Below are 53,714 nucleotides of genomic sequence, written 5' to 3'. Positions count from 1 at the left end.
CCCCGCCGTCAGCGTCGCGACCAGCAGGCCCAGCGCCGCCAGCGCCGGTGTGCCGATCAGCAGCCCCGCCTCCAGCAGCGCCACCGTCGCCCCGTCCAGTTTCAGCAGCGCGGCCGCGGGCAGGGCGGCGATCATCAGCGGCGGCCCGAAGCCAAGCCAGTGTGCCGCCAGCCGCGCCAGCAGCACCATCTCCTCGCCGATGCCGCGCAGCGCGATCTGGTCCAGCACGCCCGCGTCCCGATCGGGCGCGACCAGCCGATCGACGGGCAGCAGCGCCGCCAGCAGCGCCGCGATCCACAGCATGCCGCCGCCCGACCGGCGCAGCAGTGCAGCGTCCGGTCCCACGGCGAAGGGATAAAGGCTGGCCACCAGCAGCAGGAAGGCGACCGGCAGCCACAGACCGCCCGCGCGCCAGGCCTGCGTCAGGTCGCGTCCGGCCAGCAGCCACAGCGTCCTCATGCGTGGGCCTCGACATGGCCGGACAGGTTGAGCAGGACGGGGGCAGGCAGGGGCAGCGGCTGGTGTGATGCGGCCAGCAAGATCCCGCCGCTCGCCAGATGCGCGGCGACCGCTTCGCCCAGCAGCGCCAGCGATGCGTCGTCCAGGCCGTTGCCCGGTTCGTCGAGCAGCCAGATCTCGGCACCGCTCGCGATTACCCGGGCCAGCATCGCCCGTTTGCGCTGGCCGGTGGAAAGCATCCGTATGGGCACCGCCGCTAGGCCGCGCAGCGCCATGGCGTCCATCGCCCGCTCCAGTGCGACGTCTCCGACGCGGTCGAGCTTGGCCCAGAAACCGAGCGCCTGTCCCAGAGGCCGCTCCATGTCGAGTGCCAACCGCTCGTCCGCCAGCGCCACGCCGCCCTCGCGCGCCACGGTGCCGGCGAAGGCGGGCAGCAGCCCGGCGCAGATGCGCAGCAGGCTCGACTTGCCGACGCCGTTGGGGCCGGTCAGCAGCGCGCTACCGCCGGGTCCCAGCGCCAGCGTGACGCCGCGGAACAGCATCCGCCCACCCCGCAGGCAGGCCACGTCGTCCAGCCGCAGGGTGGGGCCGCTCATGGCGCGACCATGTCCTCCAGCACATGCATGTCGAGGTCGGATAGGCCGAAATGATGGCCGATCTCATGCACTACGACGTGGGTAATCAGTGCGTCGAGCGCGACGCCGGTCTCCACCCATTCGTCCAGCAGCGGGCGGCGGAACAGGTGGACGGTGGGGGGCGTGTCGCCGGTCTGTGCCTCCTGCCCGACCGGACGCCCGCTATAGAGGCCCGTGAGGCCGAAGGGATCGTCGATTTCCATCTCCGCCAATATGTCGGCATCGGCGAATTCCTCGACGAACAGCACGACATCGGACAGATGATCGCGGAACGGGCCCGGCAGGCGGCTGAGCGCGGCGAGCGCCAGCGTCTCTATTTCTTCCTTCGTCGGCGCGAAGCGGGGCGGTTGACCAGTGTCGGACATGGCTGCGACATAGGCGAAACGAAAAGAGGAGGATAGTCACATGGTTGCCAGACTGGACGGGCCCCCGCGCGCCGCGGCGCTCGCCGCCCTGCCCGAATGGAGCGTGGTGGAAAGCCCCGAAGGCATCCGCCGGCACTTTGTTTTCACGGACTTCAATGCCGCCTTCGGCTTCATGAGCCGGGTCGCGCTGCTTGCCGAGAAGGCGGATCATCATCCCGAATGGTCGAACGTCTACAACCGGGTGGACATCCTGCTGACCACCCATGACGCAGGCGGCCTGTCGCAGCGCGACGTGGACATGGCGGCGGCGATCGACGCCCTATTGTGAGAGGAAGGGCGCGTAGAGCGGCGAGGATGCGCCGGAGTCCCTTGGTTTCTCGATCCGCTCCTCATAGCCGCTGAGCGCCCGTGTCACGGCCGGATTGGCGGCATAGCGGCGGCGCAGCGTCGCCAGCTTCGCATCGGTGCCGGTGCACAGTTCGGCGATGCTCTCCTCGATATAGGCGCGCCGGTCAGCGTCATAGGGTTCCTCGCCCCGGAAATGGTCGCAACTGTCGCGCTCCACCATGAAAGCCGTCACCTCGTCGGGAAAGGCTTCGGCGCTGGCCGCGGCGTCGGACGGCGGCAGGTCCATGGGCTGATAGGATTCGCTCTCCCCCTCGGCGGGCTGCTGCAGTACCGGCGGCGGATAGGGCGCGGTGGTGGCTGTCGCCAGATCGGTCGGCGGCAGGTCCTGGACCGTCGTGGCAGGCTTTGGATCCGGGGGAGGCGGCTTCAGCGCCGGTGCTTCCGCCACGGCGGGGATGTCGGTTGCGGGCGGCAGCGGCGCCTCGCGCGCCCCGGCGCGCGGCTCTCTCTCCGTCTGCTGCCCGCCTTTCGACGGCGAACAGCCGGCGAGCATCGCCAGAACCAGCACCGGAAGCAGCCTTTCCCGCACGCTCACCCGATCTCCTTCCGCAGACTGGCGATGAGATCGGCGACATGGGGCAGCCGCGTCTCCTCCTCGTCGAGGACCGCCAGAAACGCTTTCCGCCTATAGGCCGCTACGGCCTCGGGCGAAAGGCGGCTTGCCACGGGCATGGCGGAAATCACGATGTCCAGAAGCCGCTCCACCCCGTGCAGTCGTCCCCACAGATAGTCGTTTTCGCGATAGACCCGACTGAAGAACGCGCCGAAATTATTGAATTCTATGCCCTTCAGCGTCGCCGCTGCACCACCGCTGCGAATCGCGGAACAGTCATCGGGGGAAATGCGATCCACCTTGATCGGGTCATATTCGTCGATCGCATCGCCCTGCAGCAGCGGCAGGGTCGCGATGTCGTAAAAGGGGAAGCCGAGATAGGCGAGCAGCATCGTCCGCCGCTGCGCCTTGGGCAGAGCTGCCAGCGCCTCGGCCAGGATGCGGTCAGCCGCCTCGTCGCGGCTGCGCAGGTCGCGGGCGTTGGCCACGGCCTGCAGGGCGGCGGCGGCATCGGTGGGCACGGTGCGGGCCGCCTCCCGCGTGGCATCGCCGTAGAAATCGAGCGGCTCGCACTCGGCATAGAGCGTCAGCGCCGCATAGATCGCGTCGTGCAGCCCCTGCACTGCCGCCTCGTCCGCGCCACTCTCGACTTCCAGTGTCTCGGCCAGCCGCCGCGCGAGGAAGCGCAGCCGCCGCAGCCGGAAGGCTAGGTCATGCCGGCGGAAGAAATCGACCGGCGCGGATGCCGCTCCGACATCGTCGGTCAGCCTGTCCGCATCGGCCGCCCGCACGGCGGCCCAGATGGCCTTGCGATAGGCTTCCCGCATCATCGGCGCATCCTCGCTGCCCAGGCGGAACAGCAGGACGGCCAGATCCTCGACGATGCCGGACAGCTTCAAATGGCCATAGGCGGGAAAGGCGAAGCCTGCCGCATTCGCTGCGCGCTGCTGCGCTTTAGCGCGCCAGTTGGATAGTCGCGCCGGTGTCGGCCGGTCCAGGAACAGCATGCCGCCGATCGCGCTTTCGACCTCCGTCTCGATCCCCGGCCGCAGCGCGGCCAGGATGCGGCTCATCCGCCGGATGCGCGCGGACTGCCGGTCTATAGCCTCCAGATTGTCGCGGATCGGCTGTTCGCGCGGAATGTCCGAAAGCGCGCCGAAAATGGTGCGGAAGAATCCCGGCAGCTTCGAATCCTTCGCCTCTTCCACCTCTCCGCGCCGGTTGAGGCGGATCGAATGGGCGCCCGGCTTGGGGTCGATATAGACGAAGCGCCGGTCCACTTCGCGCCGCGAAGGTCGGTTCCGCAGCGCGCCGATCGCCTGGGCGAAGGGCGCGTTGGCCAGCACCGACCCATCGATCAGCACCGCGTCCTCCGCTGTCCCCTGCGCTGCCTGCCGCGGCAGGATGCGGGCCAGGAAGGCGTCGCGCGTCGGCCAGGCGCGATGGCGGCGCTTCAGCACCCGGTCCAGTTCCCGCACGGTGAAGGGCGGGAAGGCGCCGGGGAAGCTCGCCGTCGCCCGCGCGGCGAAAACCAGCTCGGCAGTGTCGGCGAAGATTCGCTCGCCCCGGCCCCGCGCGCGGAAGCCGATCGACAGGCGGTGCTCGGTCTCCACCACCTGCGGGGGGCTGTTGAGCGTCAGGCCCTGGGGATGGCCCTCGAAGTCGGTGACGGTCACGAACAGGTCGAGCGGATGCCCCTCGGGTAGCAGCGGCGGTCCGCGTTCCGCCGCCGTCATCGCGTCGAACGCGTCCAGGATCATGGCGGAGAAAATCTCCCCGCCAAAGGGCGGCTCGAACCATCGCGAGCGGATGAAGCGGGATAGCTTGCGGCGCACTTCCTCGCGCGTCTCGGGCGCGACCGTCTGCTCGATGGCGTCGCCCGGCCGCCGCGCCACCATCCAGACCAGGGGGGATGCCCAGAATTTGGTGAAGGCACGGGCCGGGCGGGCGTCGGGGTCGAGCAGCTCGTCGACATCGGCATAGTCGAGCCACAGGTCGGTCAGCGGTTCGAGCGACTGTCCCGTCTCGATCGCCTGCGCCAGGAAGATGCCGTTGATCCCGCCCGCGCTCGCGCCTGCGATGATGTCGGGCATGACGCGCAGCCGCACGCCGCTCGCCTCCTCCATGGCGGCGAGCAGCCGCTGGTATACGCCCCGGCTCCCCTTCCCCGCCGTCACACCGTCATGGAAGGCACGACTGGCACGGGCCAGATGCCATATCTCCTTGGTGATGCCGTGCATGTAGACTGCCAGGCTGATCCCGCCATAGCAGACGAGCGCGAGGCGAAGCTCCCTCTCCTTCATGGGCTCAGCCTTGCAGAGGGAAGCACGATTGTCGAGGGAGGTCGGTTGAATGTCGGCTTTCGGCCACCTTCGTCATCCCAGCGAAAGCTGCGATCCCACTTCTTCAGGCGCGATGTGAAGAAAATGAAAGAGAGATCCCAGCTTCCGCTGGGATGACGGCGGTGGAGCGATGTCCGCTCCCCCAACCCATAACCGACGCCCGGGCGCGCCTCTACCGGCCGCCGAAGGTCCTTTCCCACCGCGTGTCGATCCTGGTCTGCGCTTGGTCGGCCTTGGCGTGTCCCACCAGGGACAGGCCGCGCAGGGTGAGGTGGTGGCCGGACAGCCATTTCCCCGCGATGCCGTAACCGATGTCGTAAAGCGACACCACGTCATGCGGCTCGCCATTCACCACAAAACGGGTGGTGATGGCGACCGGCAGCCGCTCGTCTCCCACGCTGTCGTCGGGCAGCTTCGCCTTTTCCCGCGCGCGCTTCAGCGCCGCCTCGAACCAGCGGGCCTCGATGCGGGGGTCGCCCGTGGTCTCGACGGGGGAGAGGTCCAGCGCCTTGGGGAAGAGGATGATCTGGCTCTGCACGATCTGGTCGGGCGCGGTGGGTTTGAGGAGCAGCCTGTCGTCGCCGTCGGGCGTCGCGTTCAGCACCAGGATCGCGGCGCGCGTGGAGGCTTTGCGGGTTTCCGCGGCCTTGTCGGCGCGCTCGTCCTGCTTGTCCGACCAGTTGAGATAGAGGGTCAGCGCCGAGATCAAGACCGCCAGCACGGCCAGCACTTCGCCCAGGGTGATCCAGCGGCGGCGGATCGCGGCCGCTTCCTGCGCGCGGGCTTCCTTCGGACTTTCCGGCGCGTCGTTCATCGGTCAGGCCGTCTGCGGGGGCAGCTCGAACTTGTCGATCACCCATTCCTCGGCCTGCGCGCCGCCGATCCACTCTTGCATCCAGGGATGGGCGATGATCGCGCGCATATAGGCTTCGGCAAAGCGGGCGACCGGCAGCTGGTATGTGATGAAGCGAGTGACGACCGGCGCGAACATGACGTCCGCGGCCGTGAAGTCGCTGAACAGGAATTCACCGGTGCCGCCATAGCGGGCGCGGGCCTGCGCCCAGAGCTGCATGATGCGCTCGATATCCTGCGCCACCGCTTCGGACGGCGGAGTCGGCTGGTAGATGCGGCGGATGTTCATGCTGTGCTCGCGGCGGAGCGCGGCGAAGCTGCTGTGCATTTCCGCCGCCATCGACCGGGCCATGGCGCGCGCGCCCGGATCGGCGGGCCAGAACAGGTCGCCGCCGGTCTTCTCGTTCAGATATTCGACGATGGCCAGGCTGTCCCACACGACGACATCGTCGCCGTCCCACAGGATCGGCACCTTGCCCGAGGAAGGGGCGAACTCGTCTCCCTCCCGCCGCTTCTCCCACGCCTCGTCATAGAGGGGGACGACCACCTCCTCGAATGGCAGGCCGGACAGCTTGCAGGCGAGCCAGCCGCGCAGCGACCAGCTGGAATAGGCCTTGTTGCCAATGAACAGCTTCATCATGGCGCCTTCCTAGACGAGCGCGACGGGGGGAGTCGAGAGCGAGCGGCGTTGCCGCGCCATGGCGGGAGAGATGCAGCGATGCTATGGCGCGGGTCGACCCGGAAAGGAAGGCGCATGGGCAAAGGCCTCGTCATCGTTGGTGGGGGTCCGGCAGGGATGATGGCCGGGCTGCTCTTTGCCAGGGCGGGCGTGCCCGTCACGGTGCTGGAGAAGCATCGCGATTTCCTGCGCGATTTCCGGGGCGACACCGTTCATCCCTCCACGCTGGAGCTGTTCCGCGAACTGGGTCTGCGCGAGGCTCTGCTGCAGCGGCCGCATGACCGGGTCGAGAAACTGTCCGCTCGTGTCGCCGGTCAGCGGATGGAGATCGCGGATTTCCGTCGCCTGCCTGTCGACAGCCGTTTCATCGCGCTGATGCCGCAATGGGAGTTCCTGGACTTCGTGGCGGGCGAAGCGGCGCGCTATCCGACCTTCACCCTTCGCATGGAGGCGGAGGCGATCGGCCTGCGTCGGGATACCGCAGGCCGGGTCGACGGCGTCCGGCTGGCGGACGGATCGGTGGCCGCGGCCGATTTCGTGATCGCGGCAGATGGACGGCGGTCGGTGTTGCGCGAAGCGGCGAAGCTGCCGCTGGAGGATCTGGGCGCGCCGATCGACGTGTTCTGGTTCCGCCTGCCCAAGGCGGACCCGGGCGGCGACAACGAGACGATGGGCGTGTTCGAGACCGGGCGCGTGTTCGTGCAGATCGACCGGGGCGATTACTGGCAATGCGCCTATGTCTTCGCCAAGGGGGAGGCCGACGCCGTGCGGACGCGTGGACTGCCCGCCTTTCGCGCCGAGATCGGGACGCTTGTGCCGGCGCTCTCGAAGGCGGCGGAGGCGCTGACGGACTGGGAGCAGGCGAAGCTGCTATCGGTCTCGCTCGACCGGCTGACGCGCTGGCACATGCCGGGACTGCTGGCGATCGGCGATGCGGCGCACGCCATGTCGCCGGCGGGCGGCGTCGGCATCAACCTCGCGGTCCAGGATGCGGTGGCGGCCGCCAATATTCTGGCCGCTGCGATGGCGGCCGGAAAGGATCCGGACGGCCTGGCGCCGCTGGTCCAGAAAAGGCGGATGCTGCCGGTGCGGATCGTGCAGCGGATGCAGAAGATGATCCACGACAATATCATCGGGGCGCTGCTCGATCCCGATACGCGGCTGACCGCGCCGCCGCTGCCCGTGAGGCTGCTCGATCGCCATGCTATGCTGCGGGGAATTCCCGCCCGGCTGGTGGGGCTGGGCGTCCGGCGCGAGCATATCCGGTCCCCCGATGTCAGTGCAGGCGGGCGAAGCGATAGCGGTCCCGAAGTTCCGCATTGAAGAACGCACCTTTGGACGAGGCGGCGCGCATTCGGTCGGCAAGCGTCTCCGGCACGTCGAAATAGCGGTAAATCCTTCCCGACACGAACCGGATGTCGAGGGCACGGGTCTGTGCGTCATAGTCGAAGCGGCGGATGACGGTCGACGGCATGACGGGGAAAACCGCCCCGCCGCGTGCGGGTTCCTCAGCCGCCGCCGGGTGCGTTGTGGCCGCCGGCGGGCACCGGGCCGCCGCTCGGCGCATGGGCATGGTCGGGATTGCTGTCCCAGTCGATATGGTAGAGGTCGAAGCGCCGATCACGCAGGTTGCGGACTGTTCCTTCGGCCCGGGCCCAGCTGAGGTCGGCCAGGTTCACATCGGCCATGGTCAGCGTCTCGACATTCTCGGTCGATTCAGCGGCGATGCCGTCGCGCGCGAAAGGCAGGTCGCAGGGCGTCAGGATGGCGCTCTGTGCATATTGGATGTCCATATTGTCGACGTTCGGCAGGTTGCCGACATTGCCCGACATCACGACATAGCACTGGTTCTCGATTGCGCGGGCCTGCGCGCAATAGCGCACGCGCATATAGCCAAGGCGGCTGTCGGTGCAGAAGGGCACGAAGATGATGCGCGCGCCCTGGTCGACGAGGCGGCGGGCCAGTTCGGGAAATTCGCTGTCATAGCAGATAAGGACGCCGATAGGCCCGCAGTCGGTCTGGATCACGTCGAGCGCGTCGCCGCCCTTGATGTTCCACCAGAAGGCCTCGTTGGGCGTCGGGTGGATCTTTTCCTGCGTGTGGATCGACCCGTCGCGCAGCGCGACATAGGCGATGTTCTGGATGTCGCCATCGTCCGCGCGGGTCGGGTGGGAGCCGCCGATGATGTTGATATTATATTCGAGCGCCATGCGCCCAAGTTCCTTGGTCAGGCGCGGGGTGTAGCCGGTGAGCTTGTCGATCGCCTCGACCGGCGTCAGCTTCTTGGTCTCGAAGGAGAGCAGGGGGAGGGTGAAGAGCTCCGGGAAGACGATGAAATCGGAGCGGTAATCGGCAGCTACGTCGACGAAATATTCGATGTTGCGGACGAACTCCTCGAAATCCTTCACCGCACGGGCCTGGAGCTGGCAGGTGGCGAGGCGGACGCTTTCGACGCCGCGGGGCACGCGCATTTCCGGCGCCTCGTCGGGATCGACATAGGGATTGCGCCAGACCAGGTGCGCGGCATGGCCGTCCGACTGCTTGTCCTCCGGTAGGTAATTTTCAAGGACGCCAAGGGGTTCGAACTGGTTCTTCAGCTGGAAGCTGATGACCTGGTCGCGCATCTTGCCCTGGATGACCTTGTCCAGATAATCCTGCGGACTGCCGGCGCGGCGCTTGGCGCGCGCATAGCCCGGCATACGTCCCGCGATGACGATGCCGTGCAGGTCCAGTTCCTCGGCCAACTCCTTCCGCTCGTCATAGAGGCGTTGGCCGATGCGCAGGCCCCGCAGCTTGGGATCGACCGCCATTTCATAGCCATAGAGCCATTCGCCCGCTGCGCTGTGCCGTGTGCCGAAACCGTTGGCGGTGATCTCCTCCCAGTCGTGGGGAGCGAAGGCCATGCCCTTGCTGACGCGCATCGTGGCGCAATAGCCGACCACCTTGCCGTCATAGAGGGCGACGAAACAGCCGCCGGGGAAATTGTTGATCTGTCCCCGGATCGTGGCCAGCGAATAATTGGGCATGCCGGGATAGGCGCGGGCGATCAGGCGCTGGATGCCGCGCGCATCGGCGGGCACGGCGGGACGGGTTTCGAGGCGCTTCTTGCCGGTGGTCGTCATGTCCATCTTCTCGGCTGGGGGGAACAATAAATAAAGAAAGGGCGGCGTCGGATGACCGGCGCCGCCTCGTTCCGTTAGCGTATTGAAACCGCGAGGGGTGGGATCAGTTCCACTTGCCCATGGCGGTTTCCAGGTTGACGCGGATCGCCTCGAAGAACTGCTCGGTGGTCATCCACGCCTGATCCGGGCCGATGAGCAGCGCAAGATCCTTCGTCATCGCGCCGCTTTCCACGGTCTGGATGCAGACCTTTTCCAGCGTCTCGGCGAATTTGGTGACTTCCGGCGTCTCGTCGAACTTGCCGCGGTAGGACAGGCCCTGGGTCCAGGCGAAGATCGATGCGATCGGGTTGGTGGAGGTCGCCTTGCCCTGCTGGTGCTGGCGATAGTGGCGGGTGACGGTGCCGTGCGCGGCCTCCGCCTCGACGGTCTTGCCGTCGGGGCTCATCAGCACAGAGGTCATGAGACCCAGGCTGCCGAAGCCCTGGGCCACCTGGTCGGACTGCACGTCGCCGTCATAATTCTTGCAGGCCCAGACGAACTTGCCGCTCCACTTCAGCGCGGAGGCGACCATGTCGTCGATCAGACGGTGCTCGTAGACGATGCCGGCTGCCTTGAACTGATCGGCGAATTCGCTCTCGTACACCTCGGCGAAGATGTCCTTGAAACGGCCGTCATAGGCCTTGAGGATCGTGTTCTTGGTCGACAGATAGACCGGCCAGCCACGGCCGAGGCCATAGTTCATCGAGGCGCGGGCGAAGTCGCGGATCGACTCGTCCAGATTGTACATGGCCAGGGCCACGCCGGAACTGGGATATTTGAACACCTCGCGGTCGATCACCGTGCCGTCGTCGCCTTCGAACACCAGCCGCAGCTTGCCCGCGCCGGGCACGCGGAAGTCGGTGGCGCGATACTGATCGCCATAGGCGTGGCGGCCGACGACGATTGGATCGGTCCAGCCAGGAATGAGGCGGGGCACGTTCTTGATGACGATGGGCTCACGGAAGACGACGCCGCCCAGGATGTTGCGGATCGTGCCGTTGGGCGACTTCCACATTTCCTTGAGGTTGAATTCCTCGACGCGCGCTTCGTCCGGCGTGATGGTGGCGCACTTCACCCCGACGCCATATTCCTTGATCGCATTGGCGGAATCGATAGTGATCTGATCGTTGGTCTCGTCGCGCTTCTCGACGCCCAGGTCGTAATATTTAAGGTCGATGTCGAGATAGGGGAGGATGAGTCGCTCGCGAATCCACTGCCAGATGATCCGCGTCATCTCGTCGCCGTCGATCTCCACGACGGGGTTCTTGACCTTGATCTTCGCCATGCGCCTCTTTCCTTAATTCAGGTGGGATATGCCCAAGGCCCCTAGGCAAAGCGGCGGCAATGTTCAACCGGGCAGGGCTTGAATCTGGCACCTGTGCGCCCGCGTGGGGAGCCGTTGCCGGGATCGGTCGTTGTCAGCGCGGGGGTCTCTCCGTAAAGACGGTGCGCATGGACAATAATGAGATCACGATTGCCGCGGGTGGCAATGTCAAATGGCGCTTTCCTTCCGTACATCCGGAGGGGATGAAGTTCGGCCTGATCGCCGCGGCCATCACTGGCCTGGCATTTCTGCTGGGCTGGGACGTGCTGGGGTGGATCCTGCTCATCGTCACCGTCTGGGTCCTCGCCTTTTTTCGCGATCCCGTGCGCGCCGTGCCGCAGGATGAAGGCGCCATCGTCGCGCCCGCCGATGGCCTCATAACCCTGATCCAGCGGGTGCCGCCGCCGCGCGAGATGGCAGGCCCGGATGGGCTGGGCGACCAGCCGCTGATCCGCGTGTCGATCTTCATGAGCGTGTTCGACGTGCACATCAATCGCACCCCGATCGGTGGTACGATCAAGGCGGTTGTCTATATTTCGGGCAAGTTTCTCAACGCCGATCTCGACAAAGCCAGCGAGGATAACGAGCGCCAGCATATCCTGGTGGAGCGGCATGACGGCGTGCGCATCGGCTTCACCCAGATCGCGGGGCTGGTCGCGCGGCGCATCGTGCCCTTCGTGAAGCCGGGGGACATGGTGGCGGCAGGCCAGCGCATCGGCCTGATCCGGTTCGGCAGCCGGGTGGACGTCTATCTGCCTGCGGGTACCGCGCCGCGCGTGGTGTTGGGACAGCGAACCGTTGCGGGCGAGACGATCCTGGGTCAGATCGGTGATCGGCGGGTCGTAGCGGGGATCCAGCAGTGACGGATCACCGCGCCGTGACTGGGCTTCTGCTTGGGAAGAGGCGATCATGAGCCGTCGCCGTCGCGCCATACCGCGCGGACTGCGACGCGGCATCACGCTGCGCATGCTGTTGCCCAATGCGGTGACGGCGATGGCGCTGTGCTTCGGCCTCACCGGCGTGCGCTACGGCATATCGGGGGAATGGGAACGGGCGGTGCTGGCGATCCTGTTCGCGGGCGTTCTTGATGGACTTGATGGGCGGATCGCGCGGCTGCTGCGGGGCGAGAGCCGCTTCGGTGCGGAGCTCGATTCGTTGTCCGACTCGATCGCCTTCGGCGTTGCGCCCGCGCTCATCATCTACCTCTGGTCACTGCATGCCATGCCGAAGTTCGGATGGATCTTCGCGCTGGCCCATGCCTTGTCCTGCGCGCTGCGGCTGGCGCGTTTCAACGCCAATATCGACGCGGACGAGCAACCGCACAAATCTGCCGGCTTCTTGACCGGCGTCCCGGCCCCGGCAGGGGCAGGCATCGCCTTCGTACCGCTCTATCTGTGGCTTGTGACGGGCGAGCCGCTATTCCGCGCCTGGTATGTGGTCGCACCCTGGCTCGCCTTCACGGCTTTCCTGATGATTTCCAGCATCGCGACCTATAGCTGGTCCGCGTTGCGGTTACGCAAACGCATCCGGCTGGAAGCGATCGCGATTGCTGGCTTGCTTGCCGCGTTGCTGATTACCGATCCTTGGCTGACGCTATTGGTGCTGTGCGCGGGCTATCTCGCAACAATTCCCTTCGGCATCCTGTCCTATGCGAAGGTCGTGCGGGCGCGGCGGGATCAGATCGTTCAGACGACCCCGGCCGCCTGAAAGCTCAGGCGCCGAAGGCTGCTCCATGAAGGGAATGTTCCGCTCGCCTCACCCGGGGGCGGCGGATACGGATGTGATAGACCTGCGGCTCCTGCGGAATGGGTTCGAACAGCAGGGCGGCCGCCATCTTGCGATGACAGGTCGCAAACATCCAGGCGATAGTGGTCAGGGCGAAGAGGGCAGAGCCCGAGAAGATCAATGCTGCGACCAGGGTGAACATCGGTAGCCCACTTTCTTTCTTGCCAATTCGTGCGGCCGGTTGAATATCGCTACGAACGGCGGGAAAACGTCATTCGTTCCACTTGTTCCCTCTATGTTCTCGCTGTGCAGGCATGTCAAGCCTTGCATTCACGCGTGCGCCCCGTTAAAGGCGCGGCCCATTCCACATGGGAATCGACATATCCGGTGCCGGGCGGGCCTTTGAGGCCTTCTTCCGGTTCCTGATTCCCAGAGGGCTTAACCGGAAGGAGAAGACATTATGGCGACCCCCGTCGTCACCATGCACCAATTGATCGAGGCCGGCGCACATTTCGGCCACCAGACCCACCGCTGGAACCCGCGCATGAAGCCGTACATTTTCGGCGAGCGTAACGGCATCCACATCCTCGACCTGTCGCAGACCGTGCCGCTCTTCGCGCGCGCGCTCGATTTCGTCTCGGCGACCGTGGGCGCGGGTGGCAAGGTGCTGTTCGTCGGCACCAAGCGCCAGGCGCAGGACCCCATCGCGGAAGCCGCCCGCAAGTCGGGCCAGCATTTCGTCAACCATCGCTGGCTGGGCGGCATGCTCACCAACTGGAAGACCATCTCGGGCTCGATCAAGCGCCTGAAGACCCTCGAGGAGAAGCTGTCGGGCGACACCCACGGCTTCACCAAGAAGGAAGTCCTTCAGATGACCCGCGAGCGCGAGAAGCTGGAGCTGTCGCTGGGCGGCATCCGCGACATGAACGGCATCCCCGATGTCATGTTCGTGATCGACGCCAACAAGGAAGAGCTGGCGATCAAGGAAGCCAACACGCTGGGCATCCCGGTCGTCGCGATCCTCGATTCGAACGTCTCGCCCGACGGCATCGCCTTCCCGGTCCCGGCTAACGATGACGCCAGCCGCGCCATCCGCCTGTACTGCGACGCCATCGCCGCCGCCGCGACCCGCGGCAACCGCGGTGCGCAGCAGGCCGCCGGCGTCGACCTGGGTGCGCTGGACGAGCCCGAGGCCGAAGAGGTCGTTGCCGCCGAAGCCTGATAGAGCGTCGCGCAACTGCAAGAATGACAGGCTAGGGCGCGCTCTTCGGAGACGCGCCCTGCCGCATATTTGAAACATGAAACTTTAGGAGCCGAAACATGGCCGAGATTACCGCTGCCGCCGTCAAGGAACTGCGCGACCGTTCGGGCGCGGGCATGATGGATTGCAAGAAGGCGCTCACCGAAGCCAATGGCGACATCGAGGCCGCGACCGACTGGCTGCGCGCCAAGGGCCTGGCCGCCGCGCAGAAGAAGTCGAGCCGTACCGCCGCCGAGGGCCTGGTGGGCGTTGCCGTCGCCGGCACCAAGGGCGTCGCCGTCGAGGTGAACAGCGAGACCGACTTCGTCGCGAAGAACGATCAGTTCCAGGACTTCGTGCGCACCGTCGCCGGCATCGCGCTGTCGAGCGGCGCGACCGACGCCGAGGTGCTGGCTTCGGAGGCCTATCCCTCCGGCGGCACCGTCGCCGAGAAGCTGGTCGCCAACATCGCCACCATCGGCGAGAACCAGACGCTGCGCCGCATCGCGCAGGTCGAGGTGAGCCAGGGCGTGGTCGTCCCCTATGTCCACAACGCCGCCGCGCCGGGCCTGGGCAAGATTGGCGTTCTGGTCGCGCTGGAGGGCGATGCGCCCGCCGACGTGCTGGAGCCGCTGGGCAAGCAGATCGCCATGCACATTGCCGCGGCGTTCCCGCTGGCGCTGGCCGCCGGCGACATTGACCCGGCGCTGCTGGAGCGCGAGCGCGCGATCGCGGCCGAGAAGGCTGCCGAGAGCGGCAAGCCCGCCGAGATCGTCGCCAAGATGGTCGACGGCTCCGTGGCGAAGTTCGCCAAGGAGAATGCGCTGCTCAGCCAGCTGTTCGTGATGGACAACAAGACGCCGGTCGCCGACGTCGTCGCCAAGGCGGCGAAGGACGCGAGCGCTTCGATCACGCTCAAGTCCTATGTCCGCTTCCAGCTGGGCGAAGGCATCGAGAAGGAAGTCAGCGACTTCGCCGCGGAAGTGGCGGCGGCCGCGGGCGTCTGATCGCTAGCGAGGCGATGAGGTGGGAAGGGGCGCTCGGCAGGGCGCCCCTTTTTCTTTGGCGCCTCGGTGCAAAGGCCGATAATCTTCCGGGATGGCAAGAAAGCAGCACACCACCTCTCTGCCGCCGCCGTTCCTGAAGCGCGTCTGGATGCCCAACGAGCAAAGGGCTGATGAGTTGAACTGGGATCAATATCCCTTCAACCTGCCGATCATCCGCCATGGAGGCCTGGAACTGCAATTTGAAAAGGCGGTCACGATCATTGTTGGCGAAAATGGCACCGGCAAATCGACCCTGTTGGAAGCGATCGCCCATTTGGCCGGGTTCAGTGATTCAGGTGGGGCGCAGGGGATGAAAGCAATTCAACCGACGCCGGTATCCGCGACCGATGCCGGGACGTTGGGCGCACGATTGAGAGGCGCATGGCTTCCGTAGGTTAGAAACGGGTGGTTTTTTCGCGCCGAGACCTTCTTTTCCGTCGCACGCTACCTGGATTTGGCCGCCTATGAATCCTTTGCCAGCGGACCCGATTATCTGTCCGCTTCCCACGGCGAAGGGTTCATCGATTTCTTCAATGAGCGCATGTCGCGCCAAGGCCTCTACATCCTCGACGAACCGGAATCGGCGCTGTCGCCGCAACGCCAGTTCGATTTCCTGAAGTTGCTGCGCCGCATCCAGCGGGCGGGCAATGGGCAAGTCATCATGGCGACCCACTCGCCGATCTTGATGGCGCTGCCCGACGCCGATCTTTGGCAGATCGATTCCTATAGTATCCATCCTGTCGCTCTGGAGGACACGGCCCATTTTCGTCTGTATCGCGAGTTTGCTCTCTATCCGCATGAGACGGTAGAGGCGATGATCGAATAGCAACAATCGCCCTTCCCATCGTGGCCTTGCCCGCCTAATGTCCGCGCCGCTTTCCGCTTCCATCACAAGGATTCTTTCCCGCCCATGACCCGGCCAGCCTTCAAGCGCATATTGCTGAAACTGTCGGGCGAGGTGCTGATGGGGCAGGGGCAGTTCGGCATCGACCCCGAGACCGTGGATCGCGTCGCGGGCGAGATCGCCGCTGCCAAGGATGCCGGCTTCGAGCTGTGTGTCGTGGTCGGCGGTGGCAATATCTTCCGCGGGCTGGCGGGCGCAGCCAAGGGCTTCGATCGCACCAGCGCCGACTATATGGGCATGCTGGCGACCGTCATGAATGCGCTGGCGGTGCAGAACGCGCTGGAGCGGATCGGCTATGATACCCGCGTCCAGTCGGCGATCCCGATGGCGTCGGTGTGCGAGCCCTATATCCGGCGCAAGGCGATGCGGCACATGGAAAAGGGCCGCATCGTCATCTTCGCGGCGGGCACCGGAAATCCCTTCTTCACCACCGATACCACCGCGGCGCTGCGGGCGGCCGAGATGAATTGCGATGCGCTGTTCAAGGGCACCAGCGTCGATGGCATCTACAATGCCGATCCCAAGGCGGTGCCCGACGCGGTGCGCTATGAAGAGATCAGCTTCGACAAGGTGCTGAACGACAACCTCAAAGTCATGGACGCCAGCGCCATTGCGCTGTGCCGCGAGAACCGTATTCCCATCGTCGTCTTCAACATTCGCGAAACCGGCAACCTGGCCAAGGTTCTGGCGGGTGACGGCACGGCGACGATCGTGCAAAATCAGGAGAGCTGAACAATGGCCCAGTATGACAAAGCCGACCTAGAGCGCCGCATGGCGGGCGCCATCGAATCGCTGAAGGGCGACCTGGCAGGCCTGCGCACGGGGCGTGCGAATGTGGCGCTGCTCGATCCGGTGACGGTCGAGGTCTATGGCGCGCACATGCCGCTGAACCAGGTGGCGACCGTTTCCGCGCCCGAGCCGCGCATGCTGTCAGTGCAGGTATGGGACAAGAGCAATGTCGGCCCGGCCGACAAGGCGATCCGGTCTGCGGGCCTTGGCCTCAATCCGATCGTCGATGGCCAGACGCTACGCCTGCCCATCCCGGACCTGACAGAGGAGCGCCGCAAGGAACTGGCGAAACTCGCCAGCAAATATGCCGAAGGTGCGCGCGTCGCCGTGCGCAACGTGCGGCGCGACGGCATGGACAGCCTGAAGGCCGACGAGAAGAAGGGCGAGATCAGCGAGGACGAGCGCAAGCGCAAGGAAACCGAGGTCCAGAAGCTGACCGACAGCACCATCGCTGACATCGACGCGGTAGCGGCGGCGAAGGAAAAGGAAATCCTTGGCCAGTAAGCCGGGGATCATGCGCCATGCCCTTCGCGAAGCGACGACACCCCTGATGGCAACGAAGGTCCGGCCCGATCTGTCGCAGGGCGCCCCGGCCCATGGCGCGCGCCATGTCGCCATCATCATGGACGGCAACGGCCGCTGGGCGAAGAAGCGGCTGCTGCCGCGCGTTGCGGGGCATCGCGCGGGGGTGGAAGCTGTACGGCGCGTGACGCGCGCCGCGCGCGAGCTTGGGCTCGAATGCCTGACGCTCTATGCCTTTTCCTCCGAAAACTGGAAGCGGCCGGCGAGCGAGATTGCCGACCTGATGAGCCTTCTGCGCCATTTCATCCAGTCCGATCTGGACGAACTGCACGCCAATGGCGTGCGGCTGCGCGTAATCGGCAATTACAGGGCGATGGACCCCTCGGTCGTAGCGCTGATCGACGGGGCGATCGCGCGCACGGCGGGGAACAAGGGGCCGATCGTCGCCATCGCGCTGAATTACGGCGCGCAGGACGAGATGGCGCGTGCGGTGCAGGCGCTGGCCCGGCGGGCCGTGGCGGGCGAGATCGCACTGGACGACATCGGCGTCGGCGATATCGACGCTGCGCTCGACACTGGCGACCTACCGCCGCTAGACCTTCTGATCCGTACATCCGGCGAGCAGAGGCTGAGCAATTTCCTGCTATGGCAGGCGGCCTATGCGGAGCTCTACTTCACCGACATGCTGTGGCCCGATTTCGACGAGCGCGCGCTGGCCGCGGCGCTGGACGCCTTCCGCCTTCGCGATCGCAGGTTCGGCGGCCTGTGAGCAGCGAGTTGCGCACTCGTACCGTCGTCGGGCTCGCGCTGATCGCGATGGCGCTGGGCGCACTGCTGTCGGGTGGCTTTCTCTTCTGGCTGCTGCTGGTCGTGGCCGGCGTGCTGATGCAGGGCGAGTGGGGCGACCTGGTCGGTGCCTCTCCCGATCATCGGCGGCTGGCGATGTTCGCAGTGTCGGTGCCGCTCGCGATCCTCTGTCCATTGGCGGCCGGTGTTTCCTGGACGGCATTCACGCTGATGGTGGCCGCTTTCTTTTTCGTGTTGCTGGTGACCCGCTCTTTGCGGTTGGCGCTCGGCTTGCTCTATATCTGTGTTCCCGTGGTGGCGCTGCTGTTTCTGCGCGGTGAGGCGCCCAATCTCTGGGGGCTGCTGCTGGCCTTCTGGGCGCTGTCGCTGGTCTGGGCGACGGACATCGGCGCCTATTTCGCCGGTCGTGCGATCGGCGGGCCGAAGCTGGCGCCTCGGGTCAGCCCGTCCAAGACATGGGCGGGGCTGGGGGGCGGCATCCTCGCCGCCCTGGTGACGGGCTTTCTGCTCCACCGCTTCGCCGGGCTGCCGATGCAACTCGCGGCAGCGAGCGGGCTGCTGGCGGTCGCTGCGCAGCTGGGCGACCTGTTTGAAAGCTGGATGAAACGGCGCGCCGGGGTGAAGGACAGCGGCACGCTGCTGCCCGGCCATGGCGGTGTAATGGACCGTCTGGACGGTGTCGCGGCAGCCGCGCCGCTTGCCACGCTGTTTTACCTGTTGCTGGTCGTTCCGTGATTCGGCGCATTTCGATCTTCGGCGCCACCGGGTCGGTGGGCGTGTCGACTCTGGATCTCGTTCAGCGCGAACCTGATGCTTTCGACGTGGTGGCGTTGACCGCGCATAGCAATGCCGACGCGCTCGCGAAGGCGGCGCGCGGGTCCCGTGCGGCACTGGCGGTGATCGGCGACGAAGCGCATTATGGCGCGCTCAAGGCGGCGCTCGCCGGTTCCGGCGTGGAGGCGGCGGCGGGAGAGGCCGCGCTGATCGACGCCGCGCGGGCGGGCGCCGACTGGACCATGGCTTCGATCGTCGGCTGTGCAGGGCTGCGTCCGACCATCGCCGCGCTGGAGGCGGGGGGATGCGTGGCCCTCGCCAACAAGGAGTCGCTCGTTTCCGCTGGTGCGTTGATGATGGAGGCAGCGGCGGGATCGGGCGCCACGATGCTCCCCGTCGACAGCGAGCATAACGCGATTTTCCAATGCCTTGCGGGCAGTCGTCTGGACGATGTCGCACGCATCATCCTGACGGCGAGCGGCGGGCCCTTCCGGACCCGCAGCCGGGAGGCCATGCGCGACATCACCCCAACGCAGGCGGTGGCCCATCCCAACTGGTCGATGGGTGCGAAGATCAGCGTGGACAGCGCCACCATGATGAACAAGGGGCTGGAACTGATCGAGGCGGCGCACCTCTTTCCCGTCGGTCTCGACCGGATCGAGATACTGGTCCATCCCCAGTCGGTGATTCATTCGCTGGTCGAATATCGCGACCGCTCCACCTTGGCGCAGCTCGGATCGCCTGACATGCGTATCCCCATTGCCCATGCGCTCGCATGGCCGGAACGGATGGCGACGCCCTGCCAGCCGCTCGACCTCGCCCGGATCGGCCGGCTGGAGTTCGAGGCACCCGACGAGGCGCGCTTTCCCGCCCTGCGTCTGGCGCGGCAGGCGGCACAGGCGGGCGGCGCCGTGCCGGCCATCCTCAATGCGGCCAATGAGGTCGCCGTCGCCGCTTTCCTTGAAGGCGCCATAGGCTTCCTTGATATCGCCATGATTGTGGAGGAAGTGCTGGATCGCTATAGCGCGCCTGTGCCCCGCCGTCTGGACGATGTCCTGCACGCGGATGCGGAGGCCCGCGCGATGGCGCGACATGTGATGGAAAGAATGACGGTTTGATCCAGAATCCCGGTTTCCTGTTGACCGTGCTGGCTTTCGTGGCGGTCATAGGGCCGCTCGTCTTCGTTCACGAGCTCGGCCACTATCTGGTCGGGCGCTGGTGCGGGGTGAAGGCGGAGGCCTTTTCCATCGGATTCGGGCCGGAAGTTGCGGCCTGGGTCGACCGGCGCGGCACGCGTTGGCGGATCGGGGCGCTGCCGCTGGGCGGCTATGTGCGCTTCAAGGGCGACATGAACATGGCGAGCCAGACCGATCCGCGCTGGCTGGAGATGTCGGCCAGGGACCGCGCGGAGAGCTTTCCGTCCAAGTCCGTCTGGCAGCGCGCGGCGATCGTAGCGGCCGGGCCGGTGGTCAATTTCCTCTTCGCGATCCTGCTGCTGGGCGGGCTCGCTTATTGGAAGGGCGACGTGGTCAGCGTGCCGGTGATCGAAGCGGTCGCACCTGCATCGGCTGCGGCGAAGGCCGGGCTGCGTCCGGGCGACCGGATCGTCAGCATCATGGAGCGCCCCATCGAGCGCTTCACCGACATCGCGCCGATCGTGTCGCTGCGGCCGGAGGAAGTGCTGCCTTATGTGATCGAGCGTGGCGGGCAGCGGATCGAGATGTCGATCGCGGCAGGTACGCGGATCGAAAAGGACCGCTTCGGCAATATCTACCGCCTGGGTCAGCTGGGCATCATGTCAGGCAAGATCGAGCTGCGGCCCATTTCCCTGTGGGAGATTCCTGTCGTCGGCACTCGCCGCACGAAGGAGATCTTCGTCTCGGCGATGGACGGTCTGGGGCAGATCGTGACCGGCCGGCGTTCCGTCTCCGAACTGGGCGGACCGCTCAAGATCGCCGATATTTCGGGGCAGGCGGCGATGATGGGGCTTGCCGGATTCCTGACTTTCATGGCGCTCATCTCGATTAACTTGGGGTTCATCAACCTCTTGCCAATCCCGATGCTGGATGGCGGGCATCTGCTTTTTTATGGAATCGAGGCGATTCAGCGCCGGCCGGTAAGCATGCAGGTCCAGGAATGGGCCTATCGCTCCGGCTTGGCCGTGCTGCTGGCGATGATGATACTGGTGACGGTGAACGATTTGTCGTCTTTCGGGCTGTGGCAGCGTCTGTCCGGCTTGATCGGCTGAGCCGCATCGGGCAGGGGAAGCGCATTTGGCGGCGTCTTGGGCGCAGGCTGGAATTTTATGTCGAGGTGAACGGGTGACAGCGAAGAACAGCAGCAACAGGCAGCGTCCGATCGTCGCCGCCTTGTTCGCGACGACGATGATCGCGGGCTTGGCAGGCGTCCCCGCGGTCGCGCAGACTGCTGCCTCGCCGGCCCCGGCGCCTGCCGCGCCGCCCGCGGCTATGCCCGGCGGCACGATCCGCAGCCTGACCGTCACCGGCCAGCAGCGGCTGGAGCCCGACACGGTGCTGTCCTACACCAAGCTGCGCCAGGGCCAGCCCTTCACGCAGGAGTCGCTCGACCAGGCGTTGCGCGACCTTTACGAGACGGAACTCTTCGCCGACGTCCAGATCCGCAACGACAATGGTGCGCTGACGGTGGAGGTGAAGGAAAACCCCGTCATCAACCGTATCGTTCTGGAAGGTAATAAGCGCCTGAAGGAAGACAAGATCAGGCCGGAAATTAAACTCGCCCCGCGCCAGATCTATACCCGGTCGAAGGTCCGCGCCGACGTCGCCCGCATCATCGAGCTCTATCGCCGCCAGGGCCGCTTCGCCGCCACCGTCGAGCCCAAGATGGTGCAGCTGGACCAGAACCGCGTTGATATCGTTTTCGAGATCAGCGAGGGACCCAAGTCCAAGGTCCGGCAGATCAACATCATCGGCAACGAGAAGTTCGGCGACGGCGAGCTGCGCAGCCAGATGGTGACCAAGCAGTCGCGCTGGTTCCGCATCTTCTCCTCGGGCACCAGCTACGATCCCGATCGCCTGGCGTATGACCAGCAGAAGCTGCGGCAGTTCTACCTGACAGAGGGCTATGCCGATTTCCGCGTGATCTCTGCCGTGGCGGAGCTGACGCCCGACAAGCAGGATTTCATCATCACCTATGTGGTCGAGGAAGGTGACCGCTACAAGTTCGGCGACGTGAAGGTGGAATCCGACATTCGCGACCTGTCGGGCGACACGCTGACCAAGACGTTGCCGATGAAGAAGGGCGACTGGTACAACGCCAAGCAGGTCGAGGACACGGTCGACACGCTGAGCGAGACGGCGGGCCTGTTCGGCTATGCCTTCGCGGACGTGCAGCCGGACTTCAACCGGTCCAAGGAAGACCTGACGATGGGGATCAACTTCCGCATCGCCAACGCGCCGCGCGTCTATGTCGAGCGGGTCGACATCAACGGCAATACGCTGACGCAGGACAAGGTCGTGCGCCGTGAGTTCCGCCTGGCCGAAGGCGACGCCTTCAACAGCTTCCTCGTCAAGCGCTCCAAGGATCGCATCAATTCGCTCGGCTTCTTCCAGGAAAAGCTGGATGTCGAGCAGAAGCCGGGTTCCGCACCCGACCGCATCGTGCTCGAAACAAACGTGCAGGAAAAGTCGACCGGCGAGCTGTCGCTGTCGGCAGGTTTCTCCAGCCTTGAGCGGTTCATCATCGCGGCCTCGATCACGCAGCGCAACTTCCGGGGCAAGGGCCAGGAACTGCGCACCAGCGTCAATTATTCGAGCTATTCCAAGTCCGTCGAAGTGGGCTTCACCGAGCCCTATTTCATGGACAAGAACATCGCGCTGGGCGGCGACATCTACCGGCGCGATCTCAACAGCTTCCGCTATCTCAACAACAACGACCGCGACACGACCTACGAGCAGAGCACGACCGGTTTCCAGATCCGCGCGGGCGTACCGATCACCGAATATATCTCGCTGGCGCTGCGCTACAGTCTGAATTTCGATGACATCACGCTGGACAGGGACACCTATTATTCCGACCCCGATGGGTCGGGGCCGCTGGGTCTGCAGTGTGACCCGCTGCTGGCCGGCCGCTATCTCTGCGACGCGATCGGCAAGCGGACCACGTCGTCGGTCGGTTATTCGTTGATCTACGACACGCGCGACAACCGCATCCGTCCGACGCGCGGTCAGATGTTTGTGCTGAACCAGGATTTCGCTGGTCTGGGCGGCAGCGTCAAATATGTTCGTACCCGCTTCAATGCCGCGAAATACTGGCCGCTTGGCGCCGGTTTCATCTTCTCGCTGACCGGCGAGGGCGGCTATATCCACTCGCTGGAAGGGGAGCGCCGCGACGCGACCGGCGAACTGGTGGACCGCATCCGCCTGACCGACCGCTTCTTCCTGGGCAATCCGCAGATTCGCGGCTTCGACATTCGCGGCGTCGGCCCGCGCGTAAAGCGCTATTATCTCCAGCAGCAGACCAATGAAGACGGCTCGACCAGCTATGTCCGCCTGGATGACCGCAACAACCGCACCGACGACGCGCTGGGCGGCCGCATCTACTATCTGGCCCGTGCCGAAGTGGAAATCCCGCTGGGTTCGGGCGCGCGGGAAATGGGCCTGCGTCCCTCGATCTTCGTCGATGCGGGCGCGGTGGCCGGGCTGCGCAATCCGTCGGTCATCAGCCATTCCCCCGGCGTCTGCGCAGACGTGTCGACCGGCGCGCGCACGCCTGCCGTCAGCGACGGCGTGTGCCCCGACACCAATCCGGACCCGAACACGAGCTCGCACACGCTCATCATCGGACCGTTCGAGGAAGAATATCTCGGCGACACGCTCAAGCCGCGCGTCGCCGTGGGCTTCGGCGTGAACTGGAACTCGCCCTTCGGCCCGTTCCGTATCGACATTGCCAAGGCCCTGCTCAAGGAGCCAGGGGACGACGCGAGACTCATCACCTTCAACGTAGGGACTCAATTCTGATGAAGACGATTATCAAGGCTGCGGCGCTGACTCTCGCGCCGCTCACCGCACTGGCGTTCACCAGCGCGCCGGCCGCCGCCCAGTCGAAGACCGGCATCGCCGTGGTCGACCTGCAGCGTGCGGTCGCCACCAGCGCCGCCTATACCGCTGCGCGCACCCAGATCCAGACGACCTACAAGGCGCAGATCGACAGCTTCACCGCGCGCAAGAACGCCATCGACGCCGACCTCAAGACCAAGGGCGACGCGCTCCAGGCGGCGCTGAAGGCGGCGAACAACAAGCCGACCCCGGCGATCGAGACCCAGTATCAGCAGTTCCAGCAGTCGCAGCAGAGCGCGCAGACCGAACTGCAGACCCTGAGCCAGCCGATCGCGCTGGCAAACGCCTATGTCGAGGAACAGATCACGGCGAAGCTTTCGGACGCGCTGAAGTCGGCCATGACCAAGGCGAAGGTCGACCTGGTGCTCGCCCCCGACGCCACCGTGTCCTACCAGCCGACCGTCGACATCACCCAGTCGGTCGTGACCGAGCTGAACACTCTGGTGCCCAGCGTAGGCATCACGCCCCCGGCCGGCTGGCAGCCGGGCCGCCAGGGCCAGGCGCCTGCCGCCGCTGCCGCGCCTGCCAATCCGCAGCAGCCCAAGTCGCGCTAAACGCCGATGACGGATCAGGTTGACGCGACGGCCGCCGTCCTTGGCCCCTTGGACATCCGGGGGGTCATGGCGGCGCTGCCGCACCGTTATCCGATGCTGCTCGTCGACCGCGTGGTTTCGATCGTGCCGAGCACGTCGATCCACGCGGTCAAGGCCGTGTCGATCAACGAGCCCTTCTTCCAGGGGCATTTTCCCGGTCGCCCGATCATGCCCGGTGTCCTGATCGTCGAGGCGATGGCGCAGGCAGCGGGCGTGCTGACGGTCCAGTCGCTCGGCCTCGCCAATTCGGGCAAGTTGGTCTATTTCATGAGCATCGACGGCGTGAAGTTCCGCACGCCGGTGGAACCGGGATGCCTTCTCGACCTGCATGTCGAGGTGGCGCAGATGCGCGGCGCGGTCTGCAAATTCTCCGGCAAGGCGATGATCGAGGGCAAGCTGCACGCAGAGGCGAACTTCGTGGCGATGATCGCCGATCCGCCGAAGGGCTGATCCTTCCCCTTGCTTTCGGGGCGCAAAGCCTGTAACCGCGCGCCTTCGCAATTTTTTCGCATCCATCGGCCGGTCGGAAACCGGCCCATACCGGAGCAGACCCATGAAGGCCGATACGCACCCTGACTACCACTTCATCACCGTCCAGATGACTGACGGCAGCACCTTCCGCACCCGCTCGACGTGGGGCAAGGAAGGTGACACCATGGCGCTGGATATCGACCCGAAGTCGCATCCGGCTTGGACCGGCGGCACCCGCCAGCTTGAGCAGGGCGGCCAGGTGGCGCGCTTCAACAAGCGTTTCGGTGGGCTCACGCTCAAGAAGTGAGATCGTCCCGGGAGGGAATGGAAAGGGCGCCCGCGAGGCGCCCTTTTTGTTTTGGCGGATTGGGGTGGGAAGGGGATAGGCGCGTTTCTTTCCTCGGTTCGCCTTGAGCGAAGTCGTAGGGCCACAGGCGTAGCCACTTCGTTCCCCTCAGTGGAAGCTTCGACTTCGCTCAGCCCGAACGGCTCCTGTATAGCCCCCATCTGCCGAGGGCGCCATCAGGTGCCTGCCCGCTCCTCATCCAGGAATGCCGCCACGTCGCTCAGCACCACGTCCTTCGACAGGAAGGTCTGGCCGATCCCGCGCGCAAGGAGGAAGGGAAGGGTGCCGGCCGCCATCTTCTTGTCATGCAGCATATGGGCGACCAGCGCCGCGCCGTCGCCCCGCACATGGGCACTTGCCAGATCGTGCGGCAGGCCCACGGCCTTGAGGTGGGTGGCCACGCGATCCGCATCCTCCGCCGGACAGAGACCGAGGCGTGCGGAGTAGCGGAAGGCGAGCGCCATGCCCGCCGCCACCGCTTCGCCGTGCAGCAGTCTGTCGGAGAAGCCGGTGTCGGCTTCCAGTGCATGGCCAAAGGTGTGACCGAGATTGAGCAGCGCCCGTCGGCCCGAGGTTTCGCGCTCGTCGTCGGCCACGATCGCTGCCTTGGCCCGCACGCTGCGCTCTATGGCATAATGGCGCGCGTCCTTTTCCCCCGCGAGCAGTCGTGTCCCTTCCGTTTCGCACCATGCGAAGAAGGCGGGATCGTCGATCAGGCCGTATTTCACCACTTCCGCATAGCCCGCCCGCGTCTCGCGCGGTGGCAGCGTGTCCAGCGTTGAAGGATCAATGAGGACGAGGGACGGCTGGTAGAAGCTGCCGACCAGATTCTTGCCCGCCCGGCTGTTGATCGCGGTCTTTCCCCCGACCGAGCTGTCGACCTGCGCCAACAGCGTGGTCGGCACCTGGACGAAGGCACATCCGCGCTTCAGGATCGATGCGGCGAAGCCGACCAGATCGCCCATGACGCCACCGCCGAGGGCGACGATATGGTCGCTCCGCTCGACCTCCAGCGCCAGCAGCGCATCCAGCAGCCGCTCCAGATGCGTCCAGCTCTTGCTCTGTTCTCCGGCGGGCAGGATGATCGGCTCGACCGAAATGCCGTCCGCGCGCAGGCTGGCGTCGAGCCGAGGCAGCTGGCTTGCGGCGACATGATGATCGGTGACCACCACCAGCCGGCCGCCCCGTGCGAGCGGCGCCAGAAAAGCGGCGGCGCGATCCAGCACGCCCTGTTCGATGACGATGTCGTAGCTGCGCGCGCCCAGCGCCACGGGCACTATTGCCATGCCGAAAGTTGCTCCATGATGCGGTCGACCGCGACTTCGTGCGGCGCGGCGATGCTTTTGACGTGAATGGGCGCCTGCGCGTAGACGGGATTGCGCACCGAGGCGAGCTCGGTGAGCACCACGCGCGGGTCCTTGCCCTTGAGCAGCGGCCGGCTTTCCCGGCGGGACACGCGGTCCACCAGCACGTCGATGTCGGCATCCAGCCATATCGCCGTGGCCTGGCCGAGGATCAGGGTCCGCGTCTCCTGCTGCATGAAGGCGCCGCCACCAGTGGCGATGACTTTGGGCGCGCCATCCAGCAGGCGGGCGATCACGCGCCGTTCCCCGTCACGGAAATGCGCCTCGCCATAGCGTTCGAACATCTCCGCTATGGTCATGCCGGCGGCCTTCTCGATTTCCTCGTCGGCGTCGACGAAGCTGAGGCCCAGGCGCGCGGCGAGACGGCGGCCGACGGTCGATTTGCCCACGCCCATCATGCCCACCAGGACGATGGGGCCGCGCTGACGGGCCGAGCCGTTGGATTTGCTGTTTCGCTGCATGGCCTGCGGGGCTATACAGCCAGCCGTCACTGAGGCAAATCGCATCTTTTCCGCAATTTCCGGGCCAGGCCCAGAAGGACCCATGAAGAACCGTCGCTCCGTCAGCAGTTTCGAAGGCGCCTCGCGCCGTCGCCGTTCCTCCCTGCCGATCGTCCCGGTCGTCGCGATCATCGTCCTCATAGGGCTGATTGCCCTGTTCTGGTCGCGCGGCGGCGAGCGGCCGCAGCAGCGCGTCGAGAAGGTGATTCCGGCCGAGAAACTGGGCCAGTAAGCGCAATGGGGCAGCGGCGGGGGAACATGAAGTGGGCGGTCGGCACGCTTGCGCTCGCGCTGGCGCTGCCAGTCGTCGCGCAGGAGGCGCCGGAATCCCTGCTGCCGCCCGGCTTCGGCGACGCGCCGGACACACCCGCGCCTGCGCCCGCGCCGTCAGCGCCGCAGCCGGGGCGCCCGGTGCAGATCGTGCCGCCGTCCTTCGGAACCTCCCCCGGAACGCCGCCGCCAGATCTGGCGGCCCTCGCGCAGAATGCGGCGAATGCGGAGGAGGAGCAGCTCAGCCCCGAGGAACTGGCGGCGCAGAAGGCGAAGTACGACCTGCCCGACAGCGCACGGCGCTCGCTCGACCGGGTAGGGCCGCTGACGCCCGCGACGCGGGGCATGGAAGCCGATGCCTTCGGCGGCCAGTCCGGCCGCTTCCTGGCGACGCTGATGCGGGAAACCCGCGCGCCGATCGTGTCGCGCTGGGCCTCCATCCTGCTACGCCGTGCCCTGCTGAGCGCCACCGACACGCCGCGCGACATCGACGGGGCTGATTGGGTGGCGGAGCGCGCCTGGTTGCTGCTGCGCATGGGGGAGGCGGACAATGCCCGCCTGCTGATCCAGAGCGTCGATCCCGACCGCTACACGCCCCGCCTTTATGCCATCGCGATGCAGACCTATCTGGCGACCGCCGATCCGGCTGGGCTGTGCCCGCTGTCGGCCGGCGCGCTGCGCTTTAGCAAGGAGCCGGGGTGGGAGATGACGCGGGCGATCTGCCCGGCGCTCTCCGGCGATCAGGGGACGGCCAGCGGCGCGCTTAACCAGGCGCAGCGGCGCGGGACCGCGCGCGGCATCGACTATCGCCTGGCCGAAAAGGTGGTGGGCACCGGCTTCAATGCGCGGCGATCGGTGAAGATCGAATGGACCGGCGTCGATCGGCTGACTGCCTGGCGCTTCGGTCTGGCGACGGCGCTGAACGTGGAGATTCCCGAGGAACTGTACGGGACGGCCGGTGCCCAGGTGCGGGCATGGGAAGCGCGCGCGCCCGCGCTGCCGGCCATTCGCCGCCGGGCGGGAGCCGAAGTCGCCGCCCGGCTGGGCGTCTTCTCCAGCCAGGCGCTGGTCGGCTTCTACAGCCAGCTCGGCGCTGATGGAGACGCACCCGACGATGCCGCCGACCGGATCGAGGCGCTGCGCAATGCCAGCGCGGGCGCGACGGTGGGTCAACGCATCGACGCAATGAACCGGCTATGGGGCGATGCCGCGGCGCCCGATTATGTCGGCCTCATCACTACGGCCCGTGCCGCCGCCGCCTTGCCGGTCGCGGAAGCGAAGGCGAGTGATGCCGCCAACCTGGTCGCATCGATGCTGACCGCGGGCTATGATCGCAACGCGGCACGTTGGTCGCGCGCGGACGGGCAACTGAGCGGGGAGGGCGCCACGCGCTTCTGGGCGCTGCTCGCCGTGGGGGCGCCAAGCCCGGTGGTCGACATCAGCAGCGGGCGTATTTCCTCCTTCATCAACGACGCCGGGGCGGAGAAAGGGCGGATGCTGATCGCCGCACTCGCCGGTCTGGCGCGGCTGTCGGGCAGCGAAGCCCAGTCGCTGGCGCAGGACAATGGTGTCACGCTGGCGGCGAACAGTCGGTGGGCGCGCGCGATCGACGGGGCGGCGCAGCGGGGCGAGCAGGCAACGGTGGCCCTGCTGGCGGCGGTAGGCATGCAGGCGGCAGAATGGGGACGCCTGCCGCCTGGACATCTCTACCACGTCGTCGCGGCGCTCCATCGCGTCGGGCTGGACCCCGAGGCGCGGATGATCGCGGCGGAGGCGATCACGCGAGCCTGACGATGAGTGAGGACGCCGCCCTCATCGACCGCTTCCTGGAGATGATGGCGGCGGAGCGCGGGGCGTCGCGCAACACGCTGCTCGCCTATCGTGCTGACCTGGAGGGCGCGGCGGCATTGGCCGGGGGGCTGGCCTCTGCCGATGCCAAGGCGCTGGAGCGGCTGTCCGACGGTTGGGCGACGCTCGCGGCTTCTTCCGTGGCGCGCAAGCTTTCGGCGCTCCGGGCTTTTTTCGGCTTTCTGGAGGAGGAGGGGCTTCGTCCCGATAATCCTTCCGCTGCGCTCGTCCGGCCGGTGACGCGCAGGCCCCTGCCCAAGATCCTCTCGACACAGGAGGTGGAACGGCTGTTCACGCTGATTGCCGAGCGGCTGGAGGTCGAGCATCCCGCGCCGATGGACCTGCGGCTCGCCGCGCTGATCGAACTGCTCTACGGATCGGGATTGCGCGCGACCGAGTTGGTGTCGCTGCCGCGACGGGCGCTCAATGCCGACCGGCCGTTCCTGATCCTCAAGGGCAAGGGCGCGCGCGAGCGGCTGGTGCCCATATCCGACCGGGCGCGGGCCGCGATCGCCGCCTGGATGCCGCATGTGCCGGCAGAGAGCATCTGGCTCTTCCCCTCGGGCAGGAGCCATCTCAGCCGGATACGGCTCTACCAGATCGTCAAAGCGCTGGCTGCCGCAGCAGGGATCGCCCCGGAAAAGGTCAGCCCGCACGTCCTGCGCCATGCGTTCGCCACTCATCTGCTGGAAGGCGGGGCAGACCTGCGGGCGCTCCAGTCGATGCTGGGCCATGCGGATATCGGCACGACGCAAATCTACACCCATGTCGATTCGCGGCGGCTGGTTGAGCTGGTGAACAGCCGCCACCCGCTGGTCGGCATGGCGCATCGGCGCGTTGACGGCGACGCGTCGGCACCGTAACGCGGCGCCATGGTCAGCTTTCTGGAATTCGAAAAGCCAATCGCCGAGCTGGAAGCCCGCATCATCGAACTGCGGCAGACAGCCAATGCCGGCGATATCGACATCAGCGGAGAAATCGACACGCTGGAAAAGCGCGCGGCGAAGATGCTGGCGGACAGCTATGCGAAGCTGACGCCGTGGCAGAAGACGCAGGTGGCGCGCCATCCCGAGAGGCCGCACTTCCGCGATTATGTGGCGGGAATGTTCGACAATTTCATGCCGCTGGCGGGCGACCGCGCCTTTGCTGACGACCAGGCGATCCTCGGAGGCTTCGCAACGCTGGACGACCGGCGCGTGGTGGTGATCGGCCATGAGAAGGGGGACGACACGGCGAGCCGTGTTCGCCACAATTTCGGCATGGCCAAGCCCGAAGGCTATCGCAAGGCGATCCGCCTGATGCAGCTTGCCGACCGCTTCGGCCTGCCGGTGGTGACGCTGGTCGACACATCCGGCGCCTTTCCCGGCGTGCAGGCCGAGGAGCGCGGCCAGGCCGAGGCGATCGCACGATCGACCGAGCAATGCCTGGCGCTGGGCGTCCCGATGGTGGCTGCGGTCGTCGGAGAAGGCGGGTCGGGCGGCGCGGTGGCGCTCGCGGCCGCAAACCGCGTGCTGATGTTCGAGCATGCGGTTTATTCCGTGATCTCGCCCGAAGGCTGCGCCTCCATCCTGTGGCGCACCGCTGACAAGGCGAGCGAGGCGGCCACGGCCATGCAGGTGACAGCGCAGCATCTCAAGAGCCTGGGCGTCATCGACCGGATCGTGCCCGAACCGGTGGGCGGTGCCCATCGTGAGCCGGTGCAGGCGATTGCCAGCCTGGGCGCAGCGATCGGCGAGGAACTTGATTCGCTCGCGGGCCTCAGCCCGGACGCCCTGCGGCAGGGGCGCGCCGACAAGTTCCTGGCCATCGGCGCCTGAAGGGAACGGATTCTTCCGGAGCTCGTTACGGTACGGTAACAGCAATGCTTTGGGGAGGAAGGATGAGGCGAGCGATTTTCCTGTCTGGCGTAGGCGCGGCGTTGATGACCCTGGCTGCCGCGCCTTCCGTGCTAGGGCAGCAACGCGCGATTCGCACGGTTTCTTCGATCAGCGCGCAGGACAAGGCTGCTGGAGCGAAGCAGCATCCTGAACTGCTTGCGGAGTTTGGGGGCGCCTATGCCGGGTCCCAGGCCCGCTATGTCGAAGGGGTGGGGCGGCGGATAGCCGTGCAGTCGGGCCTGTCCAACGCGCAGAGCGACTTCACCGTCACCTTGCTCAATTCGCCTGTGAACAATGCCTTCGCCATTCCAGGCGGCTATGTCTATGTCACGCGCCAGTTGATGGCCCTGATGAATGACGAGGCGGAACTGGCCGGCGTGCTGGGCCATGAGGTCGGCCATGTCGCTGCCCAGCACGGGCAGCGGCGGCAGCAGGCCGCGCAGCGCAACGCGATCGGCGGCGCACTGCTGCAGGTGCTGACCGGCGCGCTGCTCGGCGATTCGGGCTTTGCCGGACTGCTTCAGAAGGGCATCGGCACCGGCACTCAGCTGCTGACGCTCAAATTCTCCCGCACCCAGGAATATGAGGCTGACGATCTCGGCATCCGCTATCTGGCCTCAGGCGGCTATGACCCGCGGGCGCTGTCGGACATGCTCGCCTCGTTGGCGGCCCAGAGCAGCCTCGACGCCAGGGTTGCGGGGAGCGCGCGATCCATGCCCGAATGGGCGAGTACGCACCCCGACCCGGCATCGCGCGTGACCCGCGCAGCCCGGCAGGCGACGGCGACTCGCGCGACCAGCACGGTGCGCAATCGCGAAGCCTTCCTGGCGGCGCTGGACGGGGTACTCTATGGCGATGACCCCAAGCAGGGCGTGATCGAGGGCAACCGCTTCCGCCACCCGGATCTGCGGCTGACCTTCACCGCGCCAAACGGCTTCGGGATGGAAAACGGCACCGACGCCGTGTCCGTCACCGGATCGGGCGGACAGGCGCAGTTCGGCGCCGCCCGTTATGCCGGCGACCTCTCCGCCTATGTCGATTCGGTACTGGCGGGACTGGCCGGCGAGGGCGGTCGGGTTCCGGAGGGACAGATCAACCGCACCACCGTCAACGGCCTGCCGGCTGCCTGGCGGACGGTGCGCGCCAGCACCCAGTCGCAACAGGTGGATGCGACCGTCTTCGCCTATGATTTCGGCGGTGGACGGGCCTATCATTTCCTGCTGCTGACGCCGGCGGGGAGCGGCATCGGCCCCTTCACGCCGATGGTGCAGTCGGTGCAGCGGCTGTCGGCCCAGGAGGCCGCCGCCATCAAGCCGCGCCGCGTTCGGGTGGTGACTGTAAAGGGGGGCGACACCGTTCAGTCGCTGGCCCGTCAGATGGCCTATACCGATAATCAGCTGGATCGTTTCCTGACCATCAATGCCCTGTCGCAACAGTCAGTCCTGCGGCCGGGGCAGAAGGTGAAGGTCGTAAGCTGGTAGGATTGCCCGGCTTCGGTGCGCCAAAAGAAAAGGGCGGCAGACTTGCGTCCGTCGCCCTTCCATTCGTCCCTCGCGGGCGATTACTTCAGGTTGCCACCAACGTTGTTGAAGGTGCTGCCCAGCTTGGTGCCCAGGCTGGTCATCGCGCTGATGGCGGCGACGGCGATCAGGGCCGCGATCAGCCCGTATTCGATGGCGGTCGCGCCCTTGTTGTTCTTCAGCATCTTACGGATGAACTGCATGTGATGTCTCCTTGACTAACATTCTACTACCCGGCCGCCCCGCTTGGATGTCTAAGGTCAGCGAGCACCGGATTAATCTGGCCCGGTTGAAAAAGACTTAACCGCGCATCCGCACTGTCAGATTTTCATGGTTAATGGGCGAGAACCTCGTTCGAGACGTTGTTCCACATTCCGGTGGTCTTGTTGGCGACGCTCGTCAGCGCAGCGACCATGGCGAGCACGATCATGGCGATGATAAGGGCATATTCGACCGCGGTGGCGCCCCGCTCGCACCGCAGGAGGCCGCATCTGGCCAAGATGTCGAGCAGCACGCGCATCGGATCCCCAGTTCGCTAAAGACAGTCCCCGCAAGACCTGTAAAAGAGCCGCAGTTAACAAAGCCCTTTCTTCGGACCGATATGCACAGTTTTTCTCCCTTGCTGGTTGTCGCCGTCGCGCTGATCGATCCCGACGGGCGCGTGCTGTTGCAGCAGCGCCCGCCCGGGAAGCCGATGGCCGGATTGTGGGAGTTTCCAGGCGGCAAGATCGAACCGGGCGAAACGCCTGAGTTGGCGCTGATTCGCGAGCTGGAGGAGGAACTGGGGATTCGCACCCATGCGAGCTGCCTCGCGCCCGCGACCTTCGCCAGCGAGGCGCTGGGCGAGCGGCACCTGCTTCTGCTGCTCTATGTCTGCCGCAAGTGGGAAGGGATTCCCGAGGCGCGGCATGCGACCGCGCTCAAATGGGTCCGGCCCGCGCAGATGTATGCGCTGGACATGCCGCCGGCGGACCTGCCGCTGATCGGATTGCTGGATGCGCTGATCTAGCGGGAAGGGGGCCGGCGCCGGATGCCGGCCCGCGGCAGGCTCAGCCCTCGGCCGGCTCGCTCTGAAGCTGGATATAGTTCTGGACGCCCATGCGCTCGATCATTTCGAACTGGGTTTCCAGCGTGTCGATATGCTCTTCCTCGCTTTCGAGGATATATTGGAGCAGGTCGCGGCTCACATAGTCCCGCACCGTCTCGCAATAGGCTATGCCGTCCTTCAGCGCGGGCAGCGCTTCATATTCCAGGTCCAGGTCGGCCTTCAGGATTTCCTCCACCGTCTCGCCGATCTTCAGCCGGCCGAGCAGTTGAAAATTGGGCAGGCCGTCAAGAAACAGAATGCGCTCCGCCACCTTGTCGGCATGCTTCATCTCGTCAATCGACTCGTCATATTCGAACTTGGCGAGCTTCTTGATGCCCCAGTGGTTGAGCATGCGATAATGCAGGAAATATTGGTTGATCGCGGTGAGCTCGTTCTTGAGCACTTCGTTGAGATAATCGATGACCTTGGGATCGCCCTTCATGGCCTATGCTCCGGCTATTGGTGGAATGCCGGGCATTATACGGCCGGATCGATCGATGTTAAGGAAAAAATCCTTGCGAATCCGGTCATTATTTTAAGTTATTGCGAAATGTTCGCGATCGCTTGTCGCGTTTGATTTGCAATCGTCAGACGGAGGCGCGCTCGGCGGCGATGATGCTGCGGGCGAAAGGAACGCACTGTCCACATTTGGGGCGGCGCCCGAACCGGGCATAGGCGCTGCAGGGCGTATCGGCGCCGTTGCGCACCGCGTCCTTCAGGTCTCGTTCCCTTATCGCATTGCAGACGCAGACAACCATGAAGCTCTCCTCGCCACGGGAGATAGCGTAACTGATAACAGGTCGCAATAGCTCTCAATTGTTTTTGCGAATCTTTTGCGGTTTAAGGTGCATGAAGCTGCGCCAGACCCATTCCATCGGCCCCATGCGGAAGTGCGCGAGCCACAGCGGTGACCACAGCAGCATGATCGCCCATGCGCCAAGGACGAATGGCAGCAACAGCGCCGGCCGCACCTGGGCGAAAAGGCCAAGCCCCCAGCCGTAGAAGATCGCGGTCATGAGGAGACTGGTGCCCAGATAGTTGCTGAGCGCCATCCGGCCGGCCGCGGCGATCCGGTCGACGATGGGCCGCTGTGCATGGCGGGAAAGCAGCCAGAGGATCAGCGCGGCCCAGCCGACAGAGAGGGGAATTCGGAACGGGAACGACCAGGCCAGTGCGCTACCGAAGGCCGGCAGCGGCGCGAAGCCCCCCAGGACGACCCAGGCGGCTAGCGCGGCCATCGGTGGCAAACCGATCAGGAAGCAGTGGCGCGCGGTGCGGCGATATTGCTCCGCGTCCCAGCGGCCGATCAGGAACCCGCCCTTCAGCATCGCCATGCCCAGCAGCATGAAGCCCAGCGCTTCGAGCGCGGTGAAGGAAAAGCTCCAGAACCATTCGCCGGGAAAGCCGGCAAGATGATACGCGATGATACCGCCGATGTCGCCGCGATAGGTGGCGATCTCCATTTGTGTGGCGCCGCTGCCGGGGCCGGAGAGCGGCGCGATGAACGCCTGGAACCCGTCGCGCAGCGCGGCATCCGCCCCCGGAGCGGCCGCGGCATGCGACCAGGCGTAAAGGCTACCGATGAAGGCGGCGCACAGCAGGAAATGCAGCAGGAAGAGGAGGAAGGCCATCTTGACCAGCGCCGTCGGTTCCTGCCGGACGAACAGCAGCGCGGCGAGGCCGACAATGGCATAGAGCATCAGGATGTCGCCCCACCAGAGGAGGACATGATGGGCGAGGCCGATCAGAAACAGCCAGGCGCTGCGGACCACCTGCGCACGCCGGCCGCTGCGCCCCGCCATCTCCTCCCGGTCGATCAGCAGCAGCATCGAAGCGCCGAACAGCATCGCGAAGAGCCCCCGCATCTTGCCGTCGAAGAAGAGGAAGCTCGACAGCCAGAACAGGATGTCGCCCGTCTGCGGCGTCCCGGCTACGGCGGGGTTGAAATAGGCCATTTGCGGTAGCGCAAATGCGGTGATGTTCATCCAGAGGATGCCCATGACGGCACAGCCGCGCAGCACGTCCATGGCGGGGATGCGGGGCGACGCGGCGGCGATCATGATAAGGCGGGGTCCTCGATCCATCTGGTCAAGCGGCAGGCGCTCTGCCAATGGGCCTAGCCATGAACAGCCGCCGCAAGCAACGGATAAGCGACGCCTTCGGCGCGGCGGCCGACCGCTATGACGATCATGCCGGGCCGCAGCGGCTGGCGGCGCGGATGGTCGCCGATCTGGCGCAGCGGCAGAAGCCGGACGGGGTGACCCGGATATTGGAGATCGGCTGCGGCACCGGCTTCCTGACGCGTGACATCCCTGCGCGCTGGCCGGGTGCGGAACTGGTGGTAACGGATATTTCTCCCGCTATGCTGGCGAAGGCATCCTCCGATGGCCGGGTGGCGGGCACCTTCCTGGCCATGGACGGCGAGGTGCCGGCCTTTGCCGGCGCATGGTTCGACCTGATCCTGTCCAGCCTGACCTTCCAGTGGTTCGACGATCTGGAAGGCGCGATCGGGCGCCTGGTCGGGCTGTTGCGGCCGGGCGGAAGCCTGATCTTCTCGACCATGGGGCGCGACAGCTTCGCGCGGTGGCGGGCGGCGCATGAAGCCTGCGGATTCTCGGCGGGCGTGCCCGTCTATCCGACACTGGACGATCTTCTCGCTATACTGGCGGGATACGGCGATGCCTTCGCCTTCGGCGAGACGCTGGCGCTGGAGTGCGCGGGCGCGTGGGGCTTGCTCGCCCATCTCAAGGGAATCGGGGCGGTCGTGCCGGGCGAGGGGCGTAGCCCGCTGAGTCCGAGTAACCTGCGCCGGGTGATGGCGAGTTTCGAGGCGGTCGGAGGCAATGACGCCTATCAGATCCTGTTCGGTCGGGTGACGCTGGGCGCTTGACGTGCCGCCTTGCGAATCATCAGCTTCAGCCCCGACCAGACCGCATCGACGGCGCAGACCTTGACGTCGACCAGGTCGGTCGTGGGCAGGATCGTCGCGCGGATGACATCCTCGCTGATGTCGGTTTGCACTTTCGACGCCTTTTTGGGCCAGCTAACCCACAGGAAGCCCGTCGGCGCCAGCAGCGGCCGAAGCATGACGATCTTCGCCTCCATGTCCGCGCGGTGGGTAACGAAGATATGGCCGGCATCGATCGGCGGCTCCGGCAGCGGCAGGAGCACGACGCCGCTGTCGCCGATCTCCTTCGCCACGCTTCCGGGTATGCCGTCCCACCAGGCGCGCTGGCCCGGCTTGAGCGATAGCTTCTTCGCCAGCGGTGTGCCGGAATAGCCGGCGGTCATGCGCGCGTCTGACCGGGGTGGCGCGCCGCGATCCAGGCGATCGGCAGGCCGACCAGGATGCAGTGCGAGAAGATCTGGTTGCCGACGCCCCAGGCGATCCGGCCAAAGGTGCGGCCGGCATAGATGTCGGGTAGCCAGAGTTCCGGCCAGCGTAGCGGCTGGATGATCCAGTACATGACCAGCCAGAGCAGCAGGCCGTAGAACAGGCCGGCGGCTATCGAATGCTGCCGCAGCGCGGGCACCTGTCGCGCCACGGCCATGTAGGCGGCCGCCATGCAGGCCATGATCGCGAAATGTACGGCCAGGCCTATGGTTGCCCAGAACCAGGCGGGATCACCCTTCGCGCCGTCGCCGAAGGGGCCGCTCGCCACGAACTGCAGCACGGCGACGGGCCCCATGTCCGCCATCCCGGCGAACAGGAAGGCGGAAAGGATGTCGAGCGTCCCTGCGATCAACGCCGCCTGGATGATCCTATCGCGCATTACCTGCATCTCCCCTGTCGTCCGGGGGCGATCATGCCAGATTTCGGGGCGTTTGTCCCGCCGGTGCGCGAGTTGGCTACAGCTCCGCGTCCATCAGCTTCGGGAAGAAGCCTTCATGCGCCGCCCGCAAATCGTGCAGCGTGGCCCAGCCGATATTCTCCTCCGCGTCGCCCACTGCCACGGCATCGCCGCCGGTGGCGCCGATGCGGGTTGCCGGGACGCCGGCGGCCTCGGCCCGGGCCAGGATGGTTTCGGCATGGCCGGTCACGACATAACGGCCCTGGTCCTCGCCGAACATCTGGGCGCTCAGCGGCGTCTCGCTTGCCCAGTCAGGTGCAATGGTGGCGCCGATCCTGCCGGCGAGCGCCATTTCGGCGACCGTCACGAGCAGGCCGCCGTCGGATATGTCGTGCACGGCGGTGACTTCGCCCGCCGCCACCAGCGCGCGGACCAGTTCAGCGGCCTGCCGCTCGCCGGCCAGATCGACCGCCGGAGCGTCGCCGTCTTCGCGGCCGTGAATCTCGCGCAGCCAGATCGACTGGCCCAGATGGCCGGCGGTGTCGCCGATCAGGACGATGTCCTCCGCTTCGGCCTTGAACGCCACCGTCGCCATGATGTCGATGTTCGGGAGCAGCCCGATGCCGCCGATCGCGGGCGTGGGCAGGATGGCGGAGCCGCCGCCGGTCGCCTTGGATTCATTGTAGAGCGAGACGTTGCCGCTTACGATCGGGAAGTCCAGTGCCCGGCAGGCGTCGCCCATGCCCTCCAGGCAGCCGGTCAGCTGCGCCATGATCTCCGGCCGCTGCGGGTTGGCGAAGTTGAGGCAGTTGGTGACGGCGAGCGGGGTCGCGCCGACGGCGCTCAGATTGCGATAGCATTCGGCAATCGCCTGCTTGCCGCCCTCATAGGGATCGGCATAGCAGTAGCGCGGTGTGCAATCGGTGCTGATCGCGATGCCCTTCTGCGTCCCGTGCACGCGCACCACTGCCGCATCGCCGCCGGGGCGCTGCACCGTGTCGGCGCCAACCATATGGTCGTACTGTTCCCAGATCCAGCGGCGGCTGGCGATGTCGGGCGATCCCATCAGCGCCAGCAGGTCGGCGCCGATGTCGGCGCTTTCCGGCAGCTCGCCCAGCGGCTTGACGGCTGCCCATGCCTTATAGTCCTCGCGCGGCAACGCCGGCCGGTCATAGAGCGGCGCGTCGTCCGCCAGCGGCGCGAGCGGGATGTCGCACACCGTCTCCCCCTTGTGGACCAGCACCATGCGGCCGGTATCGGTCACCTCGCCGATCACCGCGAAGTCCAGTTCCCACTTGCGGAAGATCGCCTCGGCAAAGGCTTCCTTGCCCGGCTGGAGCACCATCAGCATGCGCTCCTGGCTTTCCGAGAGCATCATCTCATAGGCGGTCATGCCGGCCTCGCGCTGCGGAACCTTGTCCATGTCGAGCCGGATGCCGACGCCGCCCTTCGACGCCATCTCGACGCTGGAAGAAGTAAGGCCCGCGGCGCCCATATCCTGGATCGCGACGATCGCGTCCGAGGCCATGAGTTCGAGGCAGGCCTCGATCAGCAGCTTCTCGGTGAAGGGATCGCCGACCTGAACGGTGGGGCGCTTTTCCTCCGAATCCTCGCCGAAATCCGCGCTCGCCATCGTCGCGCCGTGGATGCCGTCGCGTCCGGTCTTGGATCCCACATAGACGATCGGATTGCCGACGCCTGAGGCCGCCGAATAGAAGATCTTGTCGGTGTCCGCGACGCCTACGGTCATCGCGTTGACCAGGATGTTGCCGTCATAGGCGGGGTGGAAGTTCACTTCTCCGCCCACCGTCGGCACCCCAACGCAATTGCCATAGCCGCCGATGCCATGCACCACGCCGCTGATGAGGTGCTTCATCTTCGGATGGTCGGGGCGGCCGAAGCGCAGCGCGTTCATGTTCGCCACAGGGCGCGCGCCCATGGTGAACACGTCGCGCAGGATGCCGCCCACGCCGGTCGCCGCACCCTGATAGGGTTCGATGTAGCTCGGGTGGTTGTGGCTCTCCATCTTGAAGATCGCTGCCTGACCGTCGCCGATGTCGACTACGCCCGCATTTTCGCCCGGGCCGCAGATGACCTGCGGGCCGGTGGTGGGCAGCTTTTTCAGGTGGATGCGGCTCGACTTGTAGCTGCAATGCTCTGACCACATGACCGAGAAGATGCCGAGTTCCGTCAGGTTGGGCTCGCGCCCCAGGGCCTTGAGGACGCGGTCATATTCTTCCGGGGAGAGGCCGTGTTCGGCGACGGTTTCCGGGGTGATCTGGGGGGCGCTGCTCGACATGAGCGCGCCTTTAGACGGGTGGCGCGAAGGGCACAACCATGTTGCGCGTCGCCGCTCCGCCGAAGGACGAAGCGGCGCATCGCGTGGTCAGGCGGAGATGGGCTCCAGATAACGGTCGGCGACCTGATTGCGCGACAAATGCGGGTGCAGCGCGACCCGCGCCGCATCATAGGCCAGATAGAGCGCCTCGTCAGCGAGCGGCGGAATGGTGACTCCCTCCTGCCGGTCGAAACCCACCAGAGCGGCATCGACCAAGTCGCCAACCTCCATCACGAAACCATCGGGAAAGGCGTCGACATCTTTGCCTGAGCGCTCCCAGATCTCGGTGCGGGTTGCGCCGGGCAGCACCGCCTGGACATGGACGCCACGGTCGCGCAGCTGGTTCGCCAGCGACAGGGACAGGTTCAACAGATAGGCCTTGGTGCCGCTGTAGACGCCGTCGAACATCTCTGGCGCCAGCGCGAGCACCGAGGCGATGTTGACGATGGCGCCCGCGCCGCGTGCCGCAAAGGCGTTGCCGGCTGCCCGCGCGAGCAGCGAGGGCGCGGTGATGTTGAGAGACAGGATGCGGTCAATCGCTGCCGTGTCATTGTCCAGCAGCCCGCCGTGCAGCGACATGCCGGCGTTGTTGACGAGAAGTGAGATCGACGCGTCGCTTTCCAGCCGGGCGATCACGCTGTCGAGTTGGGCGCGATCGGTGAGATCGGCGGGCAGCACGTCCACCTTCACGCCATGGTCGGCCGCCAGCCGCTGCGCCAGCGCTTCCATGCGCGTCGCGTCGCGCGCTACCAGAACCAGGTCATATCCGCGCTCGGCCAGCCGATCGGCATAGGTCGCGCCGATTCCGCTCGATGCGCCGGTGATGAGGGCGGTCCCCTCTGCAGTTGCGTTCTTCATCTTGCTTCTCCGCTTTCAAAGACCCGTTCATCGAGTCACTTGCAAAAAAATAGTGAGTCGCTATCTTTGTGCAATGGACAACGAAGAATATTTTTCCGGGCAATGCCCCATCGGTCGCGCGGCCGCTCGGGCAGGGGACATATGGAGCCTGATGATCTTGCGGGATGCGGGGCGGGGAATGACTCGATTCGAGCAGTTTCGCCTCAGCTTGGGCGTGGCGCCCAACATCCTGACGCGGCGGTTGCGTGCGCTGACGCGGGATGGCTTGCTGGAAAAGCGGCGCTATTGCGAGCGACCGCCGCGGGACGAATATGTGCTCACGCAGGCGGGGCGAGACTTTCTGCCGATCCTCCATGCGCTCGCCGGCTGGTCGGCGCGCCATTGCGGCGGCGGACTGCCGATGAGCCGCGTGGAGGATGTCGAAACGGGTCTGCCGATCGATCCTGTCGTGATCGACCGGCATACGGGCGTGCCGCTCGGCGAGAGGCCGCTGAGGCTGGTTCAGCCGGAAAAGTAGGCAGGCCGCCGGCTTCCTGGCGAGCAGGGAAGGGCAAGGGCTCTCCTGGCAGGCGCTGCTCCCCAACAAAAATGGCCGGTCCCGGCGGGACCGGCCATGCCATGGGAATTAAAGTAGCCCAGGATCAGACGTGGCAGCTCTGCGCAGCCTTGCCGGCAAAGGCGGCGGTGACTTCGGTGCCGCTGCCGCTGACTTCGTAGCCACCGTCGGCCTTGAACGGCTGGCCGGCCTCGGGCGCGGTCAGCTTGGTCGGCGAACCTTCCTTCGTAGTGCGCACGATCGCCGTCTTGTCGTCGCTCATGAAGTCGACGAACAGCAGGCTGTTGTCCTTGCAGCGATACTGGCGGCTGACCTTGACCGAGGGGGGGAGCTCGACCGGCGCGGCGTTCTTGAGCTGCTCTGCCATCGGATCGGCGGGACCGCCGACGACTTCGGGCTGGTCGTTGTTGTTGCAGGCCGAAAGCAGGCCGAGGGCTGCAATGGCAGCGAGGGGGAGATACTGTTTCATAGCGATCCTTTATGTGCACTCGCAACAATATGCGTCAACGCAAAACTGCGCAAATTCCGCCAGCCGAGTGCAACGGCGTCATGACACTATGGTGACGATGGCCAAAATCGCTTTTTCCGTAACGGGCACGAAAAGAACAGGCGGGCGGGCACGACAAGCCGCTTGACCGTTCGCCCGGCCAGGGTCAATGCAGGCGCATGGCCGAGGACAGCACCATACCGCAGCAGGATTTGACGCAGATGTCGTTCGAGGACGCTCTGCGCGCGCTGGAAACGATCGTCCGGCGGCTGGAAAGCGGAGACGTGCCGCTCGACGAATCCATTTCGCTTTATGCCCAAGGCGAAGCGTTGCGCCGCCAGTGCATGGAAAGGCTCCAGGCCGCCGAGGCGCGCATCCAGAAGCTCACCCTGGACCAGAGCGGCGCCGTCACCGGCGCCCAGCCCTTCGGCGCGGACTGATGTCATGGCCGGGGGCGCGGGGGCGCTGGTAAAGGCGCGTGCAAGCGCCGTCGCGGCAGAGATCGACAAGGCGTTCGACAGGCTTCTGCCGCTGCCCGACGATCCGCGAAGGCGGCTCTATGAAGCGATGCGCTACGCGGCCATCGGCGGTGGGAAGCGGTTGCGTCCGCTGCTGGTGCAGGCGACATGCGACCTGTTCAACATCTCGCGCGACTGTGCGCTCCGGGTGGGGCTCGCGGTGGAATGCATCCACGTCTACTCGCTGGTGCATGACGACCTGCCGGCGATGGATGATGACGATATGCGGCGCGGCAAGCTCACGACGCACAAGGCTTTCGACGAGGCTACCGCGATCCTGGCGGGCGACTGCCTGCACGATCTGGCGTTCGAGATTCTGGCGAACGAGGAGACCCATCCCGATCCCTTCGTGCGGGTGGAACTGGTGACGGCGCTCGCGCGCGCCAGCGGTCCTGCGGGCATGGCAGGGGGCCAGATGATGGATCTGGAAGCGGAAAACGCGCGCTTCGACCTTGCAACCGTCACCCGGCTCCAGACGCTCAAGACCGGGGCGCTGATCAGCTTCTGCATCGACGCTGCGGCCATCGTGGCGCGGCTGGCGCCGGAAGGACGGCGGGGCCTGCACGGCTATGCCCGCGATATCGGCCTTGCCTTCCAGATCGCGGACGACCTGCTCGACGTGGAAGGCGATCCGGTGCTGGCGGGCAAGGCGCTGGGCAAGGACATGGCCGCGGGAAAGGAAACCTTCGTTTCCCTGCTGGGCGTGGATCGCGCCCGGGAGCAGGCGGCGCTGTTGGTGGCGCAGTCCAAGGCGCATCTGCACGGCTTCGGCGCGGAGGCCGATCTGCTGCGCGCGATCGCCGACTATATCGTGGAAAGGGATCGATAGACGATGAGCAAGCAGCGCGTTGGCGTCTATCCCGGCACGTTCGACCCCATCACCCTGGGGCACATGGACATCATCCGCCGGGGCGCGAAGCTGGTCGACAAGCTGGTCATAGGCGTCACCACCAATATCGCCAAGTCGCCGATGTTCTCCGACGAGGAGCGGCTGGAGATGGTGCGCCGCGAATGCGCCGGGATCGATACGGAGATCGTCGTCACGGGCTTCAACTCGCTGCTGATGGACTTCGCCGAGTCGCAGGGCGCCAGCGTCATCATCCGCGGCCTGCGCGCCGTTGCTGACTTCGAATATGAATATCAGATGGCGGGCATGAACCAGCAGATCAACAGCCGGGTCGAAACCGTTTTCCTGATGGCCGACGTGTCGCTGCAGCCGATCGCGTCGCGCCTGGTCAAGGAAATCGCGCTCTACGGCGGGCCGATCCACAAGTTCGTCGGCCCCACGGTCCGCGAAGAGGTGGAGGCGCGAGTGGCTGCGCTGGGGCGCAAGGGCGCCGTCTGACGCGCTCAGGCTGCGTTCAGTTGCACATCCTAGAGAGCGCGCTATCAGGGCTGCGTGGCCTTTACCGGCGGATATAGGGATTAGGGATTCATGCGTTTGCGTTCAGCGCTCAAGACCGTCGCGATCGGCCTGGCGGCTTATGCCTCGATCGGTGCCGCGCTGGCCCAGGGCGGCGGTGGCGGCGGCAACAATGCCGAGGAGATGAAGAAGGCGGAGGCCGCTATGCGCGCCGAGCAGAACGCCAAGCAGCTGGGAACGCAGCTGACGCCGCAGCTGCCGCCGGCCACCGTGCCCGCCGACCCGCAGAACATCTGGGATCTTGACCTGTCGAGCGGCGGCCGTGTTCGCATCCAGCTGCGTCCCGATGTCGCGCCGGGCCATGTCGAGCGGATCAAGGAGCTGACCCGGCAGGGCTTCTACAACGGCCTGAAGTTCCACCGCGTCATCCCCGGCTTCATGGCGCAGGGCGGCGACCCGAAGGGCGACGGCACGGGCGGGTCGCAGCTGCCTGACCTCAAGGCGGAATTCAACTGGCTGCCCCATGTGCGCGGTGCCGTTTCCATGGCCCGCGCGCAGAGCGAGGACAGCGCCAACAGCCAGTTCTTCATCGTTCTGCTGCCGCGCATGCAACTCGACAAGAAATACACCGTCTTCGGGCGCGTTATCGAAGGCATGCAATATGTCGATGCCATCGCCACGGGCGAGCCTCCGGCCAACCCGACGACGATCCTCCAGGCTTCGATCGAGAGCGATGGCAAGCCGCCAGTGACGGCGCCTGTTCCCGGCCCGTCCGCGCCGCCCGCGCCGTCGATCCTGCCGTCCGCCCCGTCGACGCCGCCGGCCCAGTAAGCGCCGCGCCGCGGCCGTTGCCATGCGCATAGACCTGTTCGATTTCGACCTGCCGCCTGATCGCATAGCCCTTCGACCGGCGTCGCCGCGCGATTCGGCGCGGATGCTTCTGGTGGACGGCGACCGGCCGTTCCAGGACCGGACGGTGCGCGACCTGCCGTCGCTGCTCCGGCGGGGGGACGTGCTGGTCTTCAACGATACTCGGGTCATTCCCGCGCAGCTGGAAGGGATGCGGGGCGAGGCGCGGATCGGCGCGACGCTGCACAAGCGGCTGGGGCTGCGCCAGTGGCAGGCCTTCCTGCGCAACGCGAAGCGGGTGCGGGAAGGGGACCGGATCGATTTCGGTGCTGATGTCACCGCCATCGCCGGGCCCCGGGACGAGGACGGCTGTGTGACGCTGGATTTCGAGGGCGACGAGCCGGTCGAGCTGCTTCTGGAACGGGCCGGCCGGATGCCGCTGCCCCCCTATATCGCCAGCAAGCGCCCCACCGATGAGCGCGACCGCAGCGATTATCAGACCATGTTCGCGCGGGAGGACGGCGCGGTCGCCGCGCCCACCGCCGCCCTCCATTTCACGCCGGAACTGATGGCCCGTCTGGTAGCTGCCGGCATCGGATCGGAAACGCTGACCCTGCATGTCGGAGCCGGCACCTTCCTGCCGGTGAAGGCGGATGATACCGATGATCACAGGATGCATGCCGAATGGGGCCGCATCGACGCGGCCACCGCCGATCGCCTCAACGCCGTTCGCGCTTCAGGCGGCCGGTTGATCGCGGTTGGCACAACCTCGCTCCGCTTGCTTGAAAGCGCGGCGGACGAAAGCGGCATCATCCGGCCTTTCGCCGACGAAACGCGTATCTTCATCACGCCGGGCTATCGGTTCCGCGCGGTGGACGGGCTGATGACGAATTTCCATCTGCCCAAATCGACGCTGTTCATGCTGGTATCGGCGCTGATGGGGCTGGAGCGGATGCACGCAGCCTATGCCCATGCGATTGCCCAGGGCTACCGCTTCTACAGCTACGGGGATTCGAGCCTTCTGCTCCCCTGAGGCGGCCTCAGCTTCGTCCGACGAACAGGAAGCCCACGGCCGCCAGGATGCAGGCGAAGGCCGCGAGATGGCGCCAGTGCAGCGGCTCGCCCAGCACCGTCACCATGAAGCCGCCGAACACCACGAGCGCGATCGCCTCCTGCGCCACCTTGAGCTGCCCCGCACTCCAGCCATGGGCATAGCCTATCCGGTTCGCAGGCACCGCCAGGCAATATTCGAACAGGGCGATGCCCCAGCTGATCAGGATGACCAGCAGGATCGGTTTTCCCATCCCGCCCTTCAGGTGCCAGTACCAGGCGATGGTCATGAACAGGTTGGAAGCGATCAGCAGCAGGATGGTGGGCATGGCGTACTCGGCATAGGGATGCGCTGCACTAGGGTCGCTGGGTGGAGGAAGGCAAGCGGACATGGAAAAGGCCCGGCATTGCTGCCGGGCCTCTCCATCATTTAAGCCGTGCGTTCAGCGACGCCGATTGTCGTAGCTCGAACTGCTGCTGCTCGCATAGCCCTGGCCGGCCCAGCCGTCGCGGTCCTCGTCCCGGTCGCCAAACAGCGCGCTCTGCTCTCGCTCCGTGCGCCAGGCGTCCTGCGCCTGGGCGGCCGTCCTTTCCAGCGTCACCCTTGTCGCATCGACCGACTTGATCCAGCTCGACGGGATGGAGTGGTGCACACCCCCTGCATCTTCATCGCTTTTCGTCAGGATGATGCGGTCGCCGCGCAGCATGTCGACGGTGCCGACATGCTCGCCGTCGCTGCCGACCACCTCCATATGCTCCCGCACCTGCTGGATCGCCTGGCGCTGCTCGCTCCGGCGGGTACGCCAACTGCCGAACTCGCTGTTGAAGCGGTCGCGATTTTCGCGCTGATACTCGGCATAGTCGCGGTCCAGTTCGTCGATCCGCTGCTGACGCCATGCATGGTAATTGCTGTCATGGTGCGCCCCATAATCCTGCTGCGGTCCATAGGCGCGGACGCGATTGCCATGATCCTCGCTGCCGAAGCCGCTGCGTTCGCCCGTGTAGGGCGCATAGCCGCGCCCAGGCAGATAGCCCCTGCCGCCGGCGGAGGCGAATCCGATACGGCTCGACTGATCGCGCGGGTCGCCATAGGGGCGATCGTAATATTCGTCATATTCGCGGCGACGTTCGGCCTCCTCATCGCCGAACCAGCTGCGGATCTCGTCGCCGGCGCGGTCGAAGAACCCGCGGTCCTCCGGGTCATAGCCGTCCGGTCCCCGGCGATAATCGCCACCGCCGAACTGCCCGCGCGTGCCGTAGCGGTAGCCGCGGTCGTCGCGCCAGTCCCGCGACGCGCGGCTGCGGCCCGATCCGCGGTCCCAATCGCCGTAGTAACGATCATCGCCACCGTAGCGGCGTCCGCCTTGGTAACCCATAGTCACTCTCCTTGATCCGTTTCATCGGCGGCGCGGCAATGGCGCCGTCAGCACACCAATGAGTGATCGAGCCCATCGTTCCGGGCGTTTCGCAGGGGTAACATCCGGCCTGTGCCCCATCTTGCCGCTCGCGGATTCCGCCGCGGCCGGCCCGTTGGGAGCGCGCAAAAAATTACATCGGGGGCGTTGCCAGCCGCAAATCGCTCGCCTATAGGCAGCGCTCCGTTGGGGCCGTAGCTCAGCTGGGAGAGCGCGTCGTTCGCAATGACGAGGTCAGGGGTTCGATCCCCCTCGGCTCCACCAACATTCCGGATTTTACAGTTGCCCGCCGTGCGATTGCCCCTAGGAAGGGGCGATGACGCAAGCGAGCGACGCGGGCCGCCCGGCCGCGACCGTGGTGGTTGTGCGGGATCGACCTGGACTGGCACCCGATATCCTGATGATGGAGCGTGCAGCGACCATGGCGTTCGCGGCGGGGGCGCTCGTTTTTCCCGGCGGTGCGGTGGAAGAGGGGGACTGGACCCTGGCCGAACGCTTCGCCGGACAGCTGGCGCTAGACGATGCTGCGGCTCGGGTGGCCGCCATCCGTGAGACGCTGGAAGAGAGCGGGTTGGGCATCGGTCTCCAGGGCCTGACGGACGCCGCGCAGCCTCTGTCCCTGCGGGCATCGCTGTCGACCGGAGAGAGCATGGGCATGCTGCTGGAGCGCCATGGCCTGGGGCTGGCGCTGGACGAGCTGGTTCCCTTCGCGCGCTGGCACCCCGCCGACGCAGAGCGGGTGCAGCGGATCTACGATACCCGCTTCTATTTGGCGCGCATGCCCGAAGGGCAGGAGGCAAGCGCTGATGGAGCGGAGGCCGTGCGGCTGTTCTGGTACAGCGCGGCCGACACGATCGCGCGCTGCGACGCGGGGGAAGGGCGCATCATCTTTCCTACCCGCCGTAATCTCGAACGGCTGGCGGGCTTTAACAGTTTCGACGAACTGGCGGCCCATGCCGCGTCGACCCCGGTGGAGGCGGTTCGCCCATGGATCGAGCAGCGCGACGGCCGGCCGCATCTCTGCATCCCGACCCATCTGGGCTATCCCGTCTGTTCGGAACCGATTGCCACCGTTTCGCGTGGTTAGGCCATGCGCCGCCTTCACATCCTGCTCCGTCGTTCGCTGGTCCTTGCGGTACTGGCCGCACTGATCTTCATCTCCTATGCGGTCCTCAGGCAGAGGCCGCAGGATCTGCCCTGGACGGAGCTGGATCTGGCGGAACCGATCGGACTGTTTACCGGGCGCAAGCTGGCGGCGCTTACCGGGGAGCCCTCCCAGTGCCGTGCTCTGCTGGACCAGGCGGGCGTCGCCTATGTCGTGATGAAGCCCGGCGGGGAACGGCATTGCGCCTATTCCGACGCCGTGCGGCTGGAGAGCGGGGCAGGCGCTATCGCCCTGTCTCCCGCTTCCGTCGCGCCGTCCTGCCCCGTCGCCGCTGCCTTCAAGCTGTGGGAATGGCAGGTGGTGCAGCCCGCCGCGCAGCGGATATTCGGCCAGCCGGTGAAGCGGGTCGAGCATTTCGGCTCCTACAGCTGCCGCCGCATGTACGGGCGCAGCAGCGGGGATTTCAGCGAGCACGCAACCGCCGACGCGATCGACATCGCCGCCTTCGTGCTGGCGGACGGGCGCCGGATCAGCATCGTCGGCGACTGGAAGGGGGATGGCAAGGATGCGGCTTTCCTGCACGAGGCGCGGGACGGCGCGTGCCGGCTGTTTTCCACCGTGCTCTCGCCGGACTACAACGCCGCGCATCGCGACCACCTGCACCTCGACCAGGCGGAGCGGGGCGCGATGGGCGGGCGGGCCTGCCGCTAGGCCGCAGATCCTTCTGCGGGCAGGCCGCCGGAGGCGAAGCGGCTCTGCCGCAGCGGCGGACGATTTCCTAAGCCTGCCCCATGCAGATCGCGATCCTGACCTTCGACGGCTTCAACGAGCTGGATAGCTTCGTCGCTGCCGGCATCCTCAACCGCCTGCGCAGCCGTGGCTGGGAAGCGCACATCGCCGCGCCCACGCCGGAGGTGCGGTCGATGAACGGCGTGGTCGTGCAGCGGCAGAACCCGCTGGAGTTCGCGCGCGAGGCCGATGCGGTCCTGATCGGCAGCGGCATCCGCACGCGGGAGGTGGCGGCGGACCCGGCGATGCTGGCGCGGATCGCGCTCGATCCTGCACGGCAACTGATTGGAGCACAATGCTCGGGCACGCTGCTGCTGGCGCGGCTGGGGCTGATCGGCGGGCTTCCGGCCTGCACGGACCTGACGAGCAAGCCCTGGGTGATCGAGGCGGGGGTGGAAGTGATCGACGCGCCCTTCGTCGCGCATGGCAATGTCGCGACGGCAGGCGGGTGCCTGGCCTCGCCCTATCTCGCCGCCTGGGTGATCGCCCGGCTCGCCGGGCAGGGTGCAGCGCGGGAGGCGCTGCACTATGTCGCGCCGGTGGGAGAGAAGGACTCGTTCATCGCCCGTGCGATGGCGGCGATCGCGCCCAGCCTATTGGCCGAAGCCTGAGCCCCGGGCGATGGCGACGGCCTCGCGCGCGGCGGCGAGCAGGGCGCCGCTCTTCGCCTCGCATTCGCGTTGCTCATAGGCGGGGTCGCTGTCGGCGACGATGCCCGCGCCAGCCTGAACGTGCATGGTCCCGTCCTTCAGCACCGCGGTACGCAGCACGATGCAGCTGTCCATATTGCCGTCCGGCCCGAAATAACCCACCCCGCCGGCATAGGCGCCGCGCGTCTCGGGCTCCAGCTCGGCGATGATCTCGCAAGCGCGGACCTTGGGCGCGCCCGATACGGTGCCGGCGGGGAAGCCGGCGAACAGGGCGTCGAGCGCATCCTTGCCCGGTGCCAGGCGGCCCACCACGTTCGATACGATGTGCATGACGTGGCTGTAGAATTCGACGGTATAGCTGTCCGTCACTGTGACCGTCCCGGCGGCGGCGACGCGGCCGACATCGTTGCGGCCGAGGTCGAGCAGCATCAGATGCTCGGCCCGCTCCTTGGGATCGGCCAGCAGGCTTTCGCGATTGGCGGCGTCCTCGACCGCCGTCTTGCCGCGCGGACGCGTGCCGGCGATCGGGCGGATCGTTACCTCGCCATCGCGGGCGCGAACCAGGATCTCGGGGCTCGAACCGATCAGCGCGAAGCCGGGCAGGTCCAGATAATAGAGGAAGGGCGAGGGATTGATCCGCCGCAGCGCGCGGTAGAGCGCGATCGGCGGCAGGGTGAAGGGGCTGGTGAAGCGCTGCGCCAGCACGACCTGGAAGATGTCGCCCGCGACGATATAGTCCTTCGCCTTGCTCACCATCTCGCCATAGCGGCCGGGCGCCAGCACCGGGGTCACCTCCACATCGGCGATCTCAGCCGGAGCGGGCAGGGCCGGAATCGGCGCTGCAAGACGGGCGGCGGCGGCGTCGATGCGGTCGAGCGCGGCGGCGATGGCCTTGTCGGGATCGGCGAAGCTTCCTTTCCACACCGGCGCGACGAGGTAAAGCGCGTCGGCCAGCCGGTCGAACACCAGGATGACCGTGGGCCGCACGAACAGCATGTCGGGCAGGTCGATGGGGTTGGGCGCGGGACGGGGCAGCTTTTCCACCAGCCCCACCGTCTCATAGCCGAAATAGCCGACCAGGCAGGCGAGGGCCGGGGGCAGGGCGGGATCGAGCGGCGCGCGGCATTCGGCGACCAGGTCGCGCAGCGCGTCGAGCGCGCCCGTGCCAGCAGGCTGGAAAGCTTCACGGTCGCTCGCCCATTGGCGGTTGATCTGCGCTGTCGTGCCCTCGGCGCGGAAGACAAGGTCGGGGGCAAGGCCGATCAGGCTGTAGCGGCCGCGGACCGCGCCGCCCTCCACCGATTCCAGCAGGAAGTCGCCGCGATCGGGCTCGAACAGCTTGAGCGCGGCGGAGATCGGCGTGTCGGTGTCGGCGATCTGCCGGCGCCAGACCAGCGCCGATTCGCCGGCCGCCAGGGCCGCGCGCGCGCTGTCGACGCCGTCTCTCCCCGTCGCGTCGCCCATCTTATTGGCCGCTGCCGTTGGCGGCGGTCAGCGCCCCCTGCACGCGGGCGGCGGCATCGGCCGTGCGCTTGACGTTCAGTTCCTTCTCGACGGCGCGCTCGAACTGCTGGCCATATTCCTGGCCGACGACCTCGCCGAGCTGGGTGCGGACCTGTTCGAGCAGCGCCTTGTCGCCGCCGGCATCGCCGCGCTTGATGGCGTTCAGCTGCACCACGAAATAGCCCCGGTCGTTGCCGATCGGCAGCGTCTTCACGCTGTTGGCGGCCATCTGGAACAGCATGGCGACCTCGGCGGGCGGGCGCTGGCCGGAACGCAGGATGTCGGCGCGGCGGCCACCCAGCACCTGCGGCGCGGGCAGCTTCACGCCGGCGGCGGCGATCGCATCGGCCATCTTGGTGCCCTTGGCGACCTTCGCCTGGATCTGTTCGGCGAGCGCCTTGGCCTTCAGATTGCCCTGGTTGAGCTTGTACTGAGCCACCACCGCGGCCTTGACCTTGGAGAGCGGGGGCGGGGCCGCGGCGATGATCTCGGCCGGCGCGGCGATCGCATAGCGCTTGTCGGCGACGATCGGGACCAGCTGTGCGTCGTCGTCCTGGCTCATGGCGAAGACGGGCGCGAGCAGCGCCTTCACGTCCGCCGTCGGCTGGTAGGCGACATTCTCGACCTGGCGGCCGGCGGCGAGCAGCGGCGGCGTCACCTCCAGCGCCAGGCCATTGTCCTTCACGACTTCCTCGAAGCTGCCGCCATCGGCGATCTGGTCCTCGATCTTGCCGGTGAAGTCGGTCAGCAGCTGCTTTTCCTTCTGCGCGCGCAGGGTGGTGACGATTTCGCCGCGCACGGCGGCCAGCGCGCGGGCGGGCGTCTCCTGGATGCCAGTGACGCGCAGGATCACCCAGCCGAGCGTGCCGCGCTGCGGCCCGACCAGTTCGCCCTGCTTCGCGGCGAAGGCGGCGTCGGCAATGGCGGCGGAGGTCGCGCCGGCCAGCGCCTGCTTGCTTTGCTCGGTCAGCGTCGATGCCGACAGCCCGGCACCCTGCGCGGCGGCGGCGAGCGACTTGCCGCCCTTCACCTGGTCTGCGATCGCCTGGGCGGCGGCCTGGGTCGGCAGGATCAGCTGTTCGAAGCTGCGGGTCTGCTTGGCGGCGTAAGCGGCCTTGTTCTGATTGTAATAGGCCGCGATCTCCGCATCCGTCGGCTGTGCGGCCTGGGCGAAGCGCTCGCCGTCGATCACAGCGTAGCGGATCTTGCGCTGTTCCGGGATGGTGAAGCGATCGGCGTTGCGCTTGTAATAGTCGGCCAGCTGGGCGTCGGTCGGGTCCTTCTCGTCGAGGAAGGCGACGGCCGGGATCGCCGCGATCGTGCCCTGCCGCGCTTCGAGCAGCAGCGAGGCATAGGGCAGCGCCAGGCTGTCGGACAGCTTCACACCCAGGCCCAGCGGCGCCATCATCTGCTTCTGCAGGATTTCCCGGCTGATGTCGTCACGCAGCGCCTGCTCGGTGATGCGCTCGCGCAGCAGCAACTGGCGGAAATTGTCCTGGCTGAAATTGCCGGCAGCATCCTGGAAGGCGGGGATCTGGGCGATCTGCGCATCCACCAGGCGCTTGGAGATATGGATGCCCTGGTCCTTCGCATATTCCTTCAGCGTCAGGGCGCCGACCATCTGGTCGTAGATCTGCTGGACGCCGCCCTGCGCGAAGAAGGCACTGATCTGAAGGCCCGGGTCGGAACGGCGGGCGTTTTCGAACACGCGCTGCGCCCGGTCCTGCACTTCGCTGAGCGTCAGGCGCGCGCCGCCAACCTTCGCCACCGTCTCGCGGTTGCCGGTCACGCCGCCGAAGCCGCCGCTGCTGATGTCGCCCAGGATGAAGGCGGCCGCGATCACGCCCAGGAACAGGATGGCGATCAGGGCGCCGAATTTGGAGCGGATGAGGCGGCGGAAGACAGAGAGCATGGACGGGTCCGGTACAGCGGATTGAATGGCGGCCCGCTTTAAGGGCGGATCGACCCGGCGGCAAGTGCGGCTTGGCCCGCTGGTGCTGGACAAATGCGGGAAGGCCGTTCATCGCGACCGGGTGCAGCAACGATAACAGGGGAATGACGGACGATGAGCAGGCGCAAGCTGGTGGTCGGCAATTGGAAGATGAACGGGATGAGGGCCCATCTGGACGAGGTGGAGGCGATCGGGCGGATCGCGGCCGAGCATCCCGCGGTCGAGGTGGGGCTGTGCCTGCCTGCCACGCTCATCATGGCCGCCGATGCCCTGCGCGGTGCGGCCTTCATCGGCGGGCAGGACAATCACTGGAACGCCAGCGGCGCGCATACCGGCTGCCTGTCGGCGGAGATGCTGGCGGAAGCCGGTGCGCAATGGGTCATCGTCGGCCATAGCGAGCGGCGCGACGCGCAGGGCGAGTCCGACGCCGAGGTGGCGGCCAAGGCGGCGGCGGCCCATGCCGCCGGGCTCAAGGTGATCCTGTGCGTGGGCGAGAGCCTGGAGGTGCGCGACGCCGGCGGCGCGGAGGCGGTGGTGTCGGCGCAACTGCTCGCCTCGCTGCCCGAGGGCGCGGCGGCGGACTGGCTCGCCATCGCCTATGAACCGATCTGGGCGATCGGCACCGGGCGTATACCCACGATGGAGGCGGTCGCCTCTATGCACGCTGCCTTGCGGGCGGCGCTCGCGACCCGGATCGGCAGCGAGGCGGAAAAGATGCGTATCCTCTATGGCGGATCGATGAACGGCGACAACGCCGCCGACCTGATGGCGATTGCGGACGTGGACGGCGGGCTGGTGGGTGGCGCCAGCCTCACCGCCGCCAAGTTCGGGCCGGTGATCGCGGCGGCGGGGTAGGGGACGGGGCAGCTAACGGCCAGAGGCGGACATACTATCCTCCCCTGTAGGGGGAGGGGGACCACGAAGTGGTGGAGGG

General features: G+C 66.4%; 62 protein-coding genes and 1 tRNA gene. 36 read left to right on the top strand and 27 right to left on the bottom strand.

Annotated features, from left to right (window positions below):
• From M529_RS36035 to M529_RS36025, 3 genes are all read right to left on the bottom strand, one after another.
• Positions 1-459 (bottom strand): heme exporter protein CcmB (locus tag M529_RS36035; RefSeq protein ID WP_021318106.1); only part of this gene is annotated, 459 nt, incomplete at its 3' end.
• Positions 456-1,055, bottom strand: a complete 600-nt coding sequence (gene ccmA, locus M529_RS36030; protein ID WP_021318105.1) for a heme ABC exporter ATP-binding protein CcmA — start codon at positions 1,053-1,055, stop codon at positions 456-458. The genes ccmA and M529_RS36035, both read right to left, overlap by 4 nt.
• Positions 1,052-1,459: a metallopeptidase family protein gene (locus tag M529_RS36025; protein WP_021318104.1), complete on the bottom strand. Its 408-nt coding sequence runs from the start codon at positions 1,457-1,459 to the stop codon at positions 1,052-1,054. Before M529_RS36025 ends, ccmA begins: the two co-directional genes overlap by 4 nt.
• Before the next feature lie 40 nt (positions 1,460-1,499).
• Here M529_RS36025 and M529_RS36020 point away from each other — a divergent pair, with 40 nt between their 5' ends.
• A complete protein-coding gene (locus tag M529_RS36020) occupies positions 1,500-1,787 on the top strand; it encodes a 4a-hydroxytetrahydrobiopterin dehydratase (protein ID WP_021318103.1) in 288 nt (95 codons plus the stop codon).
• Here M529_RS36020 and M529_RS36015 read toward each other — a convergent pair.
• The 4 genes from M529_RS36015 to M529_RS36000 all read right to left on the bottom strand — a co-directional run bounded on the left by M529_RS36015 (position 1,779) and on the right by M529_RS36000 (position 6,254).
• Positions 1,779-2,372: a hypothetical protein gene (locus tag M529_RS36015; RefSeq protein WP_051184051.1), complete on the bottom strand. Its 594-nt coding sequence runs from the start codon at positions 2,370-2,372 to the stop codon at positions 1,779-1,781. The two genes, M529_RS36020 and M529_RS36015, sit on opposite strands and share 9 nt — an antisense overlap.
• A gap of 26 nt (positions 2,373-2,398) precedes the next feature.
• The gene (locus M529_RS36010) at positions 2,399-4,723 is read right to left on the bottom strand and encodes a patatin-like protein (protein ID WP_021318101.1); all 2,325 of its coding nucleotides are present in this window, start codon (positions 4,721-4,723) and stop codon (positions 2,399-2,401) included.
• 211 nt (positions 4,724-4,934) lie between these two features.
• A complete protein-coding gene (locus M529_RS36005) occupies positions 4,935-5,576 on the bottom strand; it encodes a hypothetical protein (protein WP_021318100.1) in 642 nt (213 codons plus the stop codon).
• Positions 5,577-5,579: 3 nt separating this feature from the next.
• On the bottom strand, positions 5,580-6,254 hold the full coding sequence (locus M529_RS36000; protein ID WP_021318099.1) for a glutathione S-transferase family protein: 675 nt from the start codon (positions 6,252-6,254) through the stop codon (positions 5,580-5,582).
• Positions 6,255-6,368: 114 nt separating this feature from the next.
• Between M529_RS36000 and M529_RS35995 the strand changes: the two genes are divergently transcribed.
• Positions 6,369-7,616 carry an FAD-dependent oxidoreductase gene (locus M529_RS35995; protein WP_021318098.1) on the top strand — a complete coding sequence of 416 codons (1,248 nt, stop codon included), beginning with the start codon at positions 6,369-6,371 and terminating at the stop codon, positions 7,614-7,616.
• On the opposite strand, the gene M529_RS35990 is transcribed toward M529_RS35995, so the two are convergent.
• From M529_RS35990 to M529_RS35980, 3 genes are all read right to left on the bottom strand, one after another.
• On the bottom strand, positions 7,570-7,767 hold the full coding sequence (locus M529_RS35990) for a KTSC domain-containing protein (RefSeq protein ID WP_021318097.1): 198 nt from the start codon (positions 7,765-7,767) through the stop codon (positions 7,570-7,572). The two genes, M529_RS35995 and M529_RS35990, sit on opposite strands and share 47 nt — an antisense overlap.
• Before the next feature lie 34 nt (positions 7,768-7,801).
• Positions 7,802-9,415 (bottom strand): bifunctional GNAT family N-acetyltransferase/carbon-nitrogen hydrolase family protein, encoded by a 1,614-nt coding sequence (locus M529_RS35985; RefSeq protein ID WP_021318096.1) that lies wholly within the window; start codon positions 9,413-9,415, stop codon positions 7,802-7,804.
• A 103-nt stretch (positions 9,416-9,518) separates the two neighbouring features.
• Positions 9,519-10,739 carry an NADP-dependent isocitrate dehydrogenase gene (locus M529_RS35980; protein ID WP_021318095.1) on the bottom strand — a complete coding sequence of 407 codons (1,221 nt, stop codon included), beginning with the start codon at positions 10,737-10,739 and terminating at the stop codon, positions 9,519-9,521.
• A gap of 167 nt (positions 10,740-10,906) precedes the next feature.
• Here M529_RS35980 and M529_RS35975 point away from each other — a divergent pair, with 167 nt between their 5' ends.
• The gene (locus tag M529_RS35975) at positions 10,907-11,641 is read left to right on the top strand and encodes a phosphatidylserine decarboxylase (protein ID WP_021318094.1); all 735 of its coding nucleotides are present in this window, start codon (positions 10,907-10,909) and stop codon (positions 11,639-11,641) included.
• 103 nt (positions 11,642-11,744) lie between these two features.
• Positions 11,745-12,485, top strand: coding sequence for a CDP-alcohol phosphatidyltransferase family protein (locus M529_RS35970; protein ID WP_031294990.1), 741 nt, complete (start codon positions 11,745-11,747; stop codon positions 12,483-12,485).
• Positions 12,486-12,489: 4 nt separating this feature from the next.
• Here the strand turns inward: M529_RS35970 and M529_RS35965 are convergent, their stop codons facing one another.
• Positions 12,490-12,705, bottom strand: a complete 216-nt coding sequence (locus M529_RS35965) for a hypothetical protein (RefSeq protein WP_021318092.1) — start codon at positions 12,703-12,705, stop codon at positions 12,490-12,492.
• A 258-nt stretch (positions 12,706-12,963) separates the two neighbouring features.
• Between M529_RS35965 and rpsB the strand changes: the two genes are divergently transcribed.
• From rpsB to rpmE, 14 genes are all read left to right on the top strand, one after another.
• Complete coding sequence (gene rpsB / locus M529_RS35960; RefSeq protein ID WP_021318091.1) at positions 12,964-13,725, top strand: 30S ribosomal protein S2; 762 nt, start codon at positions 12,964-12,966, stop codon at positions 13,723-13,725.
• A gap of 98 nt (positions 13,726-13,823) precedes the next feature.
• The gene (tsf, locus tag M529_RS35955) at positions 13,824-14,750 is read left to right on the top strand and encodes a translation elongation factor Ts (RefSeq protein WP_021318090.1); all 927 of its coding nucleotides are present in this window, start codon (positions 13,824-13,826) and stop codon (positions 14,748-14,750) included.
• Between the two features lie 91 nt (positions 14,751-14,841).
• Entirely contained in the window at positions 14,842-15,183 is a 342-nt protein-coding gene (locus M529_RS50130) for an AAA family ATPase (RefSeq protein WP_021318089.1), read from the top strand.
• A gap of 60 nt (positions 15,184-15,243) precedes the next feature.
• Positions 15,244-15,615 carry an AAA family ATPase gene (locus M529_RS50125; RefSeq protein ID WP_021318088.1) on the top strand — a complete coding sequence of 124 codons (372 nt, stop codon included), beginning with the start codon at positions 15,244-15,246 and terminating at the stop codon, positions 15,613-15,615.
• 84 nt (positions 15,616-15,699) lie between these two features.
• Entirely contained in the window at positions 15,700-16,425 is a 726-nt protein-coding gene (gene pyrH / locus M529_RS35945; protein ID WP_021318087.1) for a UMP kinase, read from the top strand.
• A 3-nt stretch (positions 16,426-16,428) separates the two neighbouring features.
• Positions 16,429-16,986 carry a ribosome recycling factor gene (frr, locus tag M529_RS35940; protein ID WP_021318086.1) on the top strand — a complete coding sequence of 186 codons (558 nt, stop codon included), beginning with the start codon at positions 16,429-16,431 and terminating at the stop codon, positions 16,984-16,986.
• A 46-nt stretch (positions 16,987-17,032) separates the two neighbouring features.
• Positions 17,033-17,773 carry a polyprenyl diphosphate synthase gene (uppS, locus tag M529_RS35935; RefSeq protein WP_031294989.1) on the top strand — a complete coding sequence of 247 codons (741 nt, stop codon included), beginning with the start codon at positions 17,033-17,035 and terminating at the stop codon, positions 17,771-17,773.
• Positions 17,770-18,546, top strand: coding sequence for a phosphatidate cytidylyltransferase (locus M529_RS35930; RefSeq protein WP_021318084.1), 777 nt, complete (start codon positions 17,770-17,772; stop codon positions 18,544-18,546). Before uppS ends, M529_RS35930 begins: the two co-directional genes overlap by 4 nt.
• Positions 18,546-19,703 carry a 1-deoxy-D-xylulose-5-phosphate reductoisomerase gene (locus tag M529_RS35925; RefSeq protein ID WP_031294988.1) on the top strand — a complete coding sequence of 386 codons (1,158 nt, stop codon included), beginning with the start codon at positions 18,546-18,548 and terminating at the stop codon, positions 19,701-19,703. Before M529_RS35930 ends, M529_RS35925 begins: the two co-directional genes overlap by 1 nt.
• Entirely contained in the window at positions 19,700-20,833 is a 1,134-nt protein-coding gene (gene rseP, locus M529_RS35920; RefSeq protein WP_021318082.1) for an RIP metalloprotease RseP, read from the top strand. The genes M529_RS35925 and rseP overlap by 4 nt, the downstream gene beginning before the upstream one ends.
• 136 nt (positions 20,834-20,969) lie before the next feature.
• Positions 20,970-23,582 (top strand): outer membrane protein assembly factor BamA, encoded by a 2,613-nt coding sequence (gene bamA, locus M529_RS35915; protein ID WP_084491088.1) that lies wholly within the window; start codon positions 20,970-20,972, stop codon positions 23,580-23,582.
• Positions 23,582-24,235: an OmpH family outer membrane protein gene (locus M529_RS35910; protein ID WP_021318080.1), complete on the top strand. Its 654-nt coding sequence runs from the start codon at positions 23,582-23,584 to the stop codon at positions 24,233-24,235. Before bamA ends, M529_RS35910 begins: the two co-directional genes overlap by 1 nt.
• Before the next feature lie 6 nt (positions 24,236-24,241).
• The gene (gene fabZ, locus M529_RS35905) at positions 24,242-24,724 is read left to right on the top strand and encodes a 3-hydroxyacyl-ACP dehydratase FabZ (RefSeq protein WP_021318079.1); all 483 of its coding nucleotides are present in this window, start codon (positions 24,242-24,244) and stop codon (positions 24,722-24,724) included.
• A gap of 103 nt (positions 24,725-24,827) precedes the next feature.
• Positions 24,828-25,052: a 50S ribosomal protein L31 gene (rpmE, locus tag M529_RS35900; protein ID WP_021318078.1), complete on the top strand. Its 225-nt coding sequence runs from the start codon at positions 24,828-24,830 to the stop codon at positions 25,050-25,052.
• Positions 25,053-25,267: 215 nt separating this feature from the next.
• Here the strand turns inward: rpmE and aroB are convergent, their stop codons facing one another.
• A complete protein-coding gene (gene aroB / locus M529_RS35895; RefSeq protein ID WP_031294987.1) occupies positions 25,268-26,377 on the bottom strand; it encodes a 3-dehydroquinate synthase in 1,110 nt (369 codons plus the stop codon).
• Positions 26,368-26,916 (bottom strand): shikimate kinase, encoded by a 549-nt coding sequence (locus M529_RS35890; protein WP_021318076.1) that lies wholly within the window; start codon positions 26,914-26,916, stop codon positions 26,368-26,370. Before M529_RS35890 ends, aroB begins: the two co-directional genes overlap by 10 nt.
• Positions 26,917-26,998: 82 nt before the next feature.
• Between M529_RS35890 and M529_RS35885 the strand changes: the two genes are divergently transcribed.
• The 5 genes from M529_RS35885 (at position 26,999) to M529_RS35865 (ending at position 32,431) form a co-directional block, all read left to right on the top strand.
• Entirely contained in the window at positions 26,999-27,187 is a 189-nt protein-coding gene (locus tag M529_RS35885) for a hypothetical protein (RefSeq protein ID WP_021318075.1), read from the top strand.
• Positions 27,188-27,192: 5 nt separating this feature from the next.
• Positions 27,193-29,016: a hypothetical protein gene (locus tag M529_RS35880; RefSeq protein ID WP_031294986.1), complete on the top strand. Its 1,824-nt coding sequence runs from the start codon at positions 27,193-27,195 to the stop codon at positions 29,014-29,016.
• A gap of 2 nt (positions 29,017-29,018) precedes the next feature.
• Positions 29,019-29,936: a tyrosine recombinase gene (locus tag M529_RS35875; protein WP_021318073.1), complete on the top strand. Its 918-nt coding sequence runs from the start codon at positions 29,019-29,021 to the stop codon at positions 29,934-29,936.
• 9 nt (positions 29,937-29,945) lie between these two features.
• Positions 29,946-30,890, top strand: a complete 945-nt coding sequence (locus M529_RS35870; RefSeq protein ID WP_021318072.1) for an acetyl-CoA carboxylase carboxyltransferase subunit alpha — start codon at positions 29,946-29,948, stop codon at positions 30,888-30,890.
• Between the two features lie 62 nt (positions 30,891-30,952).
• Positions 30,953-32,431, top strand: a complete 1,479-nt coding sequence (locus M529_RS35865; RefSeq protein ID WP_031294985.1) for a M48 family metalloprotease — start codon at positions 30,953-30,955, stop codon at positions 32,429-32,431.
• A gap of 80 nt (positions 32,432-32,511) precedes the next feature.
• Here M529_RS35865 and M529_RS35860 read toward each other — a convergent pair whose 3' ends face one another.
• Both M529_RS35860 and M529_RS35855 read right to left on the bottom strand, forming a co-directional pair.
• Positions 32,512-32,673, bottom strand: coding sequence for a Flp family type IVb pilin (locus M529_RS35860; RefSeq protein ID WP_021318070.1), 162 nt, complete (start codon positions 32,671-32,673; stop codon positions 32,512-32,514).
• A gap of 131 nt (positions 32,674-32,804) precedes the next feature.
• Complete coding sequence (locus M529_RS35855; RefSeq protein ID WP_021318069.1) at positions 32,805-32,990, bottom strand: Flp family type IVb pilin; 186 nt, start codon at positions 32,988-32,990, stop codon at positions 32,805-32,807.
• A gap of 81 nt (positions 32,991-33,071) precedes the next feature.
• Between M529_RS35855 and M529_RS35850 the strand changes: the two genes are divergently transcribed.
• Complete coding sequence (locus M529_RS35850) at positions 33,072-33,479, top strand: (deoxy)nucleoside triphosphate pyrophosphohydrolase (RefSeq protein WP_021318068.1); 408 nt, start codon at positions 33,072-33,074, stop codon at positions 33,477-33,479.
• A gap of 40 nt (positions 33,480-33,519) precedes the next feature.
• On the opposite strand, the gene bfr is transcribed toward M529_RS35850, so the two are convergent.
• The 3 genes from bfr to M529_RS35835 form a co-directional block, all read right to left on the bottom strand.
• Positions 33,520-33,999 (bottom strand): bacterioferritin, encoded by a 480-nt coding sequence (gene bfr, locus M529_RS35845; RefSeq protein ID WP_021318067.1) that lies wholly within the window; start codon positions 33,997-33,999, stop codon positions 33,520-33,522.
• 145 nt (positions 34,000-34,144) lie between these two features.
• Positions 34,145-34,315, bottom strand: coding sequence for a (2Fe-2S)-binding protein (locus M529_RS35840; RefSeq protein WP_021318066.1), 171 nt, complete (start codon positions 34,313-34,315; stop codon positions 34,145-34,147).
• A 54-nt stretch (positions 34,316-34,369) separates the two neighbouring features.
• Positions 34,370-35,614 (bottom strand): DUF418 domain-containing protein, encoded by a 1,245-nt coding sequence (locus M529_RS35835; protein ID WP_040600756.1) that lies wholly within the window; start codon positions 35,612-35,614, stop codon positions 34,370-34,372.
• A 65-nt stretch (positions 35,615-35,679) separates the two neighbouring features.
• Between M529_RS35835 and M529_RS35830 the strand changes: the two genes are divergently transcribed.
• Complete coding sequence (locus tag M529_RS35830; RefSeq protein WP_021318064.1) at positions 35,680-36,447, top strand: methyltransferase domain-containing protein; 768 nt, start codon at positions 35,680-35,682, stop codon at positions 36,445-36,447.
• On the opposite strand, the gene M529_RS35825 is transcribed toward M529_RS35830, so the two are convergent.
• The 4 genes from M529_RS35825 to M529_RS35810 form a co-directional block, all read right to left on the bottom strand.
• Complete coding sequence (locus M529_RS35825; protein ID WP_021318063.1) at positions 36,411-36,848, bottom strand: hypothetical protein; 438 nt, start codon at positions 36,846-36,848, stop codon at positions 36,411-36,413. The genes M529_RS35830 and M529_RS35825 overlap by 37 nt on opposite strands.
• Positions 36,845-37,330 carry a hypothetical protein gene (locus tag M529_RS35820; protein WP_021318062.1) on the bottom strand — a complete coding sequence of 162 codons (486 nt, stop codon included), beginning with the start codon at positions 37,328-37,330 and terminating at the stop codon, positions 36,845-36,847. The genes M529_RS35825 and M529_RS35820 overlap by 4 nt, the downstream gene beginning before the upstream one ends.
• Positions 37,331-37,406: 76 nt before the next feature.
• Positions 37,407-39,647 (bottom strand): phosphoribosylformylglycinamidine synthase subunit PurL, encoded by a 2,241-nt coding sequence (purL, locus tag M529_RS35815; RefSeq protein ID WP_021318061.1) that lies wholly within the window; start codon positions 39,645-39,647, stop codon positions 37,407-37,409.
• A gap of 87 nt (positions 39,648-39,734) precedes the next feature.
• Positions 39,735-40,544 carry an SDR family NAD(P)-dependent oxidoreductase gene (locus M529_RS35810; protein ID WP_021318060.1) on the bottom strand — a complete coding sequence of 270 codons (810 nt, stop codon included), beginning with the start codon at positions 40,542-40,544 and terminating at the stop codon, positions 39,735-39,737.
• Here M529_RS35810 and M529_RS35805 point away from each other — a divergent pair.
• Positions 40,510-41,061, top strand: coding sequence for a winged helix-turn-helix transcriptional regulator (locus tag M529_RS35805; protein ID WP_330217779.1), 552 nt, complete (start codon positions 40,510-40,512; stop codon positions 41,059-41,061). The genes M529_RS35810 and M529_RS35805 overlap by 35 nt on opposite strands.
• A gap of 124 nt (positions 41,062-41,185) precedes the next feature.
• Here M529_RS35805 and M529_RS35800 read toward each other — a convergent pair whose 3' ends face one another.
• On the bottom strand, positions 41,186-41,569 hold the full coding sequence (locus tag M529_RS35800; protein ID WP_021318058.1) for a hypothetical protein: 384 nt from the start codon (positions 41,567-41,569) through the stop codon (positions 41,186-41,188).
• A gap of 197 nt (positions 41,570-41,766) precedes the next feature.
• On the opposite strand from M529_RS35800, the gene M529_RS35795 reads away from it, so the two are divergent.
• From M529_RS35795 to queA, 5 genes are all read left to right on the top strand, one after another.
• Positions 41,767-42,027, top strand: a complete 261-nt coding sequence (locus tag M529_RS35795) for an exodeoxyribonuclease VII small subunit (RefSeq protein ID WP_021318057.1) — start codon at positions 41,767-41,769, stop codon at positions 42,025-42,027.
• 4 nt (positions 42,028-42,031) lie between these two features.
• Positions 42,032-42,934 (top strand): polyprenyl synthetase family protein, encoded by a 903-nt coding sequence (locus tag M529_RS35790; RefSeq protein WP_021318056.1) that lies wholly within the window; start codon positions 42,032-42,034, stop codon positions 42,932-42,934.
• A gap of 3 nt (positions 42,935-42,937) precedes the next feature.
• On the top strand, positions 42,938-43,450 hold the full coding sequence (coaD, locus tag M529_RS35785) for a pantetheine-phosphate adenylyltransferase (protein WP_021318055.1): 513 nt from the start codon (positions 42,938-42,940) through the stop codon (positions 43,448-43,450).
• Positions 43,451-43,540: 90 nt separating this feature from the next.
• The gene (locus M529_RS35780) at positions 43,541-44,299 is read left to right on the top strand and encodes a peptidylprolyl isomerase (protein ID WP_021318054.1); all 759 of its coding nucleotides are present in this window, start codon (positions 43,541-43,543) and stop codon (positions 44,297-44,299) included.
• A gap of 22 nt (positions 44,300-44,321) precedes the next feature.
• Positions 44,322-45,350, top strand: a complete 1,029-nt coding sequence (gene queA / locus M529_RS35775) for a tRNA preQ1(34) S-adenosylmethionine ribosyltransferase-isomerase QueA (RefSeq protein ID WP_021318053.1) — start codon at positions 44,322-44,324, stop codon at positions 45,348-45,350.
• Positions 45,351-45,357: 7 nt separating this feature from the next.
• Here the strand turns inward: queA and M529_RS35770 are convergent, their stop codons facing one another.
• Entirely contained in the window at positions 45,358-45,696 is a 339-nt protein-coding gene (locus M529_RS35770) for a DMT family protein (protein WP_021318052.1), read from the bottom strand.
• A 114-nt stretch (positions 45,697-45,810) separates the two neighbouring features.
• Positions 45,811-46,743 (bottom strand): DUF2171 domain-containing protein, encoded by a 933-nt coding sequence (locus tag M529_RS35765; RefSeq protein WP_021318051.1) that lies wholly within the window; start codon positions 46,741-46,743, stop codon positions 45,811-45,813.
• A gap of 227 nt (positions 46,744-46,970) precedes the next feature.
• Here M529_RS35765 and M529_RS35760 point away from each other — a divergent pair.
• The 4 genes from M529_RS35760 (at position 46,971) to M529_RS35745 (ending at position 49,287) form a co-directional block, all read left to right on the top strand.
• Positions 46,971-47,046: transfer RNA gene (locus tag M529_RS35760), tRNA-Ala, on the top strand.
• Positions 47,047-47,098: 52 nt separating this feature from the next.
• The gene (locus tag M529_RS35755) at positions 47,099-47,869 is read left to right on the top strand and encodes an NUDIX hydrolase (RefSeq protein ID WP_021318050.1); all 771 of its coding nucleotides are present in this window, start codon (positions 47,099-47,101) and stop codon (positions 47,867-47,869) included.
• Between the two features lie 3 nt (positions 47,870-47,872).
• Positions 47,873-48,598 carry an extensin-like domain-containing protein gene (locus M529_RS35750; protein ID WP_021318049.1) on the top strand — a complete coding sequence of 242 codons (726 nt, stop codon included), beginning with the start codon at positions 47,873-47,875 and terminating at the stop codon, positions 48,596-48,598.
• 80 nt (positions 48,599-48,678) lie between these two features.
• Complete coding sequence (locus M529_RS35745; protein WP_021318048.1) at positions 48,679-49,287, top strand: DJ-1/PfpI family protein; 609 nt, start codon at positions 48,679-48,681, stop codon at positions 49,285-49,287.
• On the opposite strand, the gene trpE is transcribed toward M529_RS35745, so the two are convergent.
• Complete coding sequence (trpE, locus tag M529_RS35740) at positions 49,270-50,790, bottom strand: anthranilate synthase component I (protein WP_021318047.1); 1,521 nt, start codon at positions 50,788-50,790, stop codon at positions 49,270-49,272. The genes M529_RS35745 and trpE overlap by 18 nt on opposite strands.
• A 1-nt stretch (position 50,791) precedes the next feature.
• On the bottom strand, positions 50,792-52,741 hold the full coding sequence (locus M529_RS35735) for a peptidylprolyl isomerase (protein WP_021318046.1): 1,950 nt from the start codon (positions 52,739-52,741) through the stop codon (positions 50,792-50,794).
• A 153-nt stretch (positions 52,742-52,894) separates the two neighbouring features.
• Here M529_RS35735 and tpiA point away from each other — a divergent pair, with 153 nt between their 5' ends.
• Complete coding sequence (tpiA, locus tag M529_RS35730; protein ID WP_021318045.1) at positions 52,895-53,635, top strand: triose-phosphate isomerase; 741 nt, start codon at positions 52,895-52,897, stop codon at positions 53,633-53,635.
• The last annotated feature ends 79 nt before the right edge of the window (positions 53,636-53,714 follow it).

It is taken from the genome of Sphingobium ummariense RL-3 (assembly GCF_000447205.1).
In the GTDB taxonomy this organism is placed as follows: domain Bacteria; phylum Pseudomonadota; class Alphaproteobacteria; order Sphingomonadales; family Sphingomonadaceae; genus Sphingobium; species Sphingobium ummariense.
Note: the sequence above shows the minus strand (reverse complement) of the source record. Positions and strands in the feature narration are given on the sequence as shown.

Excerpts from the sequence above, each read along its gene's own strand:
- ccmA (WP_021318105.1), bottom strand. The coding sequence starts at position 1,055 with ATGAGCGGCCCCACCCTGCGGCTGGACGACGTGGCCTGCCTGCGGGGT.
- M529_RS36025 (WP_021318104.1), bottom strand. The coding sequence starts at position 1,459 with ATGTCCGACACTGGTCAACCGCCCCGCTTCGCGCCGACGAAGGAAGAA.
- M529_RS36020 (WP_021318103.1), top strand. The coding sequence starts at position 1,500 with ATGGTTGCCAGACTGGACGGGCCCCCGCGCGCCGCGGCGCTCGCCGCC.
- M529_RS36010 (WP_021318101.1), bottom strand. The coding sequence starts at position 4,723 with ATGAAGGAGAGGGAGCTTCGCCTCGCGCTCGTCTGCTATGGCGGGATC.
- M529_RS36005 (WP_021318100.1), bottom strand. The coding sequence starts at position 5,576 with ATGAACGACGCGCCGGAAAGTCCGAAGGAAGCCCGCGCGCAGGAAGCG.
- M529_RS36000 (WP_021318099.1), bottom strand. The coding sequence starts at position 6,254 with ATGATGAAGCTGTTCATTGGCAACAAGGCCTATTCCAGCTGGTCGCTG.
- M529_RS35995 (WP_021318098.1), top strand. The coding sequence starts at position 6,369 with ATGGGCAAAGGCCTCGTCATCGTTGGTGGGGGTCCGGCAGGGATGATG.
- M529_RS35990 (WP_021318097.1), bottom strand. The coding sequence starts at position 7,767 with ATGCCGTCGACCGTCATCCGCCGCTTCGACTATGACGCACAGACCCGT.
- M529_RS35985 (WP_021318096.1), bottom strand. The coding sequence starts at position 9,415 with ATGACGACCACCGGCAAGAAGCGCCTCGAAACCCGTCCCGCCGTGCCC.
- M529_RS35980 (WP_021318095.1), bottom strand. The coding sequence starts at position 10,739 with ATGGCGAAGATCAAGGTCAAGAACCCCGTCGTGGAGATCGACGGCGAC.
- M529_RS35975 (WP_021318094.1), top strand. The coding sequence starts at position 10,907 with ATGGACAATAATGAGATCACGATTGCCGCGGGTGGCAATGTCAAATGG.
- M529_RS35970 (WP_031294990.1), top strand. The coding sequence starts at position 11,745 with ATGCTGTTGCCCAATGCGGTGACGGCGATGGCGCTGTGCTTCGGCCTC.
- M529_RS35965 (WP_021318092.1), bottom strand. The coding sequence starts at position 12,705 with ATGTTCACCCTGGTCGCAGCATTGATCTTCTCGGGCTCTGCCCTCTTC.
- rpsB (WP_021318091.1), top strand. The coding sequence starts at position 12,964 with ATGGCGACCCCCGTCGTCACCATGCACCAATTGATCGAGGCCGGCGCA.
- tsf (WP_021318090.1), top strand. The coding sequence starts at position 13,824 with ATGGCCGAGATTACCGCTGCCGCCGTCAAGGAACTGCGCGACCGTTCG.
- M529_RS50130 (WP_021318089.1), top strand. The coding sequence starts at position 14,842 with ATGGCAAGAAAGCAGCACACCACCTCTCTGCCGCCGCCGTTCCTGAAG.
- pyrH (WP_021318087.1), top strand. The coding sequence starts at position 15,700 with ATGACCCGGCCAGCCTTCAAGCGCATATTGCTGAAACTGTCGGGCGAG.
- frr (WP_021318086.1), top strand. The coding sequence starts at position 16,429 with ATGGCCCAGTATGACAAAGCCGACCTAGAGCGCCGCATGGCGGGCGCC.
- uppS (WP_031294989.1), top strand. The coding sequence starts at position 17,033 with ATGGCAACGAAGGTCCGGCCCGATCTGTCGCAGGGCGCCCCGGCCCAT.
- bamA (WP_084491088.1), top strand. The coding sequence starts at position 20,970 with ATGATCGCGGGCTTGGCAGGCGTCCCCGCGGTCGCGCAGACTGCTGCC.
- M529_RS35910 (WP_021318080.1), top strand. The coding sequence starts at position 23,582 with ATGAAGACGATTATCAAGGCTGCGGCGCTGACTCTCGCGCCGCTCACC.
- fabZ (WP_021318079.1), top strand. The coding sequence starts at position 24,242 with ATGACGGATCAGGTTGACGCGACGGCCGCCGTCCTTGGCCCCTTGGAC.
- rpmE (WP_021318078.1), top strand. The coding sequence starts at position 24,828 with ATGAAGGCCGATACGCACCCTGACTACCACTTCATCACCGTCCAGATG.
- aroB (WP_031294987.1), bottom strand. The coding sequence starts at position 26,377 with ATGGCAATAGTGCCCGTGGCGCTGGGCGCGCGCAGCTACGACATCGTC.
- M529_RS35890 (WP_021318076.1), bottom strand. The coding sequence starts at position 26,916 with ATGCAGCGAAACAGCAAATCCAACGGCTCGGCCCGTCAGCGCGGCCCC.
- M529_RS35885 (WP_021318075.1), top strand. The coding sequence starts at position 26,999 with ATGAAGAACCGTCGCTCCGTCAGCAGTTTCGAAGGCGCCTCGCGCCGT.
- M529_RS35880 (WP_031294986.1), top strand. The coding sequence starts at position 27,193 with ATGGGGCAGCGGCGGGGGAACATGAAGTGGGCGGTCGGCACGCTTGCG.
- M529_RS35875 (WP_021318073.1), top strand. The coding sequence starts at position 29,019 with ATGAGTGAGGACGCCGCCCTCATCGACCGCTTCCTGGAGATGATGGCG.
- M529_RS35870 (WP_021318072.1), top strand. The coding sequence starts at position 29,946 with ATGGTCAGCTTTCTGGAATTCGAAAAGCCAATCGCCGAGCTGGAAGCC.
- M529_RS35865 (WP_031294985.1), top strand. The coding sequence starts at position 30,953 with ATGAGGCGAGCGATTTTCCTGTCTGGCGTAGGCGCGGCGTTGATGACC.
- M529_RS35860 (WP_021318070.1), bottom strand. The coding sequence starts at position 32,673 with ATGCAGTTCATCCGTAAGATGCTGAAGAACAACAAGGGCGCGACCGCC.
- M529_RS35855 (WP_021318069.1), bottom strand. The coding sequence starts at position 32,990 with ATGCGCGTGCTGCTCGACATCTTGGCCAGATGCGGCCTCCTGCGGTGC.
- M529_RS35850 (WP_021318068.1), top strand. The coding sequence starts at position 33,072 with ATGCACAGTTTTTCTCCCTTGCTGGTTGTCGCCGTCGCGCTGATCGAT.
- bfr (WP_021318067.1), bottom strand. The coding sequence starts at position 33,999 with ATGAAGGGCGATCCCAAGGTCATCGATTATCTCAACGAAGTGCTCAAG.
- M529_RS35840 (WP_021318066.1), bottom strand. The coding sequence starts at position 34,315 with ATGGTTGTCTGCGTCTGCAATGCGATAAGGGAACGAGACCTGAAGGAC.
- M529_RS35830 (WP_021318064.1), top strand. The coding sequence starts at position 35,680 with ATGAACAGCCGCCGCAAGCAACGGATAAGCGACGCCTTCGGCGCGGCG.
- M529_RS35825 (WP_021318063.1), bottom strand. The coding sequence starts at position 36,848 with ATGACCGCCGGCTATTCCGGCACACCGCTGGCGAAGAAGCTATCGCTC.
- M529_RS35820 (WP_021318062.1), bottom strand. The coding sequence starts at position 37,330 with ATGCGCGATAGGATCATCCAGGCGGCGTTGATCGCAGGGACGCTCGAC.
- purL (WP_021318061.1), bottom strand. The coding sequence starts at position 39,647 with ATGTCGAGCAGCGCCCCCCAGATCACCCCGGAAACCGTCGCCGAACAC.
- M529_RS35805 (WP_330217779.1), top strand. The coding sequence starts at position 40,510 with ATGAGGGCGGTCCCCTCTGCAGTTGCGTTCTTCATCTTGCTTCTCCGC.
- M529_RS35810 (WP_021318060.1), bottom strand. The coding sequence starts at position 40,544 with ATGAAGAACGCAACTGCAGAGGGGACCGCCCTCATCACCGGCGCATCG.
- M529_RS35800 (WP_021318058.1), bottom strand. The coding sequence starts at position 41,569 with ATGAAACAGTATCTCCCCCTCGCTGCCATTGCAGCCCTCGGCCTGCTT.
- M529_RS35795 (WP_021318057.1), top strand. The coding sequence starts at position 41,767 with ATGGCCGAGGACAGCACCATACCGCAGCAGGATTTGACGCAGATGTCG.
- M529_RS35790 (WP_021318056.1), top strand. The coding sequence starts at position 42,032 with ATGGCCGGGGGCGCGGGGGCGCTGGTAAAGGCGCGTGCAAGCGCCGTC.
- coaD (WP_021318055.1), top strand. The coding sequence starts at position 42,938 with ATGAGCAAGCAGCGCGTTGGCGTCTATCCCGGCACGTTCGACCCCATC.
- M529_RS35780 (WP_021318054.1), top strand. The coding sequence starts at position 43,541 with ATGCGTTTGCGTTCAGCGCTCAAGACCGTCGCGATCGGCCTGGCGGCT.
- queA (WP_021318053.1), top strand. The coding sequence starts at position 44,322 with ATGCGCATAGACCTGTTCGATTTCGACCTGCCGCCTGATCGCATAGCC.
- M529_RS35770 (WP_021318052.1), bottom strand. The coding sequence starts at position 45,696 with ATGCCCACCATCCTGCTGCTGATCGCTTCCAACCTGTTCATGACCATC.
- M529_RS35765 (WP_021318051.1), bottom strand. The coding sequence starts at position 46,743 with ATGGGTTACCAAGGCGGACGCCGCTACGGTGGCGATGATCGTTACTAC.
- M529_RS35755 (WP_021318050.1), top strand. The coding sequence starts at position 47,099 with ATGACGCAAGCGAGCGACGCGGGCCGCCCGGCCGCGACCGTGGTGGTT.
- M529_RS35750 (WP_021318049.1), top strand. The coding sequence starts at position 47,873 with ATGCGCCGCCTTCACATCCTGCTCCGTCGTTCGCTGGTCCTTGCGGTA.
- M529_RS35745 (WP_021318048.1), top strand. The coding sequence starts at position 48,679 with ATGCAGATCGCGATCCTGACCTTCGACGGCTTCAACGAGCTGGATAGC.
- trpE (WP_021318047.1), bottom strand. The coding sequence starts at position 50,790 with ATGGGCGACGCGACGGGGAGAGACGGCGTCGACAGCGCGCGCGCGGCC.
- M529_RS35735 (WP_021318046.1), bottom strand. The coding sequence starts at position 52,741 with ATGCTCTCTGTCTTCCGCCGCCTCATCCGCTCCAAATTCGGCGCCCTG.
- tpiA (WP_021318045.1), top strand. The coding sequence starts at position 52,895 with ATGAGCAGGCGCAAGCTGGTGGTCGGCAATTGGAAGATGAACGGGATG.